Source organism: Embleya sp. NPDC059237, assembly GCF_042754105.1.
Classification (GTDB): Bacteria; Actinomycetota; Actinomycetes; order Streptomycetales; family Streptomycetaceae; genus Embleya.
Genome location: NZ_JBHZAE010000001.1, coordinates 1 through 57,097 on the forward strand (window position 1 = coordinate 1; position 57,097 = coordinate 57,097).

At 72.0% G+C, this 57,097-nt stretch carries 46 protein-coding genes, 2 tRNA genes and 1 pseudogene; 31 read left to right on the plus strand and 18 right to left on the minus strand.

The window, feature by feature from the left end:
* The first annotated feature begins 306 nt into the window (after positions 1-306).
* Positions 307-1,500: an MFS transporter gene (locus ACFXKZ_RS00005; RefSeq protein WP_379997226.1), complete on the plus strand. Its 1,194-nt coding sequence runs from the start codon at positions 307-309 to the stop codon at positions 1,498-1,500.
* A 23-nt stretch (positions 1,501-1,523) separates the two neighbouring features.
* On the plus strand, positions 1,524-1,952 hold the full coding sequence (locus ACFXKZ_RS00010) for a universal stress protein (RefSeq protein WP_379994679.1): 429 nt from the start codon (positions 1,524-1,526) through the stop codon (positions 1,950-1,952).
* Between the two features lie 72 nt (positions 1,953-2,024).
* Here the strand turns inward: ACFXKZ_RS00010 and ACFXKZ_RS00015 are convergent, their stop codons facing one another.
* The 3 genes from ACFXKZ_RS00015 to ACFXKZ_RS00025 all read right to left on the minus strand — a co-directional run bounded on the left by ACFXKZ_RS00015 (position 2,025) and on the right by ACFXKZ_RS00025 (position 5,905).
* Positions 2,025-3,092, minus strand: coding sequence for a class I SAM-dependent methyltransferase (locus tag ACFXKZ_RS00015; protein ID WP_379994681.1), 1,068 nt, complete (start codon positions 3,090-3,092; stop codon positions 2,025-2,027).
* Between the two features lie 175 nt (positions 3,093-3,267).
* Positions 3,268-4,161 (minus strand): alpha/beta fold hydrolase, encoded by an 894-nt coding sequence (locus ACFXKZ_RS00020; protein ID WP_379994683.1) that lies wholly within the window; start codon positions 4,159-4,161, stop codon positions 3,268-3,270.
* Between the two features lie 124 nt (positions 4,162-4,285).
* On the minus strand, positions 4,286-5,905 hold the full coding sequence (locus ACFXKZ_RS00025) for a DEAD/DEAH box helicase (RefSeq protein ID WP_379994685.1): 1,620 nt from the start codon (positions 5,903-5,905) through the stop codon (positions 4,286-4,288).
* A 432-nt stretch (positions 5,906-6,337) separates the two neighbouring features.
* Between ACFXKZ_RS00025 and ACFXKZ_RS00030 the strand changes: the two genes are divergently transcribed.
* Positions 6,338-7,018: a ferritin-like fold-containing protein gene (locus ACFXKZ_RS00030; RefSeq protein ID WP_379994687.1), complete on the plus strand. Its 681-nt coding sequence runs from the start codon at positions 6,338-6,340 to the stop codon at positions 7,016-7,018.
* A gap of 95 nt (positions 7,019-7,113) precedes the next feature.
* Here ACFXKZ_RS00030 and ACFXKZ_RS00035 read toward each other — a convergent pair whose 3' ends face one another.
* The 3 genes from ACFXKZ_RS00035 to ACFXKZ_RS00045 form a co-directional block, all read right to left on the minus strand.
* Positions 7,114-7,344, minus strand: coding sequence for a DUF3107 domain-containing protein (locus tag ACFXKZ_RS00035; RefSeq protein WP_379994689.1), 231 nt, complete (start codon positions 7,342-7,344; stop codon positions 7,114-7,116).
* A 176-nt stretch (positions 7,345-7,520) separates the two neighbouring features.
* Positions 7,521-8,159, minus strand: coding sequence for a TetR/AcrR family transcriptional regulator (locus ACFXKZ_RS00040; RefSeq protein ID WP_126637424.1), 639 nt, complete (start codon positions 8,157-8,159; stop codon positions 7,521-7,523).
* A gap of 218 nt (positions 8,160-8,377) precedes the next feature.
* Complete coding sequence (locus ACFXKZ_RS00045; RefSeq protein WP_379994691.1) at positions 8,378-8,623, minus strand: hypothetical protein; 246 nt, start codon at positions 8,621-8,623, stop codon at positions 8,378-8,380.
* Between the two features lie 341 nt (positions 8,624-8,964).
* Here ACFXKZ_RS00045 and ACFXKZ_RS00050 point away from each other — a divergent pair, with 341 nt between their 5' ends.
* The 3 genes from ACFXKZ_RS00050 to moeZ all read left to right on the plus strand — a co-directional run bounded on the left by ACFXKZ_RS00050 (position 8,965) and on the right by moeZ (position 13,049).
* A complete protein-coding gene (locus tag ACFXKZ_RS00050) occupies positions 8,965-9,822 on the plus strand; it encodes an alpha/beta fold hydrolase (RefSeq protein WP_379997228.1) in 858 nt (285 codons plus the stop codon).
* Between the two features lie 10 nt (positions 9,823-9,832).
* Positions 9,833-11,710, plus strand: a complete 1,878-nt coding sequence (locus tag ACFXKZ_RS00055; RefSeq protein WP_379994693.1) for a DUF3152 domain-containing protein — start codon at positions 9,833-9,835, stop codon at positions 11,708-11,710.
* A gap of 157 nt (positions 11,711-11,867) precedes the next feature.
* Positions 11,868-13,049, plus strand: coding sequence for an adenylyltransferase/sulfurtransferase MoeZ (gene moeZ, locus ACFXKZ_RS00060; RefSeq protein WP_379994695.1), 1,182 nt, complete (start codon positions 11,868-11,870; stop codon positions 13,047-13,049).
* A gap of 235 nt (positions 13,050-13,284) precedes the next feature.
* Here moeZ and ACFXKZ_RS00065 read toward each other — a convergent pair whose 3' ends face one another.
* Positions 13,285-15,609, minus strand: coding sequence for a YbhN family protein (locus ACFXKZ_RS00065; RefSeq protein WP_379994697.1), 2,325 nt, complete (start codon positions 15,607-15,609; stop codon positions 13,285-13,287).
* Between the two features lie 232 nt (positions 15,610-15,841).
* On the opposite strand from ACFXKZ_RS00065, the gene ACFXKZ_RS00070 reads away from it, so the two are divergent.
* The 5 genes from ACFXKZ_RS00070 to ACFXKZ_RS00090 all read left to right on the plus strand — a co-directional run bounded on the left by ACFXKZ_RS00070 (position 15,842) and on the right by ACFXKZ_RS00090 (position 25,354).
* Entirely contained in the window at positions 15,842-16,186 is a 345-nt protein-coding gene (locus ACFXKZ_RS00070; RefSeq protein ID WP_379994699.1) for an MGMT family protein, read from the plus strand.
* Between the two features lie 255 nt (positions 16,187-16,441).
* Positions 16,442-19,687: an ATP-dependent helicase gene (locus ACFXKZ_RS00075; RefSeq protein ID WP_379994702.1), complete on the plus strand. Its 3,246-nt coding sequence runs from the start codon at positions 16,442-16,444 to the stop codon at positions 19,685-19,687.
* 119 nt (positions 19,688-19,806) lie between these two features.
* Positions 19,807-20,523: a hypothetical protein gene (locus ACFXKZ_RS00080; RefSeq protein WP_379994704.1), complete on the plus strand. Its 717-nt coding sequence runs from the start codon at positions 19,807-19,809 to the stop codon at positions 20,521-20,523.
* Positions 20,524-20,588: 65 nt separating this feature from the next.
* On the plus strand, positions 20,589-24,077 hold the full coding sequence (locus tag ACFXKZ_RS00085) for a UvrD-helicase domain-containing protein (RefSeq protein WP_379994706.1): 3,489 nt from the start codon (positions 20,589-20,591) through the stop codon (positions 24,075-24,077).
* A 116-nt stretch (positions 24,078-24,193) separates the two neighbouring features.
* A complete protein-coding gene (locus tag ACFXKZ_RS00090; protein ID WP_379994709.1) occupies positions 24,194-25,354 on the plus strand; it encodes a PP2C family protein-serine/threonine phosphatase in 1,161 nt (386 codons plus the stop codon).
* Between the two features lie 9 nt (positions 25,355-25,363).
* Here ACFXKZ_RS00090 and ACFXKZ_RS00095 read toward each other — a convergent pair whose 3' ends face one another.
* The gene (locus ACFXKZ_RS00095) at positions 25,364-26,212 is read right to left on the minus strand and encodes an endonuclease/exonuclease/phosphatase family protein (protein ID WP_379994712.1); all 849 of its coding nucleotides are present in this window, start codon (positions 26,210-26,212) and stop codon (positions 25,364-25,366) included.
* Positions 26,213-26,308: 96 nt separating this feature from the next.
* Between ACFXKZ_RS00095 and ACFXKZ_RS00100 the strand changes: the two genes are divergently transcribed.
* Together ACFXKZ_RS00100 and nudC are read left to right on the plus strand one after the other, a co-directional pair.
* Positions 26,309-27,727 carry a dipeptidase gene (locus tag ACFXKZ_RS00100; RefSeq protein ID WP_379994714.1) on the plus strand — a complete coding sequence of 473 codons (1,419 nt, stop codon included), beginning with the start codon at positions 26,309-26,311 and terminating at the stop codon, positions 27,725-27,727.
* Positions 27,724-28,644 carry an NAD(+) diphosphatase gene (gene nudC, locus ACFXKZ_RS00105; protein ID WP_379994716.1) on the plus strand — a complete coding sequence of 307 codons (921 nt, stop codon included), beginning with the start codon at positions 27,724-27,726 and terminating at the stop codon, positions 28,642-28,644. The genes ACFXKZ_RS00100 and nudC overlap by 4 nt, the downstream gene beginning before the upstream one ends.
* A gap of 87 nt (positions 28,645-28,731) precedes the next feature.
* Here the strand turns inward: nudC and ACFXKZ_RS00110 are convergent, their stop codons facing one another.
* Complete coding sequence (locus ACFXKZ_RS00110; protein ID WP_078979247.1) at positions 28,732-29,001, minus strand: mycoredoxin; 270 nt, start codon at positions 28,999-29,001, stop codon at positions 28,732-28,734.
* 161 nt (positions 29,002-29,162) lie between these two features.
* Between ACFXKZ_RS00110 and ACFXKZ_RS00115 the strand changes: the two genes are divergently transcribed.
* The 4 genes from ACFXKZ_RS00115 (at position 29,163) to ACFXKZ_RS00130 (ending at position 32,736) form a co-directional block, all read left to right on the plus strand.
* Complete coding sequence (locus tag ACFXKZ_RS00115; RefSeq protein WP_379994719.1) at positions 29,163-31,379, plus strand: ATP-dependent DNA helicase UvrD2; 2,217 nt, start codon at positions 29,163-29,165, stop codon at positions 31,377-31,379.
* A 175-nt stretch (positions 31,380-31,554) separates the two neighbouring features.
* On the plus strand, positions 31,555-31,977 hold the full coding sequence (locus ACFXKZ_RS00120; RefSeq protein WP_379994720.1) for a hypothetical protein: 423 nt from the start codon (positions 31,555-31,557) through the stop codon (positions 31,975-31,977).
* Positions 31,978-32,179: 202 nt separating this feature from the next.
* Entirely contained in the window at positions 32,180-32,455 is a 276-nt protein-coding gene (locus ACFXKZ_RS00125) for a WhiB family transcriptional regulator (protein ID WP_101897040.1), read from the plus strand.
* 59 nt (positions 32,456-32,514) lie between these two features.
* Positions 32,515-32,736, plus strand: coding sequence for a hypothetical protein (locus ACFXKZ_RS00130; protein ID WP_078975532.1), 222 nt, complete (start codon positions 32,515-32,517; stop codon positions 32,734-32,736).
* A gap of 106 nt (positions 32,737-32,842) precedes the next feature.
* Here the strand turns inward: ACFXKZ_RS00130 and ACFXKZ_RS00135 are convergent, their stop codons facing one another.
* Both ACFXKZ_RS00135 and ACFXKZ_RS00140 read right to left on the minus strand, forming a co-directional pair.
* Positions 32,843-34,288, minus strand: coding sequence for an ABC1 kinase family protein (locus ACFXKZ_RS00135; RefSeq protein WP_379994723.1), 1,446 nt, complete (start codon positions 34,286-34,288; stop codon positions 32,843-32,845).
* Positions 34,285-35,391, minus strand: a complete 1,107-nt coding sequence (locus tag ACFXKZ_RS00140) for a ThiF family adenylyltransferase (RefSeq protein WP_379994725.1) — start codon at positions 35,389-35,391, stop codon at positions 34,285-34,287. The genes ACFXKZ_RS00135 and ACFXKZ_RS00140 overlap by 4 nt, the downstream gene beginning before the upstream one ends.
* 322 nt (positions 35,392-35,713) lie before the next feature.
* On the opposite strand from ACFXKZ_RS00140, the pseudogene ACFXKZ_RS00145 reads away from it, so the two are divergent.
* The 4 genes and pseudogenes from ACFXKZ_RS00145 to ACFXKZ_RS00160 form a co-directional block, all read left to right on the plus strand.
* Positions 35,714-36,226 (plus strand): annotated as a pseudogene (locus ACFXKZ_RS00145) (M48 family metallopeptidase); the annotation flags it as partial.
* Positions 36,227-36,658: 432 nt separating this feature from the next.
* Positions 36,659-38,506 (plus strand): TerD family protein, encoded by a 1,848-nt coding sequence (locus ACFXKZ_RS00150; RefSeq protein WP_379994727.1) that lies wholly within the window; start codon positions 36,659-36,661, stop codon positions 38,504-38,506.
* Between the two features lie 7 nt (positions 38,507-38,513).
* Positions 38,514-39,200, plus strand: a complete 687-nt coding sequence (locus tag ACFXKZ_RS00155; RefSeq protein WP_379994729.1) for an AIM24 family protein — start codon at positions 38,514-38,516, stop codon at positions 39,198-39,200.
* A 22-nt stretch (positions 39,201-39,222) separates the two neighbouring features.
* Entirely contained in the window at positions 39,223-39,978 is a 756-nt protein-coding gene (locus ACFXKZ_RS00160; RefSeq protein ID WP_379994731.1) for an AIM24 family protein, read from the plus strand.
* Between the two features lie 118 nt (positions 39,979-40,096).
* Here ACFXKZ_RS00160 and ACFXKZ_RS00165 read toward each other — a convergent pair whose 3' ends face one another.
* Both ACFXKZ_RS00165 and ACFXKZ_RS00170 read right to left on the minus strand, forming a co-directional pair.
* On the minus strand, positions 40,097-40,627 hold the full coding sequence (locus ACFXKZ_RS00165; RefSeq protein WP_379994733.1) for an NUDIX hydrolase: 531 nt from the start codon (positions 40,625-40,627) through the stop codon (positions 40,097-40,099).
* Positions 40,624-42,069 carry a zinc-dependent metalloprotease gene (locus ACFXKZ_RS00170; protein ID WP_379994735.1) on the minus strand — a complete coding sequence of 482 codons (1,446 nt, stop codon included), beginning with the start codon at positions 42,067-42,069 and terminating at the stop codon, positions 40,624-40,626. The genes ACFXKZ_RS00165 and ACFXKZ_RS00170 overlap by 4 nt, the downstream gene beginning before the upstream one ends.
* Positions 42,070-42,479: 410 nt before the next feature.
* Between ACFXKZ_RS00170 and ACFXKZ_RS00175 the strand changes: the two genes are divergently transcribed.
* The 4 genes from ACFXKZ_RS00175 (at position 42,480) to ACFXKZ_RS00190 (ending at position 45,573) form a co-directional block, all read left to right on the plus strand.
* Complete coding sequence (locus ACFXKZ_RS00175; RefSeq protein ID WP_379997230.1) at positions 42,480-43,547, plus strand: NAD-dependent epimerase/dehydratase family protein; 1,068 nt, start codon at positions 42,480-42,482, stop codon at positions 43,545-43,547.
* Positions 43,548-43,659: 112 nt separating this feature from the next.
* A complete protein-coding gene (locus ACFXKZ_RS00180) occupies positions 43,660-44,082 on the plus strand; it encodes a molybdenum cofactor biosynthesis protein MoaE (RefSeq protein ID WP_379994737.1) in 423 nt (140 codons plus the stop codon).
* Between the two features lie 154 nt (positions 44,083-44,236).
* Complete coding sequence (locus ACFXKZ_RS00185; RefSeq protein WP_379994739.1) at positions 44,237-44,473, plus strand: hypothetical protein; 237 nt, start codon at positions 44,237-44,239, stop codon at positions 44,471-44,473.
* A gap of 47 nt (positions 44,474-44,520) precedes the next feature.
* Positions 44,521-45,573: a PDZ domain-containing protein gene (locus ACFXKZ_RS00190; RefSeq protein ID WP_379994741.1), complete on the plus strand. Its 1,053-nt coding sequence runs from the start codon at positions 44,521-44,523 to the stop codon at positions 45,571-45,573.
* Positions 45,574-45,595: 22 nt separating this feature from the next.
* On the opposite strand, the gene ACFXKZ_RS00195 is transcribed toward ACFXKZ_RS00190, so the two are convergent.
* Complete coding sequence (locus ACFXKZ_RS00195) at positions 45,596-46,138, minus strand: PPA1309 family protein (RefSeq protein WP_379994743.1); 543 nt, start codon at positions 46,136-46,138, stop codon at positions 45,596-45,598.
* Between the two features lie 153 nt (positions 46,139-46,291).
* On the opposite strand from ACFXKZ_RS00195, the gene ACFXKZ_RS00200 reads away from it, so the two are divergent.
* Together ACFXKZ_RS00200 and ACFXKZ_RS00205 are read left to right on the plus strand one after the other, a co-directional pair.
* Positions 46,292-49,372, plus strand: a complete 3,081-nt coding sequence (locus ACFXKZ_RS00200; protein WP_379994745.1) for a UPF0182 family protein — start codon at positions 46,292-46,294, stop codon at positions 49,370-49,372.
* 109 nt (positions 49,373-49,481) lie between these two features.
* A tRNA-Met gene (locus tag ACFXKZ_RS00205) sits at positions 49,482-49,555 on the plus strand.
* A gap of 131 nt (positions 49,556-49,686) precedes the next feature.
* On the opposite strand, the gene ACFXKZ_RS00210 is transcribed toward ACFXKZ_RS00205, so the two are convergent.
* Positions 49,687-49,902, minus strand: coding sequence for a hypothetical protein (locus tag ACFXKZ_RS00210; RefSeq protein ID WP_379994747.1), 216 nt, complete (start codon positions 49,900-49,902; stop codon positions 49,687-49,689).
* Between the two features lie 366 nt (positions 49,903-50,268).
* Here ACFXKZ_RS00210 and ACFXKZ_RS00215 point away from each other — a divergent pair.
* Together ACFXKZ_RS00215 and ACFXKZ_RS00220 are read left to right on the plus strand one after the other, a co-directional pair.
* Positions 50,269-50,345: transfer RNA gene (locus ACFXKZ_RS00215), tRNA-Met, on the plus strand.
* A 144-nt stretch (positions 50,346-50,489) separates the two neighbouring features.
* The gene (locus tag ACFXKZ_RS00220) at positions 50,490-52,430 is read left to right on the plus strand and encodes a sel1 repeat family protein (RefSeq protein WP_379994749.1); all 1,941 of its coding nucleotides are present in this window, start codon (positions 50,490-50,492) and stop codon (positions 52,428-52,430) included.
* 432 nt (positions 52,431-52,862) lie between these two features.
* On the opposite strand, the gene ACFXKZ_RS00225 is transcribed toward ACFXKZ_RS00220, so the two are convergent.
* Entirely contained in the window at positions 52,863-53,312 is a 450-nt protein-coding gene (locus ACFXKZ_RS00225; RefSeq protein WP_379994751.1) for a Fur family transcriptional regulator, read from the minus strand.
* Between the two features lie 119 nt (positions 53,313-53,431).
* Here ACFXKZ_RS00225 and ACFXKZ_RS00230 point away from each other — a divergent pair, with 119 nt between their 5' ends.
* Positions 53,432-54,889 (plus strand): catalase, encoded by a 1,458-nt coding sequence (locus tag ACFXKZ_RS00230; RefSeq protein WP_379994753.1) that lies wholly within the window; start codon positions 53,432-53,434, stop codon positions 54,887-54,889.
* Positions 54,890-55,009: 120 nt separating this feature from the next.
* On the opposite strand, the gene ACFXKZ_RS00235 is transcribed toward ACFXKZ_RS00230, so the two are convergent.
* Both ACFXKZ_RS00235 and hisN read right to left on the minus strand, forming a co-directional pair.
* Positions 55,010-55,411 carry a cyclic nucleotide-binding/CBS domain-containing protein gene (locus ACFXKZ_RS00235; RefSeq protein WP_379994755.1) on the minus strand — a complete coding sequence of 134 codons (402 nt, stop codon included), beginning with the start codon at positions 55,409-55,411 and terminating at the stop codon, positions 55,010-55,012.
* Positions 55,412-55,571: 160 nt separating this feature from the next.
* Complete coding sequence (hisN, locus tag ACFXKZ_RS00240) at positions 55,572-56,369, minus strand: histidinol-phosphatase (RefSeq protein ID WP_379994757.1); 798 nt, start codon at positions 56,367-56,369, stop codon at positions 55,572-55,574.
* A gap of 258 nt (positions 56,370-56,627) precedes the next feature.
* Here hisN and ACFXKZ_RS00245 point away from each other — a divergent pair, with 258 nt between their 5' ends.
* On the plus strand, positions 56,628-57,050 hold the full coding sequence (locus ACFXKZ_RS00245) for a hypothetical protein (protein ID WP_379994759.1): 423 nt from the start codon (positions 56,628-56,630) through the stop codon (positions 57,048-57,050).
* Positions 57,051-57,097: the final 47 nt, after the last annotated feature.

Consider the following 57,097-nt stretch of genomic DNA (forward strand, 5'->3'; position numbering starts at 1 on the left):
GCGCCTGCCCGGCAGCCCGCCGCCCCGGCCGCCCCGGCTGCCCCCGCCGCCCCGGCCACCCCCGCGCCCGGCGCCTGCCCGGCAGCCCGCCGCCCCGGCCGCCCCCGCGCCTGGCCCGGTAGCCCCGCCGCAGGCCCCTGCGAGCGGCTCACCCCGTTGCCAAGGTGGGTGTAGGCTACATTTATTAGCTGAGCTAACAACATTGTTCGGAGGTCTCGGATGCGGTCCCATCCCGAAGGCGCGCCGACCCGGGGCGAAGCCCAGGCCGACCACACCACCCCCAAGCCCGGAATCCTCAAACAGCCCATGTCCGTGTGGGCCACCGCGTTCGCCGCCGTCGTGGCGTTCATGGGGATCGGGCTGGTCGATCCGATCCTGCCCTCGATCGCCAAGGGGCTGGACGCCTCACCGAGCCAGGTCTCGCTGCTGTTCACCAGCTACTTCCTGATCACCGCGGTGGCCATGCTGGTGACCGGATTCGTCTCCAGCCGAATCGGCGGTCGACGCACACTCCTGCTCGGCCTCGCCCTCGTGGTGATCTTCGCCGGCCTCGCCGGCACCTCGGACTCGGTCGGCGAACTGGTCGGCTTCCGGGCCGGCTGGGGGCTGGGCAATGCGCTGTTCGTGTCCACGTCCCTCGCCGTCATCGTCGGTGCGGCGAGCGGTGGTTCGGCCGCGGCGATCCTGCTTTACGAATCGGCGCTCGGGCTCGGCATGGCCTGCGGCCCGCTGCTCGGCGCGGTGCTCGGCGACGCCAGTTGGCGCTACCCGTTCTACGGCACCGCCGCGCTGATGGCGATCGGCTTCGCGCTGATCGTCGGGCTGCTGCGGGAACAACCCCGGCCCGCGCGCAAGATCGGTCTGCTCGATCCGCTCAAGGCGCTCGGACACAAGGGGCTGGCGACCACCGCCGCCGGTGCCTTCTTCTACAACTACGGCTTCTTCACGGTGCTCGCGTTCACCCCGTTCGTGCTGAACATGAGCCCGTATCGCAGCGGCGCGGTGTTCTTCGCGTGGGGTGTCCTGCTTGCCGTCTGCTCGGTCCTGGTCGCCCCGCGACTGCAGGCCCGGTTCGGCTCGGCGAACGTGGCCGCCGCGAGTCTGCTGCTGTTCGCCGCGGACCTGGTGGTGCTCGCGTACGGCTCGACCTCGGTCGTTGTGACCGGTGTCATCGTTTCAGGCGCCTTCATCGGTATAAACAACACGGTGTTCACCGAATTGGCGCTCGAAGTCTCGGACTCGCCGCGACCCGTGGCGAGCGCCGGATACAACTTCGTCCGCTGGTTCGCCGCCGCGGCGGCGCCGTTCCTGGCGCCCAAGTTGGAGGAGCACTTCAACGTGCACGTGCCGTTCCTGGTCGCCGGCGGGGCCTGTGTGGTCGCCGCCGCCGTGCTGTTCGGCGCCCGCCGGATGCTCGCCGGGGTCGACCACCGCGACACCGACACGGCCGCCGACGCGGCATCGCTGAACGCCCCCCGGCCCGTTCCGGCCACCGCCTGAACCGATAGAAGGAAGTGCACGACATGTACGAGCGCATTCTGGTCGCCGTCGACTCCACCCCCGAGGCCGACGACGTCCTGGCGCACACCGCCCGACTGGCCGGCGCGATCGGCGCGGCCGTCCGCGTCCTGCACGTGCAGACCCTGGACGTGGTGGACGGCGGCGGGGTCGGCGGCGTGGTCGAGGACGAGACCGCCGACGCCGCGGTCAAGGTGGTCACCGGCGCCGTCGACACGCTCAAGGCGGCCGGCGTCACCAACGTCGAGGGCTGGACCGAGGAAACCGTGCGCGGCGACGTGCCGAACGCGGTCCTCGACCAGGCCCGCGCCTTCGGCGCCGACCTGCTGATCCTGGGTGCCCGCCGACACGGCGGCGTGGCCAGTCTCTTCCTCGGCAGCGTCAGCGACACGGTTGCGCACCGCTCGGTCTGCCCGGTGCTGCTGATTCCCTGATCGCACACCCCACAGGGCCCGGATGCCGAAGGTCGGCGTCCGGGCTCGACTCTTCCCGGCTCGACTCCCGGCTCAATCCTTGCGGGCCACGAAGTACACGTTCAGGAAGTCGCCCTCCAGGGAGCGGGCCCGCACGTCGGTGAAGCCCGCCTCGGCCAGCTTGGCCCGGGCCGCCTGCTCGCCCCAGACCGTGCCCAGGCCCTCGCCACCCTCGGCCAGCGAGACGGTCATGCAGTAGAAGACGGAGAAGGTGTACAACGCCGGTCCCAGCGGGTGTTCGAGGTTTTCCTCCAGCCTGCTGGACGCGGCGATCTCGCCCATCAGGAACACCCCGTCCGGACGCAGCGCCTCGGCGATCGCGGCCAGCGTGCGGGTCGGCCGGGCCAGGTCGTGGATCACGTCGAACGCGGTGATCAGGTCGTACGAGCCGAGCGGTTCGGCCGCGTCGACCACCACGAACTCCGTGTTGGACAGCCCCATTCGCTCCGCCTCGCGGCGGGCGGCGGCGATGCCCTCGACGGAGATGTCCACGCCGCGGAACCGGCTGCGTGGAAACGCCTGGGCCAGCACGTTGACCGCGTGCCCCTGGCCGGTCCCCACGTCCAGCACATCGATTCCCGCCGCCAGTCGCTCGCCGAGACCGTCCACCAGCGGCACCACACCCGCCACCAGGGCCGCGTCCCAGACCCGGCCCGACTCCTCGGCCTGGAGCGCCTGGAAGCGCGGATAGGCCGAGTACGGCACCCCGCCACCGCGACGAAACGCCGTCACGACCTGCTCCTCGACCTCACCCATCAGCGCCAGGTACTGGGTGAAGCCGGCGAAGTTCTCCGCTCCGGCGGCCCGGGTCAGCGAGGCCGCGTGCTCCGGCGGCAGCCGGTACGTGCCGGATTCCGGGGTGTACTCGACGAACCCGCCGGTGACCATGCCGCCCAACCACTCGCGCACGTAGCGCTCGACCAGCCCGGCGGCCCGAGCGATCTCCTCGCTCGTCGCGGGCGGCATCGCGGCCATCGTGTCGAACAGCCCGGTGCGATGGCCGACGCTGGTCAAAAAGGCCAGACAGCCGTCGTCGAGGATGGTGAGCAGGCGTCCCGCGAAGGCTTCCTGTCGCGCGGGATCGACATCGAGGACGGTCATGGCAACTCCCGATCGGTCGGCTCGACGGAAGCCGCCCCGGGCACGGGCGACGCCCGTATGGGAGAAAGGTCTCCTTTGCCACGCTACGCCCGATCCGATCGAGCCGGACAGCGGTCGATCGGGGCCTTCGGCCCGGGCCCTCGGCCCGCCGGCGAGCCGAGGGACGTCGCCCGGATCAGGCCCGATCCGCGTACACCGCCGCGTCCGTCCAGAAGTCCGCCAGCGCCACCGCGGTGGCGCCCGGGGCCTCCACGTTCGGGGAGTGGTGGGTGCCCGGGATCGCCACGTGCGGGACACCCAGACGCTCGGCCATCTCGGCCTGCCAGGGGACCGGCCAGGCGTAGTCCTCGACGCCGGAGATCACCAGCGCGGGCAGGCCGGCCGCGACGACCGCGGCAAGGTCGGCGACCAGGTCGGGCTCGGAGCGCAACTGTTCGGCCATGGCCAGCAGGCCCGCCGGGACGGTGCCCAGCCAGCGGGCGTGCAGGAACGCGGCGATCGCCGGATCGGTGGGCGGGAGCAGGCCGGCCTCCAGCTCGACCGCCTGCATCGCCTCCCACACCTCCTGGCGGGTGAGCACCGGCAGCACGTCCTCCAGCAGCAGCAGCCGCTCGATCTCGGGCGGGCAGATCGCCGCCGGACCCGTGCTCATCAGGGTCAGCGAGGCCAGCCGTTCCGGCGCGCGCAGCGCCACCGATCGGCACACCAGGCCGCCGTAGGAGTGCCCCACCAGGTGGATGGGCTCGCCCGGGGCCACCGCGTCCGCGATCGCGAGCACGTCGTCGACCAGCGCGTCGCGGGTGTACGCCGCCGGGTCGTCCGGGCCCTCGGTCTCGTACTGTCCGCGTTGGTCCACGGCCACCGTGTGGAAGCCGCGCCGGGCCAGCGGCTCGCCGAGCGCGATGAAGTCCTCCTTGCTGCCGGTGAACCCGGGCACGAGCACGGCGGTGCCCGGCCTCGGTCCGGCGGCCGGCGGGGTGGACTCCAGGACGGCGAATCGTCCGCGCCCGGTCGCCAGGCGACGGGAGCGGACGGTCCCGGGCAAGGTCAGAAAGCGTGGCGTACTCACGCCGTCGAGCCTACTTATCCGCAGGTACGACGACGGCCCCCGCCGCGAAGCGCGGACGTGATCGTCCACACTCCACACCGGAGGCCGTCGTACGAGCGGCCGGGGCCGCCGCCTCTCGTCGAACTCAGCCCTCGTCGGTCGCGACCGCGCCCGCCTCGGCGCCCTCGGGACGACGCCGGGTACGCCGGCGGCGACGCCGAGGCGCCCGCTCGCCGTCACCGTCCGCGTCCGCGTCCGCCCCACCGTCGGCGGGGGCCGGGACGATCACTGCGGTCGGCTCGACGAAGGCCGCGACCGGCGCGCCGGTCGACTCGGCGGCCACGCTCGGCGCCGTGCCGGTCGCCACAGCCGTGGCCACGGCTTCCCCGGCCTCCGCGCCGTTGACCCGACGCCGCCGTCGCGACCCGGGCGCCCGACGGCGGCTGGGCTCGCTCGACTCGGCGTCGGCCGCGGCCGGCCCGGCGGTGGAGGGACCGGACGCGGCCGGACCGCTCCGGCTCCGCCCGCCCGCGCCGCCCTTGCGCCCCGACCCGCCCCGGCTGTTCTTGCCGGTCTCGCCCAGGTCCTCGACGTCCTCCGCGCCCAGCCCCGCACGGGTGCGGTCGGCGCGCGGCAGCACGCTGCCCACGGTGGTGGGGATGTCCAGGTCGGTGAACAGGTGCGGAGAGGTGGAGTAGGTCTCCACCGGGTCGGCGAAGCCCAGGTCCAGCGCCTTGTTGATCAGGCTCCAGCGCGGGATGTCCTCCCAGTCGACCAGCGTCACGGCGGTGCCGGAGGCACCCGCGCGGCCGGTGCGACCGATGCGGTGCAGGTAGGTCTTCTCGTCGTCGGGGCACTGGTAGTTCACCACGTGGGTGACACCCTCGACGTCGATCCCGCGGGCCGCGACGTCGGTGGCCACGAGCACGTCCACCTTGCCGTTGCGGAACGCGCGCAGCGCCTGCTCGCGCGCGCCCTGGCCGAGGTCGCCGTGCACGGCGGCGGAGGCGAAGCCCCGCTCGGCCAGGCCCTGGGCCAGGTCGGCCGCGGTGCGCTTGGTCCGGCAGAACACCATGACCAGGCCGCGCCCGTTGGCCTGCAGGACCCGGGCCATCAGCTCGGGCTTGTCCAGGCCGTGCGCGCGGTAGACGCGCTGCTGGACCGACTTGACGGTGGCGCCCGCGTCGTCCGGCTCCGAGGCGCGGATGTGCGTGGGGCGGCTCATGTAGCGGCGCGCCAGGGTGATGATCTGACCCGGCATGGTGGCCGAGAACAACATCGTCTGGCGGCGGGCGGGCAGCCGCTCGACGATCTTCTCGACGTCGGGCAAAAAGCCCAGGTCGAGCATCTCGTCGGCCTCGTCCAGGACCAGCATCTTGACCTCGGACAGGTTCACGTGCCCCTGTCCGACCAGGTCGAGCAGTCGACCGGGGGTGCCGACGACCACGTCGACGCCCTTCTTGAGGGTGTCGATCTGCGGCTCGTACGCCCGGCCGCCGTAGACGGCGAGCACCCGTACGTTGCGCAGCTTGCCCGCGGCCTGGAGGTCGTTGGTCACCTGCACGCACAGCTCGCGCGTGGGGACCACGACCAGGGCCTGCGGGGTGCGGCCGGCAACCGTGCCGGCGGGCGCGCGACCCGCCTCGATGTCGGCCGCCACCACGATGCGCTGCAGCAGCGGGATGCCGAAACCGAGGGTCTTGCCGGTCCCGGTCTTGGCCTGGCCGATCACGTCACTGCCCGAGAGCGCGACGGGAAGGGTCATCTCCTGGACGGGGAAAGCCTCGACGATGCCGAGCGCTTCCAGCGCCTCGGCCGTCTCCGAAAGTACTCCGAGTTCGCGAAAAGTTGTCAGGGGTCCAGCCTCTTCTGTGTGGTGGGGGCCGTCAGTAGTACCGAAAGCGGGTCGAGACCGAGGCGCCCATCGAAAAAGCGGGGCGCGGCACGGGACCTCTCGCCTTCGGGCGGCCACCCGAGCGGGTCGGTCGGAGCCAGTCGTCCTCCGACCGGGCATCCGCGTTCACTACCACTGTACCCGGCGGCGTGCGGCCGGTGGGGTGATGCTCATTACTGCTTGTCCGGAGATGGGCGACTCCGCCCGGACCTGGCGCCCACGTGACCGCGGTGCGCTCACTACGCTGCGTACTTGTGCACATCGGGCCGCACGGCCCGAAGGAACACGAGCGAAGGGGTGGGCATGAGCGAGGGTACGGAGCCGACGGGGGAGATGCGGGCGGCCGTGATCGAACTGCTCGGCGTGCTCGCGTACGGCGAGATCACCGCCTTCGAGCGGCTGGCGGAGGACGCCAAGATGGCCCCCACCGTCGAGGACAAGGCCGCGCTGGCCGCGATGGCGGTCGCCGAGTTCCAACACTTCACCCTGTTGCGTGACCGCATCGCCGCACTCGGCGCGGACCCGGCGCGGGCGATGGACCCCTTCATCGCGCCGCTGGACGAGTTCCACGTGCACACCGCCCCCGCCGACTGGCTGGAGGGCCTGGTCAAGGCGTACGTGGGGGACGGGATCGCGGCCGATTTCTATCGTGAGGTCGCCGCGCACCTGGACGAGGTCAGCCGGGACCTGATCGTCGAGGTGCAGCGGGACACCGGGCACTCGGCCTTCGTGGTGGACGCGGTGCGCTCGGCGATCGAGCGCGACCCCAAGGTGGCGGGCCGGCTCGCGCTGTGGGGACGGCGGCTGATGGGCGAGGCGCTCAGCCAGGCCCAGCGGGTCGCCGCGGAGCGGGACGTGTTGTCCACCATGCTGATCGGCGGCGGGGCCGGCCCCGGTTTCGACCTGGCCGAGATCGGCCGGATGTTCAACCGGATCACCGAGGCGCACCAGCGGCGCATGGCCGCCCTGGGACTGGCTTCCTGACCGGGGCGCCGGCCACGACAAAGCCCGAGGGTGGGCGATCCGTGTTCGGATCGCCCACCCTCGGGCTCGTGCGGTGCCGCGTGCGACACCCTCGCTCAGGCGTTGGCGCCGAAGCCGACCTTGCGGGCCGAGGACTCGCCGATCTCGACGTAGGCCAGCCGGTCGGCCGGCACGATCACGCGGCGGCCCTTCTCGTCCGTCAGGGACAGCAGCGCCGACGTCCCCGACAGCGCGTCGGCGATGGCCCGCTCGACGTCCTCCGGGTTGTCCGTGCTCTCCAGCACCAGTTCCCGCGCGGCGTGCTGTACGCCGATCTTGATCTCCACGGCTGTCCCTCCGGCCTTGAAATTCTGGAGATCGGCGCCGCGAGACTCGCGGGCCGTACCTTCCCCAGCAGGCTAGTCGAGAGCCGGGGTCACCGAACGCCATGACGGGTACGCCCAACGCGAACGCCGGACGGGAACAAGATCGTCCCGGCGTCCGTATCCGCAGGTCCGCCCGCTCAGTGCGGCGGGTCGTCCTTGCGCGGGAAGCGGGAGATGCCGCGCCAGGACAGCGACGACACCAGCTGCGACGCGGCGTCGCGCGGGATGGTCGCGCCGCGCGCGATCCAGTAGCGCGCGGTGACCTGCGCCATGCCGGTCAGCCCGATCGCCAGGAGCATCGACTCCTCCTGGCCGAGGCCGGTGTCCTCGGCGATGATCTTGCTCACCGCGTCGGCGCACATCTCGCTGACCCGCTCCACCCGCTCGCGCACGGCGCTCTCGTTGGTCAGGTCCGACTCGAAGACCAACCGGAACGCACCGCCGTCGTCGTCGACGAAGGCGAAGTAGGCGTCGACCGTGGCGGCGACCCGGAGCTTGTTGTCGTGCGTCGACTCCAGCGCCCGCCGCACCGCCGCGAACAGCGCCTCGCAGTGCTGGTCGAGCAGCGCCAGATACAGCTCCAGCTTGCCGGGGAAGTGCTGGTACAACACGGGCTTGCTGACGCCGGCGCATTCGGCGATGTCGTCCATCGCGGCGGCGTGGTAGCCCTGCTTGACGAAGACTTCCTGGGCGGCGCCGAGGAGTTGCGTTCTGCGCGCGAGCCGGGGCAGCCGGGTGCCGCGAGGACGGGGGTCCGCATCCTGGATGGCTGTCACGGGGCTCCTCAAGGTGTCGCTCAACGTGTCGCGGACACCGGATGGTTCGGTGATCCGGCGGGTCTTTCCACCACGTCATCCTACTTTCGGGTAACCCAGGGCGTAAGTTTCGTGGCGCAACGAAACAGGATCCCGCGCCTTCGATACCCCCCGCAAGGGGGCGCGTGAGGTGCGCGGACCGCCCGCGCGAGCCCCGGTCGGCGGGGTGATCGGGGCGGTCAGCGGTAGTCCTCGTCCTCCGCGTGCCCGACCCCGCGGCGCTGCTCGGTGGCGTCCGCGGGATCCACGCCGTCGGGCACCGACCCCCACACGGGCTCCTCGTCCCCGTCGTCCGCCACCACGGAGGTCTGCTGCTCCACCGCGTCGGGCACCGGGATCTCGGGGTCGTCGACCGTTTCGTCGGACACGTTGGCGTCACCGAGCGTGACGTCCTGGAACTCGGGGGTATCGTCGATTCCGTACATACGGCCTCCCTGCCCGTGCGGACCGCCGGTATTCGGTGTTCCCGCATGTCTTCGTGAGTGTGCGCAAAACCCCGCATGTCCATGATCCGCCTCGAAAACGCTGCCGCACTTTCGGGATCGATGTCGAAACGTGATGTGGGAAGCGTTTAGAGTGACGTCATGAAACCGGGCAAACGCGCCGAGACCACCCTGCCGAGCGAAGACGGTCGGGGCATCACCCCTTCCGTCCCAGTGATCGTCTCGTAATATTGCCCACCGTGACGACCCTGAGCCCCGCAAGCGACGCCGACCCGACGCCCTGGCCTGCGCGAACGGTCGAGGTCGGGAGCGGTAGCGAGGTCGTGGTGCGCCGCGACGCGCTCGGCGACGGCGACCTGCCGCCCGCGATGATGATCCACGGGCTCGGCGGTTCGTCGCTGAACTGGACGGAACTCGCCGCCGAACTGCGGTCGGATCTTTCCGTCGAGCTGATCGACCTCCCCGGATTCGGATACTCCGCGCCGCCGCGCAACGGCGACTACTCGATCTCCGCGCACTGTCGTGCGGTCGAGGGCGCGATCCTGTCGCTGCGCAAGGGCCCCGTGCATCTGTTCGGCAACTCGATGGGCGGGGCGGTGGCCACCCGGCTCGCCGCCCGGCGGCCGGACCTGGTCCGCACGCTGACCCTGATCTCGCCCGCGCTGCCGGACCTGCGGGTGCGCCCGTCGGTGGTGCCCACGGCGCTGCTCGGGGTGCCCGGCGTGGGCCGCGCGCTGTTGCGGATCAGTCGGAACATGACACCCGAGGAACGCACCCGGATGTCGATCGCGATGATGTACGGCAACCCGGGCGCGGTCGGCGAGAAGGCCTTCGCCGACGCCGCGGCCGAGTACCGGCGCCGGCTCGAACTCCCGTACATGATGGACGCGTTCTCACACTCGACCCGATCGGTGATCGGGGCCTACCTGGAGCGTGGCAGCCGGGCGCTGTGGCGGCAGGCGGCCGAGGTGCGGGCGTCGACACTGCTCGTCTACGGTCGTCGGGACCGACTGGTCGACCCGCGGATGGCCAAGCGGGCCACCGAGACCTTCCCCGACGCCCGATTGCTCGTGGTGCCCGACTCCGGGCACGTGGCCATGCTCGAACACCCCCGCGTGGTGGCCCGGGGTTTCCGCGAACTACTCGACGGGGCCCTCTCGCCGTCGAACGTGGTGGGGTGAACGCAGACTCATGGGACGTCATTCGGGCGTGCAGACGAGCGTGCAGTACGGCGGCGAGGAGCTGCCGGACGACGGACTCTCCGGCGGCTACGCGGCGGTGCCGCAGCAGGGCGACTACGGACAGGTCCACGAGGGCGGATACGCCGGCGGCTGGGCCGCCGGCCCGACCGACACGTCGTATGCCTCCGGATACGTCGAGCAGGACACCGGCTACCACGGGTACCCCGTGGATCAGGGCTACGGCGGATATCCCACCGACGGGCAGCACACCGGGTCCTACGGCTACGAGGCCGTGCAGCACGGCTGGGAGCACCCCGCGCCGGCGGTCGACTCCGGCACCTGGGCGGCGGTCGGGACGATGCCCGGCGCGCCCGCGCACTGGGACGACCCGCTGGAGCCCTACGACGCGCAGCCGCAGACCGGTGGCTACCCCGCGCAGAACTTCGCGGCCGGCGGGTACGGGACCGACACGTTCGGCGCGCCCGCGTTCGACACGGGCACGTTCGACACCGGCTCCTTCGGCGGCGACGGCTACGCCACGGGCGGCTACGCGGGTGTGGGCCATGCCAACGACCTGTACGCCGCGGACGCCTACCAGAGCGGGATGCACGCCGCGGTCGAGGTGCCCGCCGCCGCGCCGACCTACGACACCACCACGTTCGAGCCGCAGAGCTTCGTCGGCTACGGCTACGACACCTCGGGCGGATACCCGGTCGTGGCGCCGGTCGAGGATCCGGCGGTCGACGCGCTCTACGACCTGCCCGCGGAGCCCGCTCGGATCGATCCGCCCGGAGCGGGGCAGTACGCGATGGAGGCCGAGTCGTGGGTCGGCTCGGGGCCCGAACTCGACCTGGAACAACTCTCGTTCGCGACCGAGCCGGGCGACGACTTCGCCGACGCGCAGCCCCTGCACGTCGAACCCGAGCCGGAGCACGGCTTCGAGCCGGACACCGGCAACGCCCCGCCGCGAGGTCGCGCGCAGACCCGCAAGGCGAACCGGCCCGCGCCGCGCAAGGGACGGCGCACGCTGGTCGCGGCGGGCGGCGTCGTGGTGACCGGCGCGGTGCTCGCCGGCGCGGTCGTGCTGCAGATGCCCGACGAGGGCACGTCGACCCAGGCGTCCGGCGACGACCAGGCCGCGCCGGGCGCGGGCCACCGGCCCACCGACCAGGCCGCCTCGCGGGGTTCGGAGCGGGACCCGGTCGCCCCCGGCAGCGCCTCCGCGCTGCCGCTGCCCACGCCCCAGTCGCCGACCACCACCGACCAGCTCACCCTGCGCTTCCCGCTGGATCCGAAGCTGGGACTGGGCAACAAGTTCGACACCGTGCCCGGCAAGGAGGCCGCCCCCGGCCCGGGGCGCAAGTACACCTACGCGGTGGAGATCGAGCAGGGCCTGCAACTCGACGGCGAACTGTTCGCCACCACGGTGCAGAAGACGCTGAACGACAAGCGCAGTTGGGCGAGCGGCGGACTGACCTTCGAGCGCACCGACAACTCGCCGAAGGCGGACTTCGTGGTGCGGCTGGCCAGCCCGGGGACGGTGCACAAGACGTGCAGCCCCCTGGTCGGCGACACCAGCGAGGACAACGTCTCCTGCGACGCGTACGGCACCCGGTGGGTGATGATCAACGCCTGGCGCTGGGCCCAGGGTTCGACCGCCTACGGCGACGACATCGTCGGCTATCGGCAGATGCTGATCAACCACGAGGTCGGCCACCGGCTCGGACACAACCACGAGAAGGCGTGCGGCGCGGGCGGCATCGGGGCGGGCCTGGCTCCGGTGATGATGCAGCAGACCAAGACCCGGGTCGCGAGCGAGGGCTCGATGAAGGGTGAGACCTGCGAGGCCAACCCGTGGCCGTACCCGTCGGGCAAGCTCACCAAGTAGTCGCATCCCGGTCCGCCGGGCGCCCTTGCGGGTGCTCGGCGGCGCTGCCGCACACGCATCTCACGGACCGGACCCGGTGCCCGGGAATCGGGACGAGCGTGACACTGTTGCGGTAGGAAAAGAGCCGAGATTAGACAGTCCGACCATCGGAGTTTCCGTGTCGCAGCTACCACCTCTGGTCGAGCCGGCCGCCGAGCTGACCGTCGACGAGGTCCGTCGTTACTCGCGCCACCTGATCATCCCCGACGTCGGGATGGCCGGGCAGAAGCGGCTGAAGAACGCCAAGGTGCTCTGTGTGGGCGCCGGTGGCCTGGGGTCGCCGGCGTTGATGTACCTCGCCGCGGCGGGTGTCGGCACGCTCGGCATCGTCGAGTTCGACACCGTCGACGAGTCCAACCTCCAGCGTCAGATCATCCACGGGCAGAGCGACATCGGCCGCTCGAAGGCCGAGTCCGCGCGCGACTCGGTCAAGGAGATCAACCCGTACACCGAGGTCGTCCTGCACGAGGAGCGGCTCGAGGCCGACAACGTGATGGAGATCTTCGCGCAGTACGACCTGATCGTCGACGGCACGGACAACTTCGCCACCCGCTACCTGGTCAACGACGCCTGCGTGCTGCTGAACAAGCCGTACGTGTGGGGCTCGATCTACCGCTTCGACGGTCAGGCGAGCGTGTTCTGGTCCGAGCACGGGCCGTGCTACCGCTGCCTGTACCCGGAGCCGCCGCCGCCCGGGATGGTCCCCTCCTGCGCCGAGGGCGGCGTGCTCGGCGTGCTGTGCGCGTCGATCGGGTCGATCCAGGTCAACGAGGCGATCAAGCTGCTCCAGGGCATCGGCGAGCCGCTGGTCGGCCGGCTGATGATCTACGACGCGCTGGAGATGACCTACCGCACGGTCAAGGTCCGCAAGGACCCCGAGTGCGCGGTCTGCGGCAAGAACCCGACCGTCACCGAGCTGATCGACTACGAGGCGTTCTGCGGCGTGGTCTCCGAGGAGGCCCAGGAGGCCGCGCTCGGGTCCACGATCACGCCCCGGCAGCTCAAGGAATGGCTCGACGCCGGCGAGAACATCGACCTGATCGATGTGCGGGAGCCGGGCGAGTACGAGATCGTGCAGATCCCGGGGTCGCGGCTGGTCCCGAAGAACGAGTTCCTGATGGGCCGCGCCCTGGAGGACATGCCGCAGGACAAGCGGATCGTGCTCAACTGCAAGACCGGTGTGCGGTCGGCCGAGGTATTGGCCGTGTTGCACGCCGCGGGCTTCAAGGACTCCGTGCACCTCGGTGGCGGCGTGATCGGTTGGGTCAACCAGATCGAGCCGGAGAAGCCGGTCTACTAGGTCCTCGGGGCCGGACGGCCGTGGCGTTTGCCCGGCCTCCGGCCGGGGGTTGTCCTCAAACGCCGGACGGGCTGGGAGTTGGCTCGGCTTGGTGAGGTGCGTGCTGTTTGGGGGTCCTGCTGTTTCGGGTGTCCTCAAGCGCCGGACGGGCTGAAATTTGGCCCGTTCGGCGCTTTTGGGTTGCGGAGATGCTTTTGGGTCGTGGGAAGCATTCGGTTGCCGGAGGTACCGGCGCTCAGATCGCCTGTTTGCGTTGTAGGTGGGTGAAGGCGAGCCAGCCGGGGAGGACCGGGAGCCAGAAGGTCAGGAAGCGGTAGAGCAGGACCGCGGCCGTCGCGGTTTCGAACGGCAGGCGTGCGGTGCTGGTCAGGCCCGCGATCAGGGCCGCCTCCACCGCGCCGATGCCGCCCGGCGTGGGCGCGGCCGAGCCGATCGCGTTGCCCGCCAGGAAGACCACCGCGATCGCGGCGAAGTTGGCCGAGCCGCCGAAGGCCCGCACGCTGGCGTCCAGACACAGGATGAAGGTCAGCGTCAGCAACACCGTGCCGCCCAGGCCCGCCGCCAGCTTGGTCGGCGTCTGCAGCACGTCGAGCAGCCTCGGCACGATCCCGGAGAACAACTGGCGCAACTGTTTGACGATCCAGCGCCGCAGCGGCGGTACGGCCATCACCAGCAGGGTCACCAGGGCCACGACCAACAGGCCCGCGATCACCGCGCCGGACGGCGCGAAGGACGGCGTCTCCGCGGTGCCGGCGATGTAGCCGAAGAAGGCCAACAGGCCGACGTGGAAGACCAGTCCGCCGAGTTGGGAGACCCCGACGCTGGCCGCGGCCAGGGTGGGCGGAATCCCGGCCTTTTGCAGATACCGGGTGTTCAGCGCGACGCCGCTGACCGCCGGCGGGGCGACCAGCTTCACGAACGAGCCAGCGAGTTGCACCATTGTGGTGCGATACAGCGACAACCGCTCCGGTACGTAGCCCAGCAACATCAGCGCGGCGCACACATAGCTGAGCGAGGCGGCCAGCAGGCCGATCGCCGCCCAGCCCCAGTTGGCGCTCGCGAAGATCTCGCCCAGATCGACGTGGCTGAGCTGGGACAGCAGGAAGTAGCCCGCGAACGCGCTCGCCACCACGGAGACCAGGGTGCGTGCGCGCACGCGCTCCAGGCGCACCGGCTCGACCTCGGCCTGGGGGCGCAGTTCCAGGATCTGCTCGCGGATCCGGGAGAGCAGGTTCTTGTCCTTGCGCAGCACCGAGCGGGTGCTGCGGCTGAGCGCGACCTTTTGCAGCAGCGGCAGGCACGCGGCGACGGTGTCCGCGCCCAGTACCTCGGCGGCGGTGTGTACGGCGCGCTCCTCGCCCACCCGCAGCGCCACCGTGGTGAGCAGTTGCGCGGTGTCGATGCGCAGCGCCAGGTCGCTCGACGCGATCTCGCCGGCCCGCAGGTCCACCAGCCACGGCTCGCCGGAGCCGTCCACCAGGATGCTCTCCGCGACCAGCCGGCGATGGGTGAGCCGGTGTGCCTGGAGCAGGCCGAGCAGTTGCCACACCCGGGCCAGGAGTTCGTCGGTGATCTCCTCGTCGTCGAGCGTGTCCAGGGTGCGGCCGGGCACGTGCGCGTAGGCCAACAGCGCGGCGTCCGGGCCCACCTCGGTGGTGGCCACCAGGCGCGGCGCGCGCACGCCGGCGTCGGCGCACGCGTACGCCATCAGCGACTCCTGTTCGAGCGCGCGCCGGGTGGACAGCACGGTGCGGCGCTGGGTGACCCCGCGCAACACCAGCCGCCGGTAGAACCGGTAGATCGCGCCGGACGCCTGCTGGTCGCGGTCGAGCACGGTCACGTCGAGCAGGCGGTCGTCGGCCAGCCGGACCGCGTAGCGGCGGGTCTCCTCGGGACCGTCGTCGGTGCGTACGCACGACAGCGCGACCAGGCCGAACCGGCGCAGCGCGGCGACCACCGACTCGGCCGGCGGGCGGGTGTTGGGCAGGCCGACCGCGTACAGCGTGGCGTAGGCGATGGTGCGCCCGAACAGCACGCTGGTGAGCAGCGCGACGGGGGTGGTGTAGCCGCCGACCAGCACCGTTGCCGCGTTCAGCAGAAGCAGCGTCCAGACCACGAGTTGCCAGCGCGGTCGGCGCACCAGGCCGACCGCGGTGACGTAGGCGACGATCGGCGCGAGATAGCCGTGCACCGGATCGGTCCAGCCGGTCTGCGGCAGCGGCAGCGGGCGGGTGAGCGCGTCGCGCAGCGCCTCGGGGCCCGGGCCGGTGATCCACCAGTCCAAACCGAGCGAGGCCAGGTAGGTGGCCGCGGCGGCGATCACCCCGTCGGCGACCCGCAACCCGTCCCTGCTGATCAGGCGTTCGATGCCGTAGGCCACCGGCACCACGAGCACCGCGACGGCGAACACCCCGCCGGACAGGTTGAGCAGCAGGTGCGGCGTGCTGTTCTGCGCGCCGCGCACGATGTCCGATTCCAGGCCGGAGGTGGTCTGGCGGGCGATACTGGCCAGGAAGAAGACCACGCCCAGGGCGAGCACGCCGAGCAGGACTCGGATCAAATCGGACGAACGGTGTACCCGCAGGGGTTGTGAGGGCTCGACGACGAGGGCGCGCCCGTTCCCGGGGGCACCCCTCGCGAATGTCTCGTCATGGTCTCGTATCACCCGTCACCGCCGCGTCGATGGTGCCACGACCCGTGCCCCGGTTCGCGCCCGGCCGCGCCGAAGTGCGGCCGAAAGGGGATCGGCGGCCGTCGGACCAGGTGTCCGACGACTCTGTCACCATGTGCGGATGAGTGACCCTAACCCCTTCGCCGAGCGGGTGCTCGACCTGGTCGAGCGCATTCCCGCCGGGCGGGTGATGGCGTACGGGGACATCGCCGAGGCCCTTCAGGACGGCGGTCCCCGGCAGGTCGGCCGGGTGATGGCGCTGTACGGCGGCGGGGTGCCCTGGTGGCGCGTGGTGCGGGCGGACGGCTCACTGCCGCCGAGCCACGCGGTGCGCGCGCCGAAGCACTACCGGGCCGAGGGCACCCCGCTGCGCTCCGGCGGCGAGCGGGTGGACATGACCCGGGCGCGCTGGACGCCGGACCCCGAGGACGTGCCGCAGGAGCCGGAACTTCCCCCGATTCCCTGACGATCGGGGACGAACCGGGGCGCCGTGCCGGTGCTCGGGGCGCCCGCGATGCGGGTGTGCTCCCCGGGCGGGAGAGCCGGATGTGATCTGATGGGCAACGGCCGCGCCCTGCCGACCGGGGCGCGGCCACCCTCTCCGAGGTCGCGACCCGGTGCCGCGCCCGGCGACGTCCGCCCGGCACGGCCCGTGTGACGCGGCCGGCCCGGCCCGAGCAGCAGCAGGATTCGACGGCGACCCGAAGGCACCCCCGGCCAGATGACCACCCCGACCCCGGCGTACCGGCTGCGACGTACTCCCGTGGCCCCGCCCGCGCCCGTGATCCCCGACGCCTACCAGCGGGCGGTGATCGAGCACCGGGGCGGCCCGCTGCTCGTGCTCGCCGGTCCCGGCACGGGCAAGACCACCGTGCTCGTGGAGGCGGTCGCCGAGCGGGTCGCGCGCGGGATCCGGCCCGAGGAGATCCTGGTCCTGACCTTCGGCCGCAAGGCGGCGGGGGAGTTGCGCGACCGGTTGACCGCCCGGCTGCGCGCGGCCGGCGCGCGCACCGCGACGGTGCCGACCGCGACCACGTTCCACTCGTTCTGCTACGCCCTGGTGCGCGAGCACCAGCCGGCCGAGTTGTTCAGCTATCCGCTGCGCCTGCTCACCGGCCCCGAGCAGGACGTGTTCGTGCGTGAACTGCTCGCGGGCGGGGTCGAGGAGGGCAGCCTGACCTGGCCCACCGAACTGCGCGCGGCGGTGGGCACCCGCGGCTTCGCCGACGAGGTGCGCGCGGTGATCGCGCGCAGCCGCGAGATCGGGCTCGACCCGGACGCGCTGGCCCGGTTCGCCGAGGACACCGGGCGCCGGGACTGGCGGGCCGCGGCCGACTTCCTGGCCGAATACCTGGACGTGATCGACGCGCAGGGCGTGGTGGACTACGCCGAACTCGTGCACCGCGCGGTGCTGCTGGCCGAGCAGCCGGAGACCGCCGCGATCCTGCGCGGGCGCTACAAGGCGGTGTTCGTCGACGAGTACCAGGACACCGACCCGGCACAGGTGCGCCTGTTGGCCGCGCTCGCCGGGGACGGGCGGGACCTGATCGCGGTGGGCGATCCGGACCAGTCCATCTACGCGTTCCGCGGCGCCGACGTGAACGGCATCCTCGACTTCCCGCACCGTTTCCCGCGCGCCGACGGCGAGCCCGCCGACATCGTGGTGCTGCGCACCTCGCGCCGGGCACCGGCCGGCCTGCTCGCCGCCTCGCGCGTGGTCACCCAGCGCATGGCGCTGAGCCGGCTGCCGGCCGACCGGGTACGCGCGCACCGCGAGTTGATCCCGTCGGTGTCGGGAGCCGAGGATCCGAGCCGGGTCGAGGTGTACACGTATCCCACGCCCGGCGCCGAGTTGGACAACACCGCCGACATCCTGCGCCGCGCGCACCTGGAGGACGGCGTGCCGTGGGGGCGGATGGCCGTGCTCGTGCGCTCCGGCGCCCGCTCGATCCCGGGCCTGCGCCGGGCGTTGTCGGCCGCCGGGGTGCCGCTCGAGATCGCCGGCGACGAGTTGCCGATCGCGGCCGAGCAGGCGGTGGCGCCGCTGCTGACCGCGCTGCACGTGGCGGCGGACCCGACCGTGCTGGACGCGGAGACCGCGCGTGGGTTGTTGCAGTCGCCGCTGGGCGGGCTCGACGCGGGTGATCTGCGCCTGCTCGGGCGGGCGTTGCGGGCCGAGGAGCGGGCGGCGTCGGCCGCGACGGTGACCGGCACCCGGCCGTCGGCCGAGTTGATCCGGGACGCGCTGGCCGCGCCCGAGCAACTGGTCGGGATAGAGCAGCGGGTCGGCGGCGGCGCGCTGCGGCTCGGTCTGCTGATCCGCAAGGCGCGCGAGGTGCTGGCGGGCGGCGGCACCACCGAGGACGCGCTGTGGGAGTTGTGGCAGGGCACCCCGTGGCCGGGCCGGCTGGAGCGCGCGGTGTTGCGGGGCGGTACCGCCGGGCGCAACGCGGACCGCGATCTGGACGCGGTGGTGGCCCTGTTCGAGGTGGCGGCCAAGGCCGAGGAGCGGGCCGGCCACCGGGGGGCGCTGAACTTCCTGGCCGAGTTGAAGGCCCAGGAGATCGCGGGCGACCGGCTCGACGACAGCGCGCTGCGCGGCGAGGCGGTGCGGCTGCTGACCGCGCACCGGGCCAAGGGCCTGCAGTGGCGCCTGGTGGTGGTGCACGGGGTGCAGGAGGGCCTGTGGCCGGACCTGCGCCGACGGGGTTCGCTGCTCGAAGCCGACCGGATCGGCTCGGACGGGCTGGCCGAGCCGCTCTCGCCCGGCGCGCTGCTCGCCGAGGAGCGGCGGTTGTTCTACGTCGCGGTCACCCGGGCGCAGGAGCGGCTGGTGGTGACCGCGGTCGACTCCAGCTACGACGACGGCGATCAGCCCTCGCGGTTCCTGGAGGAGCTGGGTGTGCCGCCGGTGGAGGTCAAGGAGCGGCCCCGGCGCCCGCTGTCCACCTCCGCGCTGGTGGCCGAGTTGCGCTCGGCGGCGGTGGATCCGCTGGCGCCGGCCGTGCTGCGCCGGGCCGCCGCGCGCCGGTTGGCCGCGCTCGCGGATCTGCGTGACGACGAGGGGCACGCGCTGGTGCCGGCCGCGCACCCGGACCGGTGGTGGGGCCTGGTGGCGCCGACCGACCCGGGAGTGCCGATCCGGGACCCGGCGGACGCGGTGCGGCTGTCCGGCAGTTCGGTGGCCAAGGTGCGCGACTGCGCGCTGAGCTGGTTCCTGGGCAGCGAGGTGCACGCCGAGTCGCCACGCTCGGCGGCGCTCGGGTTCGGCAACGTGGTGCACGCGCTCGCCGACGAGGTCGGCACGGGGGCCACCGCGGCGGAGCTGCCGGTGTTGATGGACCGCCTCGACCGGGTGTGGGACGCGTTGGCGTTCGACGCGCCGTGGCAGTCCGAGCAGCAGAAGGACGAGGCCCGCACCGCCCTGGAGCGGTTCCTGTCCTGGCACACCAACGAGCGACACCGCACCGTCGCGGCCACCGAGCACGGCTTCGAGGTCGAGCTGACCGCGGGGGAGTACCGGGTGGTGGTCCGGGGCTCGATGGACCGGGTCGAGCGCGGCGAGGACGGGCTCGCGTACGTGGTGGACTTCAAGACCGGCCGCAGGCCGCCGACCCGGACCGAGGTCGAGGGGCATCCACAGCTCGCGGTGTACCAGGTGGCGGTCGCCAACGGGGCGCTCGACGACCTGCCCGGCTTCGCGGACGGCCGGCCCGGCTCCGGCGGCGCCGAGCTGATCCAGTTGCGTTCGGCGGACAAGGGTGAGACCGGGCAGCCGGTGGTGCTCGCCCAGGACCCGCCGCTGCCCGACCCGGACGGGGGTACGTGGGTGGGTGGCCTGCTCGCCGACGTGGCCGGTCGCATCATCGGCGAACGGTTCACCCCGACCGCGGGATCGCACTGCGACCGGTGCGATTTCCGCCGCTGTTGCAGTGCCCGTCCGGAAGGTCGGATGACGGTCGAGTAGCCGGATCGCCGGTGCCCGGCGATACCGGGCGGGGGTGGTGGGACGTGCGGATTTTGCCATCGCCATACTCGTGCGCAGGAACCCCGCTCCCGGGTTTCGGTCCCGCATCAAGGAGTTTCGTGCGCACTTCACGCATGGCCGTGATCGTCCCCGTCGTCGCCCTCGCCCTCGTCGGCCTGACCGCCTGCGGCGGCTCGGAGCAGAAGTCGAACGCGGGCACCGACGCCAAGGCGTTGGCCGACGAGGCGCAGCGACTGCTGAAGTCGGTCCCCGACTTCAAGATGGTCGGCAGCGGGCAGGACGAGGAAACGAAGATGGAGATGGACCTGTGTATCCGCAGCGGTGCGGACATGCAGGGCACGATGACGATCGACGGCAACCGTGTCGAGGTGATCTTCATCGGCAAGGACCAGTACATGAAGGCCGAGGCGCCCTTCTGGAAGATGATGATGGGCGAGTTCGTGCCGACGGGCATGCTCGACGAGGTCGTGTCGAAGATGGCCGGCAAGTACCTGAAGTCCCCGGTCGACGAGGAGGACGACGGCGTCTCGTCCATGACCGACTTCTTCGACGGCTCCACCGACGGGGTGACCAAGGGTGAGCCGGTCAAGATCGACGGCGTGAAGGTGATCCCGCTCAGCAAGAAGGACGACGAGGGCGAGACCACCACCCTCTACGTCCAGGAGAAGGGCAAGCCCTACCCGTTCATGGTCAAGTCGGAGGGCAAGAACAACGCCACGGCGAAGTTCACCAAGGGCAAGCAGAAGTGCGAGCCCACCGCTCCCGCCGAGTCGTTCACCAAGGAAGACCTGAAGGGGCAGTTCAAGGACGCCTGACCGGCGCCAGGCATCGGCCCCGCACCGCGACCGTTCCTGTCGCCGTGCGGGGCTAGTCTTCCTCGGTGCACGCCGTACTGACCGACCCGGACGACCTGTGTCGGCTGCTCGGGATCCCCTTCACCCCGGAGCAGCTGGACGCGGTGCTCGCGCCGCTCGCGCCGGGCGTGATCGTGGCCGGGGCCGGGTCGGGCAAGACCACGGTGATGACCGCCCGCGTGGTGTGGCTGGTGGGCACCGGACAGGTCCGGCCCGACCAGGTGCTCGGCCTCACCTTCACCAACAAGGCCGCCGGCGAGCTGGCCCAGCGGGTGCGCAAGGCGATCGGGCAACTGCGCGGCGGCGAGATCCCGGCCGACGAGGACGCCGGTGAGCCGACCGTGTCCACGTATCACGCGTTCGCCGGCCGCCTCCTCCAGGAGCACGGCCTGCGGATCGGCCTGGAACCCTCGGCCCGGCTGCTCGCCGACGCGACCCGCTTCCAGCTCGCCGCCCGGGCCGCGCGCACCGCCCGCGGCCCCTTCCCCACGCTCACCGGCCGACTGCCCGACGTGGTCGCCGCCGTGCTGCACCTGGGCGGCGAGCTGGCCGAGCACCTGGTGTCGGTCGAGGAGCTGCGGGAATGGGACCGGGCCTTCGTGGCCGAGGTGGAGGCCGCCGCCAAACCCTCCGCCGCCGCCCGCAAGGCCGCCGACGCGGCCCGCAACCGGCTCGACCTGGCCCGACTGGTCGAGGCGTACGCGCGCGCCAAGAGCGGGCGGGACCTGCTCGACTTCGGCGACCAGATCGCCTACGCCGCCCGGATCGCCGGCGAGCGGCCCGAGGTCGGCGAGATCCTGCGCGACACCTACCGGGTGGTGCTCCTGGACGAGTACCAGGACACCTCGGTGGCCCAACGCGTGCTGCTCCAAGGCCTGTTCGGGCTCGGCCACCCGGTCACCGCGGTCGGCGACCCGTGCCAGGCCATCTATGGCTGGCGCGGCGCGTCGGTGGCCAACATCCACGAGTTCCCGGTGCACTTCCCGCACCGCGACGGCAGCCCCGCCGCCCGCTACTCGCTCTCCGAGAACCGGCGCAGCGGCGGCCGGATCCTGAGCTTCGCCAACGACCTGTCGGCGCCGCTGCGCACCCCCGAGAGCGGGGTGGAGGCGCTGCGCGCGGGGCCCGGGGCCGAGCACGAGGGCTGGACGGTCGCCGCGCTGCTACCCACCCACGCCGAGGAGATCGACTGGCTCGCGGACCGGATCGGCACCGCGATCGGCACCGTCCTGGACAAGAACGGCGCCCCGATCACCGCCGGGGACGTCGCGGTGCTCGCCCGCACCGCCGCCGACTTCGCGGACATCCACGCCGCCCTGGTGCGGCGCGACATCCCGGTCGAGGTGGTCGGGCTGTCCGGGCTGCTGCACCTGCCCGAGGTGGCCGACCTGGTGGCGACCTGCGAGGTGCTGGACGACCCGACGGCCAACTCCGCGCTGGTGCGACTGCTGGCCGGGCCGCGCTGGCGGATCGGGCCGCGCGACCTGGCCCTGCTCGGGCGCCGGGCCGCCGAACTGGTCCGGGTCGAGCGGGCGGGCGCCGACGACGCCGACGCCCGTCTGGAGGAGGCGGTGGCCGGGATCGACCCGACCGAGGTGGTCTCGCTCTCCGACGCGCTCGCCGACCCCGGCGAGCAGTACCCGTTCTCCGCCGAGGCCCGCCGCCGGTTCGCCCGGGTGGCCACCGAGATCCGCGATCTGCGCCGGCACCTGGGCGAGCCGCTGATGGACCTGCTGCACCGGGTGCTCGCGGGCACCGGCCTGGAGGTCGAGCTGTCCGCCTCGCCGGGCGCGCTGGCCGCACGCCGCCGGGAGACGCTGCACACGTTCCTGGACGTCGCGGCGGGCTTCGCCGACCTGGACGGCGACCCCTCGCTGACCGCGTTCCTGGCCTTCCTGCGCACCGCCGCCGAGCACGACAAGGGCCTGGACGGCAGCCTGCCCACGGCCGGCGACTCGGTGAAGGTGCTCACCGCGCACAAGTCCAAGGGCCTGGAGTGGGAGGTGGTCGCCGTTCCCGGACTGATCGACGGCGTCTTCCCGAGCGTGCGCACGCAAACCAAGTGGATCACCAACGGCCGGGCCCTGCCGCACCCGCTGCGCGGCGACGCCGCCGCGCTGGCGGTGCTGCCCGACCTGACCCCCAAGGGCTTCAAGGCGTTCGACGCGGCCATGCGCGAACACCAGGAGACCGAGGAACTGCGCCTGGGCTATGTCACCTTCACCCGGCCCAAACAACTCCTGATCGGGTCCGGACACTGGTGGGGCCCCACCCAGAAGAAGCCGCGCGGCCCGTCCGACTTCCTCACCCGACTGCGTGACCACTGCCTGGCGGGCAACGGCACGGTCGAGGTGTGGACGCCCGAGCCCGCCGAGTCGGCCAACCCGCACCTGGCCGACGTCGTCGAGCACGCCTGGCCGCTGCCGCTGGATGCGACCGCGCTGATCGAGCGCCGCCGGGCGGCCGACGCCGTGCTCGCGGAACTGGCCCGGCGCGAGGCGTCGCGCCGGGTCGACCACGCGGCCGAGCATCCGTCGGTGGAGCCGGAATTCGGGCCGGTCCGGGGGTACGACGAGCAGGTGCCCGTCGAGGCCTACGAGGCGTATGTCCCGGACGACCCGGAGCAGGACGCGCCGCCGCCGGAGGAGGAGCCCAGGCCGCCGACCGACCCGGGCCCCGGGCCGGAACCCGAACCCGAGCCCGGCCCCGGGCCCTCGCTGCCCTCGCCCGATCACGACGACGCCGCCGAGCACATGGACGAGGTGCGTGCCGGGCACCCCGTGGTGGAGGGCCCGGCGCCGGGGTTCCACCCGGGGCCGACCCCGGACGAGCTGGCCCTGATCGAGTCGTGGGACCGGGACCTGATCCGGCTGGCCGAGGAACTGCGCCGCGGCCGGTCCGGGGTGCGCGAGGTGCCGCTGCCCGCGACGTTGACCGCGTCCCAGATGTTGCGCCTGTCCAACGACCCCGACGGGCTCGCGCGCGAGCTGGCCCGGCCGATGCCGCGCCCGCCCGCCCCGGCGGCCCGGCGCGGCACCCGCTTCCACGCCTGGGTCGAGTCGCTGTTCGGCGAGCGTCCGCTGCTCGAACCCGACGACCTGCCGGGCGCGGCCGACGAGGAGATCACCGACGAGGCCGACCTGCTCGCGCTTCAGGAGGCATTCCTGCGCACGCCCTACGGTCGGCGCGCCCCGCACCGGGTCGAGGCGCCCTTCCAGCTGTTCCTCGGCGGCCGGATCGTGCGCGGCCGGATCGACGCGGTCTACCGCGAGGGGGACGGGTTCGAGGTGGTCGACTGGAAGACCAACCGGGTCCACGACGCGGACCCGCTCCAGCTCGCCGTCTACCGGCTGGCCTGGGCCGAATATGCCGACATGCCGCTGGAGAAGGTATCGGCGGCCTTCCTCTACGTGCGCTCCGGGGAACTCGTCCGGCCCAGGGGGCTGCCCGGCCGGGACGAATTGGAACAGTTGTTCCTGGAAGCCGATGAACCGGGCGACGATCCGGCGCGTTGATCCGGAGGAAACCCGGCAACGGTGAGGATGGGCCGATGCGGCCGGATTCCGACACTCGTATGGTTTATGAGGATCGACACGACGGCGAACTTCGAACGGGACGGGAAACGGCACCGGTGCGCGGAACAGCACAGACGAGACGGGCACTGCGGCTCGTCGGCGTTGCGGGTGATCGCCCGCTGCTGCCGGTGATCGACCTGATCCTGCGCCTGCTGCCCTTCCTGGTGATCCTCGCGGTCGTCGTGCTGGCCGCAGCGACCCCGGAGAACGTGCACGTGGGTCCGCTGCTCGCGGTGGCGCCGGCGTTGTCCGGCCTCACCCAGACGGCGCCGCGCGGCCCGCTGATCACCGGCGGTGTCGCGGCCGTGGTCTCGGTGGCGCTGGCCGCGCTCGGCCAGGGCCGGGGCGGCGGCGAACCGTACGTCACGCTGGTCTCGGTCGCGCTGGTGACCACCACCGCGTGGCTGGGCGTACACGTGCGCATGCGCCAGGAGCGCACCATCGAGGAGGTGCGCAGCGTGGCCGAGGCGGCCCAGGAGGTGCTGCTGCCCCAGGTGCCCGGCACGGTGGGCCCGCTCACCGTCGGCGTGCGCTACCGCGCGGCGGCGGCGGAGGCGCGGATCGGCGGCGACCTGTACGAGGTGGTGCCCACGCCGTTCGGCATCCGTGTGGCGATCGGCGACGTGCGGGGCAAGGGCCTCGGCGCGGTGCGCACCGCCGCCGCCGTGCTCAGCGCGTTCCGCGAGGCGGCCTACGAGGAGCCGGACCTGCCCGGCGTGGCCCGCCGGCTCTCGGCCAGCCTGGAGCGGCGACTCGGCGAGAACGACGAGGAGTTCGTCACGCTGATCCTGCTCGGCTTCCCGCCGGAGCCGGCGTGCGTGGACATCCTCAACTGCGGTCACCCCGCGCCGCTGCTGCTGCGCGCGGCTCGCGCGCAGGCGCTGGATCCGCCGACCCCGACCCCGCCGCTGGGCATCATGGACCTGCGCCGGCTCGACCTGCCGGTGTTGCGGGTGCCGCTGTTGCCGCGGGACCGGCTGCTGCTGTACACCGACGGCATCATCGAGGCGCGCAACCCGGCCGGCGAGTTCTATCCGCTGCCCGATCGGGCGCCGGACTCGTTGCCCGGAGTGGAGGAAACCCTCGACCGGCTGGAGGCCGACGTGCGGCGACACGTGGGCCGACCGCTCCAGGACGACGCGGCGATGGTGCTCCTGGAGTACACCCCGGTGGTGGCCCGCCCCGAGGAGCTGCGCGGGGCCCGGCTGAGCGCCTGACGCCCGGGCTCAGCCGACCTTCACCTCGACCACCAGGGCGCAGTGGTCGGAGACGCCGAGGCGGACCGCCTCGGTGCGGCGCACCGCCTCGGGGCCGATGCCGTATCCGAGCACGTGGTCGAACTGGACCCTCGGGTGGTACGAGGGGTAGGTGGGCACGCGGGCCAGCGAGCGCCAGCGCACCGCGCCCGCGCCGCGTCCGCGCCGGCCGACCACCGCCTGCGGGATCCGGCCGGGCAGGTTGAAGTCGCCGAGCAACAGTTGCGGACCGGGCAGGTCGGCGGTGGAGCGGCGGATCCGGGCGAGTTGGGAGATGTTCCAGCCGGGTACGAAGGACAGATGCGCCGCGAGCACCGTGAACGGCCCGTGCGGGCCCTCGACCACCGCCGCGAGTACGCCCCGGGGCTCGTCCGGCACCCGGGTCAGGCCGGGCCGGCCCTGCACCCGCAGCGGCAGGCTCAGCGGCGCGGCCGGGAAGCGCCGGACCCGCCAGCGCGAGACCGGCAGCCGGGACAGCAGCGCGATGCCGTATCCGGGCCCGCCCTCGCCCCGCTCGTCCGCCGCGTAGACCCGGCGCTCGTCCGGCACCGGCGGCTCCTCCGTCCACCCCGACACCGGCGCCGGGACGCCGTGCACCGAGGCCAGGAAACGCCACTGGGACATGCCGAGCGCCTCGGCCGCGATCGCCGCCTGATCGGCGCCGCCGGAGCGCTCCTGGTGCCGGTCCACCTCCTGCAGGGCCACGATGTCGGCGTCCAGATCGGCCAGCGCGGCGCGCAGCCGATCCGGGTGCGACGCGCCGTCGGCGAGGTCCATGCCGTGCAGGAGATTGAAGGTCGCGACACGCAACGTGGTCATCGGCCGACGGTAACCCGCCCGCCGCCCTGCCGTGCGCTTTCCACCCGGCGACGGCCGCGTGCCGCCTGCGCGGGGGTCGGGCATATGGTCGAATCCATGAGCATCACCGACCGCGGCGTCGTCGAATACATAGGCGCCCACGCCGACGACTTCCTCGCCGATCTGCGCACCTGGCTGGCCATCCCCTCGATCTCCGGCGACCCCGCGGCCGCGGCCGACGTCGAGCGCAGCGCGTGGTGGCTGGGCGGCGCGCTGCGCGACACCGGCTTCCCCACCGTCGAGGTGTGGGAGACGCCCGGGCTGCCGGCCGTTTTCGCCGAGTGGCCCTCGGCCGACCCGGACGCGCCGACGGTGCTCGTGTACGGACACCACGACGTGCAGCCCGCGGCGCTCGCCGACGGATGGAGCACGCCGCCGTTCGAGCCGACCGACGTCGGCGACCGGCTGTACGCGCGCGGCGCCGCGGACGACAAGGGGCAGGTCCTGTTCCACCTGCTCGGGGTGCGGGCGCACCTGGCGGCGACCGGACGTACCACCCCCGCGGTGAACCTCAAGCTGATCGTGGAGGGCGAGGAGGAGTCCGGTTCGCCGCACCTGGCGGCGCTGCTGCGCGAGCGTCGCGACCGGCTCGCCTGCGACGTCGTGGTGGTCTCCGACACCGGGATGTGGGGCGCGGACACCCCCAGCACCTGCACCGGGATGCGCGGCCTCGCCGAGGTGCAGATCGACTTCCACGGCCCGAGCGCGGACATCCACTCCGGCTCCTTCGGCGGCGCCGTGCCCAACCCGGCGACCGCGCTGGCCCGGCTGATCGCCGCGCTGCACGACGAGGACGGGCACGTCACCATCCCCGGCTTCTACTCCGGGGTCGGCGAACTCACCGAGTACGAGCGGGAGTCGTTCGCCAAGCTGCCGTTCGACGAGAGCGTGTGGCTGGGCAACGCCAAGTCCGGCGCGGCGGCCGGCGAGGCCGGATACAGCACCCTGGAGCGGGTCTGGGCGCGCCCGACGGCCGAGGTCAACGGCATCTGGGGCGGCTACATCGGCCCCGGTCGCAAGACCATCGTGCCCACCTCGGCGCACGCGAAGGTGTCCTTCCGGCTGGTGGACCGGCAGGACCCGGACGAGATCGAGCGGGTCGTGCGCGCGTGGGTGAGCGAGCGGGTGCCCGCCGGGATCCGCTGCGAGCTGGACTTCGGCACCGGCGTCCGGCCCTGCCTGACCCCGCTCAACCACCCCGCGCTGCGGGCGGTGGTGCGGGCGATGGGCCGCGCGTTCGACACCGAGATCCTGTACACCCGCGAGGGCGGCTCCGGGCCGGAGGCGGACCTTCAGGACGTGCTGCGCGCGCCGGTGGTCTTCCTGGGCGTCTCGCTGCCCGACGACGGCTGGCACTCGATCGACGAGAAGGTGGAGAAGCCGCTGCTGCTCAAGGGCGCGGAGGCCGCCGCGTACCTCTGGGAAGAGCTGGCCGCGAGCCGACTCGACGCCGCGGCGGGGAGGGACGAGCGTTGATCCGCCCCAAGCCCGTCGCCGGGCAGGCACTGGCCCGATCCGCGCTCGACCGGGCCTCCGAACACCGCTTGGACCAGGCGTGGCTGGACGCGGCGTGGGCGCGGCCCGACACGCGCGTACTGGTCCTGGCGCAGGGCCGGGCCCGCTGGTCGGGCGAGGCGGGCGAACCCCGCCTGCTCCTGGTCGACTCGGCGAGCGCGCCGGTGGGCGAGCGCCGGTTGCTCGGCCTCGACGCGGCCGGCGTGGCGTACTTCGCGGTGGACGTCGAGAAGTTGCCGGAGCCCGCCGAGGACGGACACGAGGGCGGCCTGCGCGAGTTGGGCACGCTGCTCGACGACCGGGACGCGGGGCTGCTCGTGCACGCCACCGGACTGCACCACTGGCATCGCACGCACCGGTTCTGTGCCCGCTGCGGGCAGCCGACGGAGTCGGCCGCGGCCGGGCACGTGCGGCGCTGCCCGGCCTGCGGCACCGAGCACTATCCGCGCACCGACCCGGCGGTGATCATGCTCGTGCTCGACCGGGACGACCGCTGCCTGCTCGGCCGCCAACCGCAGTGGCCCGAGCGGCGCTGGTCCACCTTCGCGGGCTTCGTCGAGCCCGGCGAGTCGCTGGAGCAGGCGGTGGCGCGCGAACTGCACGAGGAGGTCGGCGTGGTGACGTCGGCCACCACCTACGTGGCGAGCCAGCCGTGGCCGTTCCCCTCCAGCCTGATGCTGGGCTTCATGGCCTACGCGGTGGACGACAGGGTGCACGTGGACGGCGAGGAGATTTCCGAGGCCCGCTGGTTCGACCGCGCCGAGTTCAAGGAGGCGATCGACACGGGCGAGGTGCTGATGCCCGGGTCGTTGTCCATCGCCCGGTACCTGATCGAGAAGTGGTACGGCGGCCCGCTGGACGAGGGCAACCACTGGTGAGCGCGGGGTGAACACGCTCCGGCCGGGTCGGCGACGAGTCTTCGTCGCGGACCCGGCCGGGGAGACCGTGCTAGCACGTGGGTGCGCTCAGGCGGCCAGTTCCGACACGGCGGCCTTGACCTGGGCCAGGCTCGGGTTGGTCGCGGTCCACAGCGGCGCGCCGCCGTCGGCGGGCAGGATGACCAGCGTCGGCACGGTCTGGTTGCCGCCGTTGACGCTCATCACGAAGTCGGCGGCCGCGGGGTCCTGCTCGATGTTCACCTCGGTGTAGGCGATGCCCTCGCGCTCCATCTGGCTCTTCAGCCGGCGGCAGTAGCCACACCAGGTCGTGCTGTACATCGTCACGGGGGCCGACATCGTCATGCGCTCCTTTGTGTTCGCCCGGTCCGGGAACGGCTGTCCCCAAGCCAAACGTGCGCCCCCTCGGTTTGATTCCACCGGGTTCCCGGGCCTGTGCACATCGGGGCCGCTGTGCACAACCGGCCTCGGTGCGGCGCGATGCCTGAGAGGATGTGCCGATGATCGCTTCCCCCGACGACGTCCTCGACGCGCTCGATCCCGAGCAGCGGCGGGTGGCCGAGGCCGTCGACGGCGCGGTGTGCGTGCTCGCGGGCGCGGGCACCGGCAAGACGCGGGCGATCACCCACCGGATCGCCTACGGCGTGCTCTCCGGCGCGATGCAGCCCGGACAGACCCTGGCGGTCACCTTCACCGCGCGGGCCGCGGGGGAGCTGCGCGGCCGGCTGCGCGACCTGGGCGTCCCGGGCGTACAGGCGCGTACGTTCCACTCGGCGGCGCTGCGCCAGCTGTCCTACTTCTGGCCGAAAGTGTTCGGCGGGCCGCCGCCGCAGCTGGTCGAGACCAAGATCATGCTTGTCCGCGACGCGGTGGCGCACTGCCGTCTGCGCGCCGATCGGGCCGAGCTGCGCGACATCACCGGCGAGATCGAGTGGGCCAAGGCCACCCAGACCGCGCCCGACGACTACCCGGGCGCGGTGCTCGCGGCGGGCCGCAAGCCGCCGCGCGCCGCCGCCGAGATCGCGCACGTCTACGCGGCCTACGAGAAGATCAAGTCCGGCAAGGGTCGGATGGACTTCGAGGACGTGCTGTTGCTCACCATCGGACTGCTCGACGAGCGGCCCGAGGTGCGCGAGGCGGTGCAGGCGCAATACCGGCACTTCACCGTGGACGAGTACCAGGACGTCAACCCGCTCCAACAGCGCCTGCTCGACCTGTGGTCGACCGGGGCCCGCAGCCTGTGCGTGGTCGGCGACGCGAGCCAGACCATCTACTCGTTCACCGGCGCCACACCCGCCTACCTGCTCGGATTCCGCCGCCGCCATCCCGACGCGAAGCTGGTCGAGCTGGTCCGCGACTACCGTTCGACCCCGCAGGTGGTGGGCCTGGCCAACCGGCTGCTCGCGCGCGCCGGCGGCGAGGCGGCCAAGCACCGGCTCCAGCTGATCTCGCAGCGCGGCACCGGCCCGGAGCCCGACTTCGTCGAGCACGCCGACGAGCAGGCCGAGGCGGAGAGCACCGCGAAGCGCATTCGCGCGCTGATCGACGACGGGGTGCGGCCCGCCGAGATCGCCGTGTTGTTCCGCACCAACGCGCAGTCCGAGTCCTACGAGCAGGCGCTCGCCGACCAGTCGGTGGCCTACCTGCTCAAGGGCGCCGAGCGGTTCTTCGAGCGGCCCGAGATCCGGCAGGCGATGGGTTTCCTGCGCGCGCACGCGATCTCCGGCGGCACCGACGCGGAGGCCGGGCCGTTGGCCGCCGAGGTGCGCGCGGTGCTCGGCGGCACCGGCTGGAGCGCGGAGCCGCCCGCGGGATCCGGCCAGGCCCGGGAGACGTGGGAGTCGGTGGCCGCGCTGGTCCGGCTGGCCGAGGAGTTCGCGGTCAAGCGGCCGCAGGCGTCGCTGCGCGACTTCACCGTCGAGCTGGCCGAGCGGGCGAGCGCCCAGCACGCGCCCACGGTGGAGGGCGTGACGCTCGCGTCGTTGCACGCGGCCAAGGGGCTGGAGTGGGACGCGGTGTTCCTGGTCGGCCTCAACGAGGGCATGATGCCGATCTCCTACGCCGACACCCCGGACAAGATCGAGGAGGAGCGCCGACTGCTCTACGTCGGGGTGACCCGGGCGCGTGAGCGGTTGACCCTGTCCTGGTCGCTGGCCCGCACCCCGGGTGGGCGCGGGCGTACGGCCTCGCGGTTCCTGGACGGGCTGCGCGGCCCCGACGGCGGGCGCGGCGTCGGCTCGGCGCGGCCCGACGCGTACCGCTCGCCCGGCACCGGAGCGAGCCCGGGCGGTGTGGTCCGGCCCCGGCGCAAGGTCGGCCCGGTGCGCTGCCGGGTGTGCGCGCGGGCACTCCAGGACGCCGCCGAGCGCAAGATCGGGCGCTGCCTGGACTGCCCGTCGGACGTGGACGAGTTCCTCCTTGGGCAACTGCGCGAGTGGCGACTGCGCCGGGCCGACGAGCACAGCCAGCCCGCCTTCGTGGTCTTCACCGACGCGACGCTCACCGCGATCGCCGAGACCCGTCCGCTCAACGAGCGCCAACTCGCCGCGATTCCGGGGGTGAGCCGGACCAAGCTGGAGCGATTCGGTGACGACGTGCTCGCGCTGTGTGCCGGCCACGACCTGGCGATCGAGCCCGATCCGGACGACTACGGGCACATTCCGGAGGTCGAACAGGACCTCGAGTCGGCCATCGAGGATGCCCCCGACGGGGGGTGAGATGCGAGGGGTTTCCCTCGAGTGATGAGGGCCATGCAATAAATCGTTTGCGCCTTGCTCCAAACCGCATCTACGCTCACGAGCACGGTCGGAACGTTCGACCGTGCTCGTCCATGAAACCTGGAAGCACCCCTGCGGTGTTGCCCCGAAACCCTCTCGGAAGGAGGTGAACGTCGTGATTACCAGGAACCTGAAAGCCCAGCGTCAGGCGTTCGCCGTCACTCCGGTCGTGGTGTCGGTGGGCTCCGCCAAGCTGTCGCATGCCGATCTCTCCGTGTCCACGTCCGGCCTGGCCGGGCTCCCCGTGGTGACGTCCTATGCCGGGACCGATGCCCTGATCACCGCCTCCGCGCGACTGCGCGGCAACGGCAGTGGTGTGTCCGCAGCAGCGGGTGCCTCAGGACTCGTCGGTCTGGCGGACAGCGCCGAGGGTCCGTGGCAAGGCGAGCAGGCAGCGAAGGCGCGTCGCGACGAGCGACCGTCGAGCGCGGCGGCTTGCGAGCAGGCGCAGAAGCAGGAATCGCAGCGGGCCAGTGGCATGACCATGGCCGGTTTTGCCGGGAACAACGGGTATCCGTCCTGGAGGAACAGGACCTGACGAGACGTCAGGTCGGCACCCTCCAGGGCCGCGGAATCCCGAACACCGGGATCCGCGGCCCTTGTCTTTTGTCGGCTGTCAGCAAAAACCGAGTAGCGACCACCGGGGACGCGAGTCCCACGAATCACAGGAGCACCACGTGCCCCACGGCAAACCCCCCGCACCCGGCAGTACAGCCACAGCGACATCGGAGGTAGACCTGATGACCCTCACCGGTTTCGAGGACGTCGAGCAGCTCGAGTCCACGATCCCCTGCCGTTCCTACGACCCCGAGGTCTTCTTCGCCGAGTCCCCGGAGGACGTCGAGTACGCGAAGGCCCTGTGCCGCGAGTGCCCGGTGCGCGAGATGTGCCTGCAGGGCGCGCTCGAGCGCCGCGAGCCCTGGGGCGTGTGGGGCGGCGAGCTCTTCGTGCAGGGCGTCGTCGTCGCCCGCAAGCGTCCCCGTGGCCGTCCGCGCAAGACGGAGGTCGCCGCGTGACCCCCCCGGCGGGACCCCGACGTACCAGGACCAGAGATCGCGCGTACGCGCAGGAACCCATGAAGCACATTCACGACACGAACGCAGTTCTTCCCATGGACAGGAGCCGGGAGTTGCATCTGATCAACGAAGCCCTGGCGAGGGCTCGGATGGATCAGGAGCTCCGCGAGGCGGAGCTCCAACGCAGGGCGTACCACGTCCGGATGGCGCGCAGGATGCGTCGTCGGGCCGAGGTCGCCTCCATGCGGGCGCGCCGGGCGCTGGCCATCGCGGTGATGTAGTCGAGCCGGTTCGCACGAACGCCGAAGGGCGGGCACCCCACCAAGGGGGCGCCCGCCCTTCGGCGTTCGCGCGGATCGGCGCCGGGGTCGACCGGCCGGACGGTGCCTAACGGCCGGCGGTGTCCGCGTCGCCCGTCGCGTTCTTCGGGGCCGGTGCGTCGGCCGGGTCGTCCTCGATCTCCTCGATGTCCTCGAACTCCTCGATCGCCTCGAGGGAGAAGTCGAACTCCTCGGCCTCGTAGTCGTCTTCGAAGCCGGGCAGCCAGGTGGCCAGTTCCTCGCGGAAGGGGGCGGTGGCGCCCAGCTGACACAGCACGCCGATGGTGCTCAGCGTGACCCGATGGATCAGCAGATAGCTCGGCGGCAGGTTGAGCTGGCGGGCCAGCGCGGAGGCGGGATTGCGCGGGTCGCCGATCCGCGCGCCCTGTTCGCGCATCCAGGCCCGGGTGAAGGTGAACTCCTCGACCTCGGCCGGTTCCAGGAACGGCAGCAGGTAGTCCAGCACCTCGCCGGCGTCCAGCTTGATCGACGGCTTGACGAAGCCCTCGGTGCGCAACACCTGCATGACGCTGTCCGCGTCGCCGTCGAGCGCGAGCCGAAAGGCCCGGCCGATCGGCTCGGGCAGCCCCTCGGGCAACCGGTTGACCGTGCCGAAGTCCAACACGCCCAGGCGCCCGTCGGCCAGCAGCCGGAAGTTGCCCGGGTGCGAGTCGGCGTGCAGCATGCCGGTGCGGGCCGGACCGGAGAACAGGAAGCGGGTGAGCATGTGCCCGGCCCGGTCGCGCTCCTCCCGGGTGCCCTTGTCGATCACCTTGGACAGCGGTGTGCCGTCCATCCACTCGGTGATCAGCACCCGTTCGGTCTGGTGCACCACGTGCGGCACGAAGATGTCGGGGTCGCCGTCGAACTCCACGGCGTGCGCGGTCTGCGCCTCCGCCTCCAGCTGGTAGTCGAGCTCCTCGGCCACCCGGGCCTTGAGTTCGGCGATCAGCGGCTTGACGTCGATGCCCGGGATCAGTGCGCCGGCGAAACGGGCCACGTGACCGAGCTGGTTGAGGTCGGAGATCAGCGCGTCGCCGGCTCCGGGGTATTGGATCTTGACCGCGACCGTGCGGCCGTCGTGCCAGACCGCCCGGTGCACCTGGCCGATCGAGGCGGCGGCCGCGGGCGTCTCGGAGAACTCCTCGAACAACGTGCGCCAGTCGTCGCCGAGGTTGTCCGCGAGCGCCTTGTGCACGGTGCGCGCGGGCATCGGCGGCGCCGCGTCCTGAAGTTTGGTCAGGGCCGAGCGATAGGGCCCGGCCACCTCCTCGGGCAGCGCCGCCTCGAACACCGACAGGGCCTGCCCGAGTTTCATCGCGCCGCCCTTCAACTCCCCGAGCACCTTGAAGAGTTGTTGCGCGGTGCGCGCCTGCAGCTCCGCCGCGACGATCTCGGCCGGTCTGCCGCCGATGCGCCTGCCCAGGCCCAGTGTCGCCCGACCGGCCACCCCCAGCGGGAGGGACGCGAGCTTGGCGGTGCGGGTGACGGCCCTGCGCGGAAGATCGCTCACGCGACCCATTGTGTCCGACTCGGCGGCGCGGCATGTGTGATGGGGCCCACGTCTTGCGCCGGGCGGGTGGCGCCGCAGTCGCAGCGCGCGTGCGGCGCCCAGCTCCGGCGCCGGGTCAGCCCGTCGGGCAGCTCGATCTCCACAGTCCCGTCCACGGTGGTGGGCAGCCCGCCGTCGAGGAAGGTGAGCACCTGGAGCGCGGCCCGGGCGGCGACCTCGGTGGCCAGCACCACGTCGCACGGCGGCTCGCCCGGACCGGGCGCGGCCGCGAGTTGGGCGAGCAGGCGCGGCCAACCCGGATCCCGGTCGCTGCGGGCCAGGTCCAGACACCGACCGCAGGCCGAGCGGCCGACCAGGACGAACGGCCCGATCACCCCCGTGGTCTCGCGGATGTCGGCGTACAGGTGCGGCACCCGCTGTCGGATCAGCCGGGCGCCGGGGGCCGGATCCGGACGGCCCTCCGGGACCAGCACCGCGACGTCGGGCGTGCCCCGTCCGGCGGGCAGCGCGCAGCGCACCCCCGGAGCCAACCGGCGCAGCGCGGCCCGCACGGTGGTCTCCCGGCGCGGCCGCTCCGCGTCCCAGCCGTAGGCCACCGGCCCCGCATCGCCCGCCCGCACCGGTCGGCGATCCGCGGGCACCACGTGCCCGATGCCGGCGGCGGCGAGCAGCCCGGCCACCGCCGCGCCCACCCGACCGGCGCCGTGCACCGCCACCACCGCCCGCGAGCGCCGGTCCAGCGCGGCCAGGCCCGCGCCGCCGCTGCCGTGCACCAGGGCCAACGAGGTCAGGTCCGGGCCGAGTCGGGCCCGCTCGTGCGGCAGCGCCGGCACCGGGGTGGGCCGCCCGGACGCGTCCTCGAGCACGTCCTCCCGGGCGAGCAGGTCGAGCACCGCCGCGGCCCGGGCACGGGGCAGGCCGACGCGGTCGGCGAGTTCGTAGGTCCGGGCCAGGTCCCGGGTGCCGTCCAGGTGTTCCACGAAGCGGGTGGTGACCGGGTCGAGCCCGCCCAGCAGCACCGCCCGAGCCGGGTCCAGGCCCAGTTGCAGGGTCTGTCGATCGCGCCACAGCCGGCGCAGGGCGGGCTTGAGCAGCGGACGCATGGGCGGCCTCCGAGGGGACGGTACGCGCGGACGAACAGCGACGACCGAGGCCCGACGCACCGGGCTCGACCGGCCCCAGCGTGCCCGCCGGGGACCGGACCGGGTATTTCGTTGTCCACAGCCCGCGTATGAATATGCTATTTGGAAATATTAGGCACAGAACAATGGAATGGGAGCTATCGCGCGAATAGTGCTTATACCCGCGAATATGCCCGCGAAAAGCGATGCGGAATATCCCCCGCCGGCCCGAAGCGGGCGCGCCCTGTCGGTGCCGTCGGTTAACGTCCTGGATGTGGTCGCGGATCCCGGGGTCGGACACGACATGCTGTCCGGAGCCCCGTACCAGGGTGCCGTCGAGGTGCGTCGCAGCGCCCGACGGAAACGAACCGTATCGGCGTACCGGGACGGGGACCGAACCGTGGTCCTGCTGCCCGGCCGCATGACGCAGACCGAGGAGAAACGCTGGGTCGGCGTGATGCTGGAGCGCTTGGCCGCCCAGGAGCGCCGCCGACGCCCCAGCGACGAGGACCTGGCCGTGCGCGCCCGGGAGTTGTCCGCCCGCTATCTCGACGGCCGGGCCGAGCCCGCGAGCGTGCGCTGGGTGGGCAACCAGAACACCCGCTGGGGTTCGTGCACACCGGTCGACGGCACCATCCGGCTCTCCACCCGCCTGCGCGGTATGCCGACCTATGTCGTCGACTATGTATTGCTGCACGAGTTGGCGCATTTGCTGGTGCCCGGACACGGACCGCGTTTTTGGACGCTGCTCGCCGCATATCCGCGCACCGAACGCGCACGGGGATATCTGGAGGGCGTCGCGACCGCGAGCGGGCTGGCGATGAGCGACGAGGCCGACACCGATCCGGCCGCCGTCGAGCCGCCGCGGACCGGGGCCGAACCACCGGCGCCGACCCGGGGGCGCGCCCCCGCGGCCGGCGCGCGCGGCGCCCGCAAGGGCACCGCCGCTGCGGACGGTACCCGGGCGGGGACAACGCGCGATCGGGCCGCCCGCAAGCCTCGCGGCTGACCGGGATCCGGCTCGGCACAGTCGTCGCGGCGCCGGATTCGGGCGTATAGCGTGAGGCGCGTACGCGGACGGAGCGGTCGCGGACATGTGCCCGCCGGGGGGCACGAGCGGCCCGCCCCGGCGCGCAGCCGTACCCCGACCGGGGCGCAGCCGATGTTGTAGCGTGCCGAGCGCGGCGGGGACCCAGGTGGTGGGCGCCCGCACCGCCGGCGGCGGAAAAGCGGGGAAGGGAGCCACACAGTGGTCGAGTTCAGGAAGGGACAGAAGTCGAAGCTGTCCGACCTGACCGCGGGGACCGATCTGTATGTCGGGGTGCGGTTGGATGCCCCCGGGCTGACGTTCGACATCGCGTGCTTCGGGTTGGACGCGGGCGAGCGGCTGTCCGACGATCGGTACTTCGTCTTCTTCAACCAGCCCAAGTCGCCCGAGGCGTCGATCCAACTCCTCGGCGCGCAGGCCGGCGACACCGAGTCCTTCCGGGTGACCCTCGATCGGGTCCCGCCGCACGTCAACAAGCTCGCGTTCACCGCGACGATCGACGGCGACGGGGTGATGTCCCAGGTCGGGTCCGGCTATCTGCGGATCGTGGCGGGCGGCCAAGAGGTCGCGCGCTACTCGTTCACCGGGCGCGAGTTCAGCACCGAGCGCGCGGTGATGATCGCCGACATCTACAAGAAGGACGTCTGGCGGATCTCCGCCGTCGGCCAGGGCTTCGACGGCGGACTGCGCGCGCTCCTGGAGAACTTCGGCGGCGAGGTCGCCGAGGACGAGCCGGAGCAGGCGTCCGCGCCCGCGCCGGTGCCGCCCGGCGGAGCACCCGGATTCGCCCCGCCCGGCGCCGGCGTGCCGCCGCAGCAGCACCAATCGCCGCCGTCCTTCGGCCCGCCCGGTGGTGGCCCGCCGCCACCCCCGCCCGCGCCCACGCCGAATTTCGGGCCGCCGCCCGGCGCGCCCCAGCCGGTCGGCGCGATGCCGCACGGCGGTCCGCCGCCCGGCCACGACGGCCCGCCCCACTACGGCGGCACCCCGCCGCACGGTGCCCCCGGCGGCTACCCGCCGCCGCCCGGCCCGCCGCAGTACCAGCAGGGCCCGGGCACGCCGCCGCACGGCGCGCCGGGAGGCTACCCGCCCCCGCCCGGTCCCGGCGGCTACCCGAACCCGAACCAGACGCCGCACCAGGGGCACATGGCGCCGCCCGCGCCTCCCGGCACGGGTCAGCCCGGTGGTTACCCGCCGCCGCCCGGCCCCGGGGGGTACCCGCCGCCCGGCCCGCCCGGACCCGGCGGCTACCCCGGCCAGGGGCAGCCCGGCCAGATGCAGCCCACGCTCCAGATGCCGGTCCCCGGCGGCCCGGGCGGACCGCCCCCCGGCCAGGGCATGCCCCCCGGTCCCGGCATGCAGGGCGTCGGCGTCGCGACGCCCGAGCCCGCCTTCCAGTACGGCATCGACCAGTACCGCGAGGTGCCCGCCGGCGGTCGCTGGAGCCAGCAGAACCCCAAGATGGTCCGCGTCGACGTCTCCGGCGGCAAGGTGATCGCCCGCCAGGGCGTCATGGTGGCCTACCAGGGCGACGTGAAGTTCAAGTTCCAGGGGCAGAGCCTGCGCAACCGGTTCGACAACCGGCAGACCGGCCAGTCGCTCGAACTGATGCGCTGCGAGGGCAGCGGCGAGGTGTTCCTCGCCGAGGACGCCGCGCACCTGCACCTGGTCGAACTCCAGGGCAACAAGCTGTTCGTCAACGTGGCCAACGTGCTCGCGTTCGACGAGGGGCTGACCCTGGAGCCGGCCCGCGTCGAGGGCGTGGGCATCCCCGGCGGCGCGCTGTTCGCGCAGACCTTCACCGGTCAGGGCACGGTCGTGATCAAGACCAGGGGCATCCCGCTGGTGTTGCCGGTGCAGGGGCCGACCTTCGCGGACAGCAACGCGATCGTGGCCTGGACCGGTACCCAGATGCAGGTCTCCACCACGACCCAGATGCGGCTGCGCCGTACCGCGTTCCCCGGGCACAGCGGCGAGACGGTCAACCTGCAGTTCCGCTGCCCGCCGCAGGCCAACAACTTCATCGTCGTCCAGCCCTACGAGGTGTGAGGGGAACATGGATCAGCAACTGATCGCCGCGTACGGGCAGACCGCCCCCCAGGCGCGGATGAGCGCGCACGGCCACAAGATCTGCCGGGCCAACATCCAACCCGGCGCACCCGGTGTGCTGGCCAAGCAGGGCTCGATGATCGCCTACGAGGGCTACATCACCTTCGAGGGCTACGGCCAGGGCATGCAGCGCCGGGTGACCGGCGGGATCACCGGCGAACGTATGCAGTTGATGCGGTGCACCGGACAGGGCGACATCTACTTCGCCGACTACGGCGCCGACGTGGCCATCATGCAGCTCAACCCGGGTGAGGGCCTGTCGGTCAACGCGAGCAACATCCTCGCGTTCGACGAGAACCTGGAACACCGGATCAAGATGGTGAGCGGGGTCACCGCGAAGTTCAGCGGCAACGGCCTGTTCAACATGGAGCTGTCCGGTCAGGGCTGGGTGGCGATCACCACGCGCGGCACCCCGGTGGTGCTCAACCCGGCCGAGCGCGAGACCTACGTCGACCCCGACGCGCTGGTCGCCTGGAGCACCAGCCTCAAGGTCGGCACCAAACGCTCGATGCGCCTCGGCGGCATCGTCGGGCGCGGTTCCGGCGAGGCGATGCAGGTGTCCTTCAAGGGCAACGGCTTCGTCGTCGTGCAACCGGCCGAGGACGCCACCGACCGTTTCCACGTGCGCGGCTGACCGCGAGCCAAGGAGGAACACCGTGCAGAGCTCGCTTTTCGGCCACGCGCCGGTACACAACCCCGAGCGGTACAGCTTGCAGAACGAGCACATGCTCAAGGTCCAGCTCGGCAACGGGCACCCGGACCACTGCCTGGCCCGGGTCGGCTCGATGGTGGCCTACCAGGGCGCGATCGACTTCGACGGAAACCTGCGCAGCGGCGCCGAACAGCAGGCCGCCGCGGCCACCGGCGAACAGCTCCAGCTGATGCGCGCGCAGGGCACCGGCACCATGTGGCTGGCCAACATGGCCCAGTCGATCCACGTGCTCGACCTCGACTTCGAGGGACTGAGCGTGGACGGGCAGTACGTATTGGCCCTGGACAGCACGCTGAGCTGGAACGTGGTCGCCATCGAGAGCGCCCAGTCGGTCGCCGGCGCCGGGTCGTACAACCTCGACATCAGCGGCAACGGCAAGATCGCGCTGATGACCTCGGGCAAGCCGCTGATCATGCGGGTCAGCCACGGCGCCGAGGTGTTCGCGGACGCCGACGCCGTGATCGCGTGGAGCAGCCGGTTGCAGATCAGCATGCAGGCGCAGACGAACTCGGCCCGGATCTACCGCCGCCGCCGGGGCACCGGCGAGGGCTGGAACATGGCCTTCATGGGCGAGGGCTACGTGGTGGTCCAGCCCAGCGAACTGCTCCCGCCGGTCGAGTTCATCCAGCCCGGCGGCTACCTCGCCAACCGCGGTCTCGGCCAGGACGGCGGGGTCCGCGGCAACACCTGGGGCCAGTAGCACCCGGGCCCGGGAAACCGGGGAACAGCGACGCCGAGGGGCGCCCGACCGATCACCGGTCGGGCGCCCCTCGGCGTGTCCTCGTGGATTTCTCGTGTCGCCGCGCGGAGCGCGGACCTCAGACCAGGGCGCGGGCCCGGTTCACCAGCGCGCGGACCGAGTCGTCGGTGTCGGCCGGCAGCGCGTCGAACGCGAACCAGCGCAGGTCCAGCGACTCCTCGCTGATCACCTCGATCGCGCCGGGCGGGGCCAGCGCCGCGTACTGCACGTCCAAGTGCACCGCGCACGGTGTGTCGTGCCGGTCGAGGTAGACCGGCGCGCCGTCGGCGAGCAGGGTCAGACCGGCGATCCCGGACTCCTCGTGGGCCTCGCGCAGCGCCGCCTCGGCCGGTGTGCGGTCACCCGGTTCGCAGTGCCCGCCGGTCTGCAACCACCGGAGGATCTTCGCGTGCAGGGTGAGCAGCACCCGACCGCCGGCGGCATCCACGATCAGCGCACTCGCCGTCACGTGCCCGGCGCGGCAGCCCTTGAGCATGCCGTCGTCGTACCTGGCCAGATGCTCCAGGTAGGCCCGGCGCAGCCCGTCGACACGATCGTCGGGCGCGTGCCACGCGGACAACGCGTCGACCGTCGCGACCCGAAGGCTCACGCGGCGGGACCCTTGTCGCCGTCGGTGCCCTTCGGCTTGTCGTCGTCGCCGTTCGCCTCACGCTCGGCGTCGTCGGCTTTCGCCTCGCCCTTCGCCTTGCCCTTCGACTCCAGCGAGTCCAGGTCCGCGTCCAACTCGGCGTCGAGACCGGACAGGTCCAGCTCGGCGTGGTGCACGAAGCCGTCGGGGTCGTCCAGGTCGGCCGCGGTCGGTAGCAGATCGGGGTGCTGCCACACCGCGTCGCGCCCGTCCACGCCGCGCGCGTCGGCCAGCGAGGCCCACAACCGGGCCGCGTCGCGCAGTCGGCGCGGGCGCAACTCCAGGCCCACCAGCGTGGCGAAGGTCTGCTCGGCCGGACCGCCCGTGGCCCGCCGCCGACGCAGCGTCTCGCGCAGCGCGCCCGCCGAGGGCAGCCGCGGCGCCGCCGCGCTGTGCACGACCGCGTCGACCCAGCCCTCCACCAGTGCGAGGGCCGTCTCCAGCCTGGACAGCGCGGTCTTTTGCTCCGGGGTCTCCTCGGGCTCGAACAGCCCCTGCGAGAATGCCTCCTGCAGCGCCTCGGGGTTGCTCGGGTCGATCCGACCCGCGGCCTCCTCCAGGCGGCTCATGTCCACCTTGATGCCTCGGGCATACGCCTCTACGGCGCCGAACAGGTGTTGCCGCAACCACGGCACGTGCACGAACAGGCGCTGGTGCGCGGCCTCGCGCAGGGCCAGGTAGAGCCGCACCTCCTCCTGGGGCAGGGACAGGCCCTCGCCGAACGCGGTCAGGTTGGCCGGCAGCAGCGCCGCCTTGCCCGCCGGACCGATCGGCAGCCCGACGTCGGTCGAGCCGACCACCTCGCCGGCCAGCGCGCCGAGCGCCTGGCCCACCTGGGCGCCGAACATCGCGCCGCCCATGCCGCGCATCATGCCGAGCAGCGGCCCGGCCATGCTCTGCATCTCGTCGGGCATCATCTCGCCCATGGCCGCGACCACCCGGGTCGCCAGCGGCTCGACCAGCGCGCGCCACTGGGGCAGCGTCGCCTCGATCCACTCGGAACGACTCCAGGCCGCGGTGGTGCTCACACCGGACGGCAGCGACGTGGCCTCGTCCAGCCACAGCTCGGCGAGCCGCACCGCCTCCTCGACGCCCGAGCGCTCCACCGCGCCGATCGACGCGTCGCCCTGCTGCGCCACCGTCTGCCGGGCGATGTCGCGGGCCAGGTCCCAGTTGACCGGCCCGCCCTCGTAGGAGAGGAGCTTGCCCAGCTGCTGGAAGGCCGCGCCGAGATCGGCCTGATTCATCTGTCCGAAAAGCGCGCCGAACGGGTTGTTCGGGTCACCGCCGGCGGCACCGAACCCGAAGGGGTCGTTCGGATTCGAACCACCGGACCCGCCGCCGGGGCGGTCGGGATCGTCGTCGCCCGAGGGCTTGCCGAAGCCGAACGGGAAGTCAGCCATGGTGGGGCCCCTCTACGTTTTCCATGTGTGCGGCGCCCTCGGGCCCGACCATTCGATGCCGACTCACGGTTACCTCGTCTCGCTCGAGCCGCCCGCCGCCCCGGCCGGAGACGACACCGCGCAGGCGCCGAAACGCGCCTGGCGTGAAGATCACAACAACACCTCCGGCAGGATGGATCGCGGACACTGACAGGAAAGGCAAGCAGTCGCGCGTACCTTTCTTGACGAACCGCTCGTACCAAACTAACCACGGGAGACCGCCAGTGAGTTCCCAGCCCCCACGCGTTCGCTCTGGGCGGAGCGGGCGGGAGAGCACGAGCGAAGGCACCGGAACCGATGCCGCGCAGACCGCTCCGGAGAGCGATCCCCAGTCCTCGGGCCGGCCCGAGGACCAGCCCTCGGCCACCAGTGTGCCCCGGGTGCGCCCGGTCGTCGCGGTCACCGGCGCCGCCGCCGGGCTCGGTCATCGCGTCGCCTCGCTCCTGGCCGCGAACGACCAGGTCAAACGTCTGATCGCGATCGACGAGCGGCGCGGCGAGATCCCCGGCGCGCAGTGGCGGATCATGGACGTCCGCGACCCCGCGCTGGCCGGTCGGCTGGAGGGCGTGGACGTGGTGGTGCACCTCGCGCTCGACATGTCGCTCGACTCCGAGCCCAGGTCCCGGGGCGCGCGCAACGTGCGCGGAACCCAGACCGTGCTGACCGCCGCCGCCGCGGCCCGGGTGCCGCGCGTGGTGTTGTGCACCTCGGCGATGGTCTACGGCGCGCTGCCGGACAACGACGTACCGCTCACCGAGGACGCGCCGCTGCGCGCCACGGCCGACGCCTCGCTGGTCGGCGATCTGCTGGAGATCGAGGAACTGGCCGAGCGCACCCCGCGCGCCCATCCGCACGTCAAGGTCACCGTGGTGCGACCGGCGACGCTGGTCGGCGGTCCCGAGGCGGACAGCGTGATGACCAGGCACTTCGAGGCGCCGCGCCTGCTCGTGGTCTCCGGCGGGCAGCCCCGCTGGCAGTTCTGCCACCTGGACGACCTGGCCTCGGCGCTGGAATTCGCCGCGCTCGGCCGGGTCGAGGGTGTGGTCACGGTCGGCTCGGAGGGCTGGCTGGAGCAGGAGGAGATCGAGGAGTTGTCCGGCATGCGCCGGATGGAGCTGCCCGCCTCGCTCGCCCTGGGCACCGCCGAACGGCTGCACCGCCTCGGCATCACGCCCGCCCCCGCGGGCGACCTCGCCTACACGATGCACGGCTGGGTGGTCTCCGCGGAACGGCTGCGTGCGGCGGGCTGGCGGCCGGCGTGGACCAACGAGGCGGCGTTCGCCGCGCTCCTGGAGGACGTCGCCGGGCGGCACGCGCTGGTGGCCCGCCGGCTCGGCCGCAAGGACGCCACCACGCTCGGCGCGGCCGGTGCCACCGTGGCCCTGGTCGGCACGGCCGCGATCGTGCGCAAGGTGCGCCGCCGGCGCCGGGGGTTCTGAGCCGCGCGGCCCGGTGGCGACCGGGTTTCGGCCCGCTCCGGCGCGGGGTCGCCCGCGCCGTCGGGGGACCGGGGTGTCCGGGTCCGTGGCGCGGCGCGCGATACTGCCCGGTATGGACGTCATCCGCATCGCCGAGATCCGCGACACGCCGTTGTCCGTCGACGAGGTTTTCGCCGCGGTCGGCGACCCCGCCGCCGGTGGCATCGACCTGTTCGTCGGTACGGTCCGTGACGCCGACGGCGGGCGCACGGTCACCGCGCTCGAATACTCCGCCCACCCGTCGGCCGCGGCCGAGCTGCGTCGGGTGATGGAGAAGATCGCCGCCGACCAACCGGTGCTGGCGATGGCGGCGGTACACCGGGTCGGCCGGCTGGCGATCGGCGACCTGGCGGTCGTGGTCGCGGTCGCCTGCCCGCACCGCGCGGAGGCGTTCGCCGCGTGCCGCCGACTGATCGACGACCTCAAGCACGAGGTGCCGATCTGGAAGCTCCAGCACTTCACGGACGGCGACGCGGACTGGGTCGGCGCCTGCTGACCCCACACGCACCCGCTCCGACGCCCCATTTGCCCCGTTCGCCCCACCCGTTCCCGGGTGTCCCGGGCGCCTCGGAGCAGCGAAAATGCACCATCACCACCACATACATATGATTTAAGCCGTCACCCTCCCTCTCGTGTCGATGGAGTACGTCATGGCGGCTGTCGCATGGTGGTGGGCCATCCCGGGCGTCGCGCTCGTGATCGCCGTGAGCTGGGCCGCGTGGACGGCTCGGGCGTTGCGTACGCCGAGCATGCGCGACTCGATGTCCGCCTTCGAGGAGTGGAGCGCGGCGCTGGACCGGGTGCGCACCGCCACCCCGGTCGTGCACGACCCCACTGTCGAGGCGCCCGACCCGACGCTCCCGGGAACGGTCCACGACAACCCGTGACGGCCCGGCCCGCACCGCAAGAATCCGGGTGCCGTAGGGTCGGGCGCATGTCGCGCCGCACCGCCACCCTGGTCGTCTCCGGGCTGCTGCTCCTGGCCCTGGCCTGCGCCGTGCTGTTCGCGCCGGTGCCCTACGCCGAGTTGAGCCCCGGGCCCACGTACAACACGCTCGGCGACGAGGGCGGCAGGCCGGTCATCGAGATCTCCGGCCACGAGACGTACCCCACGAGCGGGCACCTGAACATGACCACCGTGTCGGTGACCAACAAGTCCTACGACATGCCGCTGCTCGACGCGCTGGCCGGCTGGGTCAAGGGCGACGCGGACGTGGTGCTGAAGAAGTCGCTGTATCCCGACGACAAGTCGGCGGCCGAGGTCGAGCGGGAGAACGCCGAGGAGTTCAGCTCCTCGCAGGAGCACGCCAAGGTGGCCGCGTTCGCCGCCCTGAACATCCCGATCGAGAAGCAGGTGATCGTCTCGACCGTGGCCAAGGACGCGCCCGCGCTCGGCAAGCTGCACGCCGGCGACATCATCCTGGCCGTGGACGGCACGCCGATCACCAAAACGGAGGACGTCGCCGGGGCGATCACCAAGCACAAGGCCGGCGAGTCGGTCACGCTCACCGTGGACCCGGCCGACGCCCGCGGTACCAGGCGCGACGTGCAGGTGGTCACCGGCAGGGCCGAGGACGACGGCCGCGCGCTGGTCGGCATCACCCCGGGCATCCTGCCGAAGTTCCCGTTCAAGGTGGAGATCCACCTGGAGGACGTCGGCGGCCCCAGCGCCGGGATGATGTTCGCGCTCGGCATCGTCGACAAGCTCAGCCCCGGCGACCTGACCGGCGGCAAGTTCGTGGCCGGCACCGGCACCATCGACGACGCGGGCAAGGTCGGCGCGATCGGCGGCATCCAGATGAAGACCATCGGGGCCCGCCGCCAGGGCGCCAAGTACTTCCTCACCCCCAAGGCCAACTGCGCCGCCGCCGCGCAGACCCGGCCGGGCGGTCTGACCCTCGTCCAGGTGGAGACGCTGGACGACGCGCTCAAGGCGCTGGCGACGATCCGCACCGGTCAGGGCACTTTGACGGAATGTCATGCGTGACCGGTGCGGACCCGCTCGGCCCCTACTCCTCGTCGGTGTCGCCGAACGTGGCCAGCAGCGCCTCGGCCAGGCCGGGCACCAGGTCCGCGCCGGAGAGCACCTCGGAGTCGTCGTCCTTGGCCCGCAGTCGCACCGCCGACTCGCGCGAGCCGTCGCGCAGCACGCCGACCGCGAGTCGCACCTCCTGGCGCTCCGGGTGCGCCGCCACCCAGTCGTGGATCTCCTCGTCGCTGCCGACGGTGGGCATGTTCGCCTCGGCGGACGGCGGCAACATCAGCCGCTCGACCACGAGCGCGCAGCCGAGCACGGCTTCCGGCCAGGCGATGCTCGCCAGGAACTCGTCGATCGCGACGTGCTCGGGGATCTCCTCCTGCTCGATCGGCGTAAGGGTGTCGATGGGCGCGTCACGGTCGGCGGACAGGCCGAGCTGCGCGGCGAGGTCGGGTTCGGTACGGGCCAGTTCCCCGGTGTCCACGAGCGCGTACAGGCGGGGCTGCTGGTCCCAGCCGTACCCCGCCACGTGGCGTTCGATCTCGACGAGGGCCTGGGTGAGTGCAACGGTCATGCCCCCATCTTCCCGTCTCCGCCCCACGACGGATCACGAGCCTGTATCGGCCGTGTCTGTGGGGAACCACGTCCTGTCTCGGTAAGTTGACCCATCGAGCGCCGACCGGGCGCGTCCAGGTAATGATCGAGGTGCGCACCCTTGGTTTTTCAGATGCCCGAACGAGGCGGCTCAGGTGGCCGTCGGATCAGATTGGGAGCCCCGTCCCGCAGGTCCAGAACACTGCTCCTGACGCTGGCCATCCTCGTGGTGATCGTTGTCGCGTGGGTGCTGTTCGCGAATTTCTGGACGGATTGGCTCTGGTACAAGTCGGTCGGCTACGGAAACGTATTCACGACCAAGCTGTGGACGCGCATCGGGTTGTTCCTGGTGTTCGGTCTGCTCATGGCCGCGGCCGTCGGCGCCAACATCTACGTCGCCTATCGGCTGCGTCCCGCGTTCCGCGGGATGTCGCTCGAACAGCAGAGCCTCGACCGCTATCGCTCGGCCATCACGCCGTTCCGTAGCTGGCTGCTGATCGCGCTGTCGGTGATCATCGGCATCATCGCCGGAACCTCGGCGTCGGGGCAGTGGAAGACGTGGCTCCAGTTCGTGAACGGCGTCTCGTTCGGCGCCAAGGATCCGCAGTTCCACAAGGACGTCTCGTTCTACGCGTTCGATCTGCCGTTCTATCGATTCCTGGTCAATTTCGCGTTCGTCGCGGTCGTCGTCGGCCTCGTCCTCGCGGTGATCACGCACTACCTCTACGGCGGACTTCGGGTGCAGAGCCCGGGGTCGCGGGCCACCCCCGCCGCACAGGCGCATCTTTCGCTGCTGCTCGGCCTTTTCGTGTTGTTCAAGGCCATCGCGTACTGGCTGGACCGCTATTCGCTCGCGGTTTCGTCCGGTGATTTCAAGCAGGCCTCGCAATTCACCGGCCTGCGGTACACCGACGCGCACGCGGTATTGCCGGCGAAGACGATCCTGTTCATCGTCGCGCTGATCTGCGCCACGCTGTTCTTCGTCAACGTGTTCCGCCGCACGTGGGCGCTGCCGATCATCGGCTTCGGCCTGATGGTGCTCTCCGCAGTGCTCATCGGCGGGCTGTACCCGGCGATCGTCGAGCGGTTCCAGGTCAAGCCGAACCAGCAGGCCAAGGAAGCCAAGTACATCGAGCGCAACATCGCGGCGACGCGGGACGCGTACGGCATCGACGACGTCAAGCCCGAGGCGTACGCGGGCAACGTCGACGCTCGACCCGAACTCAAGGACGAGGCCTCGGCCACGGCCAGCATCCGGCTGCTCGACCCGAACATCGTCTCGCCGACGTTCAACGTGCTCCAGCAGCTGCGGCAGTACTACGCCTTCCCGGCGACTCTCGACGTCGATCGCTACATGATCGGCGGCAAGATGCAGGACACGGTCATCGCCCTGCGCGAGCTGAACCCGAAGGGCAACCAGAGCCACAACTGGGTCAACGACCACACCAAGTACACCCACGGGTACGGCGTGGTCGCGGCCGAGGGCACCGCTCGCGACCCCGAGGGCAAGCCGGTCTTCATCGAGAAGGACATCCGGACCGACGCCCAGGAGAAGACGAGCCCGAGCCCGATCGGTCCGTACGAGCCGCGCATCTACTTCGGCGAGCAGACGACCGAGTACTCCATCGTCGGGGCCCCCAAGAAGGCCGCGGCGACCGAGGTGGACTATCCGCTCGACAACAGCCCGACGGGTCAGCAGACCTATACGTATCAGGGCAAGGGCGGCGTCCCGATCGGCGGCACGTTCAACAAGCTGCTGTACGCGACGAAGTTCCAGGAGGGCAACATCCTGCTCTCCGACTCGATCAACAAGGATTCCCGGATCCTGTACAACCGCACCCCCAAGGAGCGGGTCGAAGCGGTCGCGCCGTGGCTGACCATCGACGGTGACCCGTATCCGGCCGTGATAGACGGCAAGGTGCAGTGGATCGTCGACGCGTACACGACCAGCAACGGCTATCCGTACGCGACCCGCACCACGCTCGGCACCGCCACCGCCGACTCGCTCAACGCCGAGGACCGGGCCCGGGGCGCGGTGGGCAACACCGGCAACGTCAACTACATCCGCAATTCGGTGAAGGCGACCGTCGACGCCTACGACGGCTCGGTCAAGCTCTACCAGTGGGACGAGAAGGATCCGGTCCTCAAGACCTGGATGAAGGCCTTCCCGAACACGGTCAAGAAGAAGACCACGATTCCGCCCACGCTGATGGAGCACCTGCGCTACCCGCAGGACCTGTTCAAGGTGCAGCGCGATCTGCTGACCCGGTACCACGTGACGGACCCGCGGACGTTCTTCAACGGCTCCGACTTCTGGAAGGTCCCCAAGGACCCGACGGGCACCGGGGTCGGCGGCGCCGACCAGCCGCCGTACTACCTGTCCATGAAGTTGCCCCCGGCCCCCGGCGACGGCCAGGCCCAGCAGGCGAAGAATCAGTCGTTCCAGCTGACGACCACGTTCGTGCCGAGGGAGCGGCAGAACCTCGCGGCGTTCATGGCCGTCAACTCGGAACCGGGGCCGGACTACGGCAAGGTCAGACTGCTCACGCTGCCCTCGGCCACGGCGATCAACGGGCCGGACCTGATGCAGAGTCAGTTCAAGTCCGACTCGTCCGTGATCGGGCTGTTGAACGTCTTCCAGATCGGCAACTCGAAGGTCGTCTTCGGCAACCTGCTGAGTCTTCCGGTCGGCGGCGGCATCCTCTACGTGGAACCGGTGTACCTCCAGGCCAACGCGGCCGGGTCGTATCCGGTGCTGCAGAAGGTGCTGGTGTCGTTCGGCGGGAAGATCGCGCTGCAGAACACGCTGCCGGAGGCGTTGGCGGCGGTCTTCAACGGCGAGGCGACACCCGCTCCGCCGAACACGGGGACACCGCCGAACACAGGGACGCCGCCGAACACGGGGACGCCGCCGAACACCGGCACCACGCCGCCCGGTACGGGGACCCCGACTCCGCCGGCGCAGAACCCGACGGTCAAGCAGGCGCTGGACGAGGCCAACCAGGCTCTCAAGGATGCCGACGCGGCGCTGAAGGCGGGTGACTTCGCCAAGTACGGCGAGGCGCAGAAGCGCCTTCAGGCGGCCGTGGACCGGGCCCTGGCGGCCGAGCAGGCGGCGAAGAACCCGCCCGCGGGTACCGCGTCCACGCCGCCGGCGAACGGGACGCCGCCGGCCAACGGGACATCGGGGAGTTCGGCTCCGCCCAAGCCGTGATCGTGGTTGGGTGAGCGCCGCGACGGGCCCGTCTCCTTCGGGGGCGGGCCCGTCGTGTTATCGATTTGGTGTGCGGCTCCGGGTCACGTAAGCTCGGGACACAACGCATCGCGGGGTGGAGCAGTTCGGTAGCTCGCTGGGCTCATAACCCAGAGGTCGCAGGTTCAAATCCTGTCCCCGCTACTCGGTGAAACGCGAGAGGCCCGGTTCTCAGGAACCGGGCCTCTCGCGTTGTGCGCTTGTGCTTGCTGGTTTGTGCTTGGTGCCCCGGCTCGGGGAGCCGGGGGTGGCGCACGGGCTGAGGGCGTGGCGGTCTAGAGCGCGATCTGGCGGCGGCGCTTGGCGCGCAGCGGTGCCATCAGGGTGACGCGCGCCAGACGGTGTGTGCCGCGTTGTTCGGCACGCGGGACCAGGCTCTGGATTATGGCGGCCGATTCGGCGCTGTTCGCCGTCTCCTGGACGGAGGCACGGCCGATGAGGGCGAGGTGCCGTTCGAGGCGCTCGCCCATGCCACTTCGGCCTGCGTCCATCGGCGGAACCGGGACTCGGCGCGGCATGCTCGGATGGTCCATTCCTGATATGACCACGACGCAGACCGTACCCCATCGGAGGCGCCCCGTGACGGCTTCCCGCCCCGTGCCGAGACCGGATCGTGTCCGGCGATGGCCGACAATCCGGTTGTGGCGCAATCGAACTCCCGGGCAACCAGGGGTAATTGGGACCAAAGGGGAAGCGGTCCGGGGTCGAGGCGGGGTGAGTCGGGTTCACTCCATGGTCTGAATTCGGCCGCGACACCCACGAGTGACGCGTGCCACGCGGGGCGGCGGGCGGTTCGGGGTCGGCCGGGAAGGGATTTGCCTGCCCGGTCGGGGCTGCCGTAAGGTTGTGTTCACCGACGCGGGGTGGAGCAGCTCGGTAGCTCGCTGGGCTCATAACCCAGAGGTCGCAGGTTCAAATCCTGTCCCCGCTACCACATCGAAGGGCCCGGCCATTGCGGCCGGGCCCTTCGTGCATGCCCTCGGACACCGGGTGTTCGCCGAGGATTCGTCGCCGGGTGGGGCCGGCTGTTGCCGAATCGCGACTGCATGGATGTGGCCCGAGATGCCACGATGGACACATGGGGGCGTGGAAGGGACATCGCGGACGGCGGGGGGAGCACCCACCGCCGGAGCCCGACGTCTTCGAAACCGTGCCCGAGGGCCCCGACACGGTGGTCTTGGACCGGGGGCGGGCAGCGGCCGCGACGTCTCCGGCGCATCCCGACGAATACGCGGTCCTGGTGCCGTTCCGGCCGCGCCGGCGTGGTCCCGGGGGCAGCGTCGAGGGCCACGAGGCGCTGGATCGGCACGAATCGGCCGAACTCGAACGGCGTTATCGCGAGCGGGCCGCGCGCAGCCCCTCCGCCGCCAACAGCCTCGCCCTGATGTTGCTCGAACGCGACGAGGCGGAAGGGGCGGACGAGGCGGCCGAGTTGCTGCGTCGGGCCGCCGAGGCGGGGCATCGCGGCGCGGCGACCAACCTCGGCGTGCTGATGCACCGTCAGGGGCGGGACGACGCCGCGTCGTTGTGGTGGCACCGGGCGGCCGAGGCGGGCAGTCGGATCGCCGCCTACTCGCTCGGCGCGCTGCTGCTGGACCAGGCCGACGCGGCGCGGGCGAGCGCGGGTGTGGGCGCCGACGTGGGCGCGTATCACGACCTGTCCGGGCAGGGCGTCTACTGGCTGCGCAACGCGGCCGAGTCGGGGCATGTGCGGGCCGCGCTCACGCTGGGCGAGTTCTTCGAGTTGACCGGGCGCCCCGGGGCGGAGCGGTGGTATCGGCGCGCGGCCGAGGCGGGGCATCCGGAGGCGGCCTACCGGCTCGGGCGGATGGGGCAGGAGCGGGACGACGAACGTGCGGCGTCCACGTGGTTCCTGCGCGCGGCTTCGTGCGGGCACGTGCGGGCGGCGGTACGGCTCGCGACCTCGCTGGAGCGGGCGGGGGACACCGCCGAGGCGATCGGGTGGTATCGGCTGGCGGCCGAGGAGGGCGACGCCGAGGGGGCCCGGGCGCTCGGGTTCCTGCTGCAGGACGCGGGGGACGTCGAGGGCGCGGTGCGGTGGTGGCAGGTCGCGGCGGACGCCGGCGACGGCACGGCGGCCAATGCGCTGGGTGCGTGGTTCGCGTCCCGGGGGAGTTCGAGCGAGGCCGCGCGGTGGTACGAGCGGGCGGCGGCGGCGGGCGAGTGCAACGGGGCCTTCAATCTGGGGCTGTTGCACGCGGAGCACGAGGACGCGTCGGGCGCCGAGCGGTGGTTCCGGATGGCGGCCTACGCGGGGCACGGGGACGCGGCCAACGCGCTGGCCGGGATGTTGCTCGAGCGCGGGGACGACGAGGAGGCGCGGATATGGTTCGCGCGGGCCGCCGAGGCGGGCAGCGTGGACGGTTCGTACAACCTGGGCATCCTGCACGCGCGCGGTGGTCTCGACGACGCCGCCGAGGTGTGCTGGAGCCGTGCCGCGGCCGCCGGGCACCCGGATGCTGCTTTGCAGATGGGGCTGTTGCTGGAGCGGCGGGGGGATGCCGAGGGGGCGGCGCGCGCGTACGAGACGGCGGCGCGGGCGGAGCGGCCCACGGCGGCGTTCCGGCTCGGGGCGATGCTGGCGGACGCGGGGGCGGTGGAGCAGGCGGAGCGCTGGTACACGGTGGCGGCGGACGCGGGGCATGTGACCGCGGCGCTGCGGTGTGGGGTGCTGTGTGCGCGGCGGGGTGAGGACAAGGCGGCGGCGCGGCGGTTCCGGGTCGCGGCCGAGGCGGGCAGTGTGTCGGGGGCGTGGAACCTGGCGCTGCTGCACCTGCGGCACGGGGATTCCGACGGCGCGGAGCCGTGGTTGACGGTGGCCGCGCGGGGTGGGCACGGGCGGGCGGCGTTGCGGCTGGTGGTGCTGGCGTTGCGGCGCGGGGATCTGGCCGATGCGGAGCACTGGTGTGGGCCGGCGGTGGCGCATGGTCCTGCGGAGGTCGCGGCGAAGGCGCAGCGGCTGCTGGACGCGTTGCGGGCGGAGTCGCTGGCGAGCTGACGCGGGTCCTCAAGCGCCGGACGGGCTGGTGTGGGCGCCCGAGTGGGCAGGTGGCTGTTTCGGGTGTCCTCAAGCGCCGGACGGGCTGGTTTCGGGTGCCTGAGTGGGCAGGTGGCTGTTTCGGGTGTCCTCAAGCGCCGGACGGGCTGGGTTGGGGGCCTGAGTGGGCAGGTGGCTGTTTCGGGTGTCCTCAGGTGCCGGGCGGGCTGGTTTCGGGTGCCTGTGTGGGCAGGTGGCTGTTTCGGGTGTCCTCAAGCGCCGGACGGGCTGGGTTGGGGGCCTGAGTGGGCAAGCGGGCGTTTCGGGTGTTCTCAGGTGCCGGACGGGCTGGGTTGGGGGCCTGAGTGGGCAAGCGGGCGTTTCGGGTGTTCTCAGGTGCCGGACGGGCTGGTGTGGGGTGCCTGAGTGGGCAGGTGGTTGTTTCGGGTGTCCTCAGGCGTCGGACGGGCTGGGTGCTCGAGTGCTGGGGTGGCTGGTGCAGGTTGGGCATAGGCCGCGGAAGGTGATTTCGGTCTTGGTGATGGTGAAGCCGAGGCTTTCGGCTTCCGTGAGGGTGGGGGCTGGGGTGATCGGTGGGTTTATGTCTCGGATGGTGCCGCATTCGGTGCAGATCAGGTGGTGGTGTGGGCGGTGGGCGTTGGGGTCGTAGCGCTTGGCTCGGGCGTTGGTGCCGACCTCGCGGATCTCGCCCAGGGCTACCAGGTCGTTGAGGGTGTTGTAGACGGTTGCCCTGCTGATCTCGGGGAGTTGCCGGGACGCGCGCGTGTGCACCTCGTCGGCGGTCAGGTGGACGTGGTCGCCGGTGAGGACCTCGGCCACCACCCGGCGCTGTGCGGTCAGGCGCCAACCCCGCTCGCGTAGTCGTTCCTGGAGGTTGCTCATGGTGGAATGGTATAGGTCTTTGGTTGGATCTGGTCTAAATATTGTTCTGGACAAAGTCTAAAACTGGCTCTAGGTTGGGGACCCGGACGACAGCAGCAACACCAGGGGAGTCACGAACCATGTCGCAGCAGCCGCAGGCCCTCACCACCGAATCCGGCGCTCCGGTGGCCGACAACCAGAACAGCCAGACCGCGGGTCCCGGCGGGCCGCTGCTGATCCAGGACCAGTACCTGCTGGAGAAGTTGGCCCGGTTCAACCGCGAGCGCATCCCGGAGCGGGTGGTGCACGCACGCGGGTCCGGCGCGTACGGCCGGTTCGAGGTGACGGCGGACGTGTCCCGGTTCACCAAGGCGCACTTCCTGGCCGAACCCGGCCGCCGTACCGAGGTGTTCGCCCGCTTCTCCACCGTGGCCGGCAACCTCGGCGCCGCCGACGCGGTGCGCGATCCGCGCGGGTTCGCGGTGAAGTTCTATACCGAGGAGGGCAATTACGACCTCGTCGGCAACAACACGCCGATCTTCTTCATCAAGGACCCGCTGAAGTTCCCGGACTTCATCCACACGCAGAAGCGCGACCCGTACACCGGCAGCCAGGAGGCGGACAACGTCTGGGACTTCTGGTCGCACTCGCCGGAGGCCATCCATCAGGTCACCTGGCTGTTCGGGGATCGCGGCATCCCCGCGTCCTACCGGCACATGGACGGCTTCGGCTCGCACACCTACCAGTGGGTCAACGCCGAGGGCGAGGCGTTCTGGGTCAAGTACCACTTCAAGACCGACCAGGGCATCCGGAACCTGACCGCCGAGGCCGCCGCCGAACTGGCCGGGGCCGACCCCGACTCGCACCAGCGGGACCTGGTGAACGCGATCGACGCCGGGGTGAGCCCGTCGTGGACGCTGAAGGTGCAGATCATGCCGGTGGCCGAGGCCGCGACCTACCGGTTCAACCCGTTCGACCTGACCAAGGTGTGGTCGCACGCCGACCATCCGCTGATCGAGGTCGGCCGACTGACCCTCGACCGCAACCCCGACAACGTGTTCGCCGAGGTCGAGCAGGCCGCGTTCAACCCGGCCAACTTCGTGCCCGGGATCGGGCCGAGCCCGGACAAGATGCTTCAGGGACGGCTGTTCGCCTACGCCGACGCGCACCGCTACCGCCTCGGCGTCAACCACACGCAGCTCCCGGTCAACGCGCCGCACGCCGCGACCGCCCGCAACCACGGGCGGGACGGGTACATGGCGACCAACCCGGGCGGTCGGGCCAAGAACTACGAGCCGAACAGCTTCGGCGGCCCGTACGAGAGCGCCGCGCCGCTGTGGGCGTCGACCGAGGTGTCCGGCCCCACCGGCACCCACCCGGCCCCGTTGCACGCGCAGGACGACGACTACGTACAGGCCGGCGACCTGTACCGGCTGATGACGGCGGACGAGCAGGCCCGCCTGGTGGCCAACCTCGCCGGGTTCCTGGCCAAGGTCTCCCGGGACGACATCGTCGACCGGGTGGTGGGCCACTTCCGGGCCGCCGACCGGGATTACGGGGACCGGATCGCGGCAGCCGTGAAGGAGTTGCGCGCCTGACGGCGATCCACCCCCGATGAGCGCGCCGCCCGGTACCCGGACCACGAGTCGGTACCGGGCGGCGTTTCGCACGCCCGGACCGGGGGCGGGACGCGGGCGCGCAACGGGCGCCCGCCGGGGTCAACCCACCAATTCCTCGGTGCGCTGTGCCTCGTGGATCTGGCAGCGGACGATGTCACGGACCGAGATGATCCCCAGCACGTCGCCGTCGTCGAGCACGATCAGATGCCGGAAACCGCCGCGGGTCATCGCCGCCGCCGCGTCGGCCAGCGACCACGAGGGGGTCGCGAAGACGACATTCGAGGTGAGGTGGTCACCGGCGAACTCGGTGTCGGGATTTTGGCCGGCGCCGATCGACATCAGGATGTCGCGCTCGGTCAGGATGCCCAGGCCGGACGTCTCGGGGTCGATCACCACCGCCGCGCCGATCTGGCGGGCGGACATCAGGCGCGCGGCGGCGCGCAGGGTGTGGGCCGGGCCGATGGTCAAAACGATCGTGCTCATGCCGTCGCGGACGAACATGTGACACCACCTCCGTCGGGGCGTGGGGACAGGGCGGGTGAGTGCTCGAGAAAGAATTCACAAGTTCACAAGCCTTGTTTTCACATGGTCACATGCCCGGGAAGGTCAACGGAAGGTATAGCGGGCAAGTCACTCGAAGGGAGTAGCGCGATCCGCGTGCTCAGAATCCCTCGTGCGGATCGCCCAACCGGGCCAGCAGCTCCTCGTGCAGCAGGCCGTTGGACGCGGCGGCGGTGCCGCCCGCCGGGCCGGGGGAGCCGTCGAGCGAGGTGAACCGGCCGCCCGCCTCCTCGACGATCGCCGCCAGCGGCGCGAGGTCCCACAGGTTGACCTCGGGCTCCGCACACATGTCCACCGCGCCCTCGGCGACCAGCATGTACGACCAGAAGTCGCCGTAGGCGCGGGTCCGCCAGCAGGCCCGGGTCAGGTCCAGGAAGTCGTCCATGCGACCGCGGTCCTCCCAGCCGCCCATGCTGGAGTACGCGAACGACGCGTCCTCGATCGCCGCCACCTGCGACACCCGGCAGCGGGACGCCTGGGACAGGCTGCGCCCGGTCCACGCGCCCGCGCCCTTGGCGGCCCACCAGCGCCGACCCAGGGCCGGCGCGGAGACCACGCCCATGACCGACTCGTCGCCGTCCATCAGCGCGATCAGGGTGGCCCACACCGGGACGCCCCGGACGAAGTTCTTGGTGCCGTCGATCGGGTCGATCACCCAGCGCCTGGGACCGTGTCCGGACGAGCCGAACTCCTCGCCGAGCACCGCGTCGCGCGGGCGCCCGCGGCCGAGTTGGTGCCGGATGATCTCCTCGGCGGCCTTGTCCGCGTCGCTCACCGGAGTCATGTCCGGCTTCGTCTCGACCCGCAGGTCGAGCGCCTTGAAGCGGTCCATGGTGGTCGCGTCGGCGGCGTCCGCGAGGACGTGGGCGAAGCGCAGGTCGTCGTCATAGCCGGGCATGACACGAACAGTACCGGCGACCGTCGGCGGGTCCGCGCGCCCCGCGCCCACGGACACACTTACGCGCCGTCGCCGTGGCCTCGTACGCTCGTTATGCAGAAAGGAAGCGCGAACGGCGACAGTCGACAACCGTTCATCGGTCGGGCGCGTGTTACGGGTACGAGTCGACGGCGGAGGGGGTGCGGGACCGCGATGGCACTGTTCGGGGTCGGGCGCAGGGCAACACACGGCAGGGAGCCCGTACCGGGACCGGGGCTGGTGCAACCGCGTCGAAGTCTGGACGGGTGGACGCTGGAGGGCACCGCGCTCGCCGAGCGTTTCGACCGCGAGGAACTGCGCGAGTTGGCCACGCTGTTGCACGGCGTCGGCGCCGAGATGCGCACCGCCTGGACCTACGAGCGCGCGGCCGACCTGCTGGAGCGGGCCGGCGAGCGCCCGCAGGCGCTGGCGGTGGTGGAGGTATGGTTCGCGCTGCCCGAGGAGGTGCGCCGGGCCAGTCCGGCCGCGACCCGCTCGCTCGGTCGACGCCGCCAGCGGCTGCGCAGCCGGCTCGGCACCCCGGCCGCGCCCGCGGCGGCCATTCCCACCCAGACCAGGACCGGGCCCGCGATACCGGCCAAGCCGGGCACCCCGCCGCCGGTGCCGAGCAAGTCCGCGACCGGGCAGGCCACTCGCAAGTGACCCGGCGCGCCCGGCACCGCACGGCGCGCCGGGTGTCCGGGATGCGG

What these genes read in the sequence shown, in the direction of transcription:
- ACFXKZ_RS00005 (WP_379997226.1), top strand. Translation starts at nt 307, where the DNA reads ATGTCCGTGTGGGCCACCGCGTTCGCCGCCGTCGTGGCGTTCATGGGG.
- ACFXKZ_RS00010 (WP_379994679.1), top strand. Translation starts at nt 1,524, where the DNA reads ATGTACGAGCGCATTCTGGTCGCCGTCGACTCCACCCCCGAGGCCGAC.
- ACFXKZ_RS00015 (WP_379994681.1), bottom strand. Translation starts at nt 3,092, where the DNA reads ATGACCGTCCTCGATGTCGATCCCGCGCGACAGGAAGCCTTCGCGGGA.
- ACFXKZ_RS00025 (WP_379994685.1), bottom strand. Translation starts at nt 5,905, where the DNA reads ATGACCCTTCCCGTCGCGCTCTCGGGCAGTGACGTGATCGGCCAGGCC.
- ACFXKZ_RS00030 (WP_379994687.1), top strand. Translation starts at nt 6,338, where the DNA reads ATGAGCGAGGGTACGGAGCCGACGGGGGAGATGCGGGCGGCCGTGATC.
- ACFXKZ_RS00045 (WP_379994691.1), bottom strand. Translation starts at nt 8,623, where the DNA reads ATGTACGGAATCGACGATACCCCCGAGTTCCAGGACGTCACGCTCGGT.
- ACFXKZ_RS00055 (WP_379994693.1), top strand. Translation starts at nt 9,833, where the DNA reads ATGGGACGTCATTCGGGCGTGCAGACGAGCGTGCAGTACGGCGGCGAG.
- ACFXKZ_RS00070 (WP_379994699.1), top strand. Translation starts at nt 15,842, where the DNA reads ATGAGTGACCCTAACCCCTTCGCCGAGCGGGTGCTCGACCTGGTCGAG.
- ACFXKZ_RS00075 (WP_379994702.1), top strand. Translation starts at nt 16,442, where the DNA reads ATGACCACCCCGACCCCGGCGTACCGGCTGCGACGTACTCCCGTGGCC.
- ACFXKZ_RS00095 (WP_379994712.1), bottom strand. Translation starts at nt 26,212, where the DNA reads ATGACCACGTTGCGTGTCGCGACCTTCAATCTCCTGCACGGCATGGAC.
- ACFXKZ_RS00100 (WP_379994714.1), top strand. Translation starts at nt 26,309, where the DNA reads ATGAGCATCACCGACCGCGGCGTCGTCGAATACATAGGCGCCCACGCC.
- ACFXKZ_RS00110 (WP_078979247.1), bottom strand. Translation starts at nt 29,001, where the DNA reads ATGTCGGCCCCCGTGACGATGTACAGCACGACCTGGTGTGGCTACTGC.
- ACFXKZ_RS00115 (WP_379994719.1), top strand. Translation starts at nt 29,163, where the DNA reads ATGATCGCTTCCCCCGACGACGTCCTCGACGCGCTCGATCCCGAGCAG.
- ACFXKZ_RS00125 (WP_101897040.1), top strand. Translation starts at nt 32,180, where the DNA reads ATGACCCTCACCGGTTTCGAGGACGTCGAGCAGCTCGAGTCCACGATC.
- ACFXKZ_RS00130 (WP_078975532.1), top strand. Translation starts at nt 32,515, where the DNA reads ATGAAGCACATTCACGACACGAACGCAGTTCTTCCCATGGACAGGAGC.
- ACFXKZ_RS00140 (WP_379994725.1), bottom strand. Translation starts at nt 35,391, where the DNA reads ATGCGTCCGCTGCTCAAGCCCGCCCTGCGCCGGCTGTGGCGCGATCGA.
- ACFXKZ_RS00155 (WP_379994729.1), top strand. Translation starts at nt 38,514, where the DNA reads ATGGATCAGCAACTGATCGCCGCGTACGGGCAGACCGCCCCCCAGGCG.
- ACFXKZ_RS00170 (WP_379994735.1), bottom strand. Translation starts at nt 42,069, where the DNA reads ATGGCTGACTTCCCGTTCGGCTTCGGCAAGCCCTCGGGCGACGACGAT.
- ACFXKZ_RS00180 (WP_379994737.1), top strand. Translation starts at nt 43,660, where the DNA reads ATGGACGTCATCCGCATCGCCGAGATCCGCGACACGCCGTTGTCCGTC.
- ACFXKZ_RS00185 (WP_379994739.1), top strand. Translation starts at nt 44,237, where the DNA reads ATGGCGGCTGTCGCATGGTGGTGGGCCATCCCGGGCGTCGCGCTCGTG.
- ACFXKZ_RS00190 (WP_379994741.1), top strand. Translation starts at nt 44,521, where the DNA reads ATGTCGCGCCGCACCGCCACCCTGGTCGTCTCCGGGCTGCTGCTCCTG.
- ACFXKZ_RS00195 (WP_379994743.1), bottom strand. Translation starts at nt 46,138, where the DNA reads ATGACCGTTGCACTCACCCAGGCCCTCGTCGAGATCGAACGCCACGTG.
- ACFXKZ_RS00200 (WP_379994745.1), top strand. Translation starts at nt 46,292, where the DNA reads ATGCCCGAACGAGGCGGCTCAGGTGGCCGTCGGATCAGATTGGGAGCC.
- ACFXKZ_RS00210 (WP_379994747.1), bottom strand. Translation starts at nt 49,902, where the DNA reads ATGGACGCAGGCCGAAGTGGCATGGGCGAGCGCCTCGAACGGCACCTC.
- ACFXKZ_RS00220 (WP_379994749.1), top strand. Translation starts at nt 50,490, where the DNA reads ATGGGGGCGTGGAAGGGACATCGCGGACGGCGGGGGGAGCACCCACCG.
- ACFXKZ_RS00225 (WP_379994751.1), bottom strand. Translation starts at nt 53,312, where the DNA reads ATGAGCAACCTCCAGGAACGACTACGCGAGCGGGGTTGGCGCCTGACC.
- ACFXKZ_RS00230 (WP_379994753.1), top strand. Translation starts at nt 53,432, where the DNA reads ATGTCGCAGCAGCCGCAGGCCCTCACCACCGAATCCGGCGCTCCGGTG.
- ACFXKZ_RS00235 (WP_379994755.1), bottom strand. Translation starts at nt 55,411, where the DNA reads ATGTTCGTCCGCGACGGCATGAGCACGATCGTTTTGACCATCGGCCCG.
- hisN (WP_379994757.1), bottom strand. Translation starts at nt 56,369, where the DNA reads ATGCCCGGCTATGACGACGACCTGCGCTTCGCCCACGTCCTCGCGGAC.